The organism is Parvibaculum sp., assembly GCF_049651025.1.
GTDB lineage: Bacteria > Pseudomonadota > Alphaproteobacteria > Parvibaculales > Parvibaculaceae > Parvibaculum.
Map to the genome: position 1 here is coordinate 1 of NZ_JBASBH010000044.1, position 50,320 is coordinate 50,320.

Sequence of the window (50,320 nt, forward strand, 5' to 3'; positions counted from 1 at the left end):
GCACGGGCGCACGCAGGCTCGTCGTCGCTGGCGGCGTCGCCTCGAACCTGGCCTTGCGGGCGCGCCTTGAAACGGCGGCAAGCGCCTGTGGCTATGAGCTGATCGTGCCGCCGCCGAAGCTCTGCACCGATAACGGCGCGATGATCGCCTGGGCAGGCGCGGAGCGGATGGCGATGGGCCTCATCGACGGCCTCGGCGCAAGCCCGCTGGCCCGCTGGCCGCTCGACCCCAACGCACATCCCGCACGCGGCGCCGGCGTCAAAGCCTGACCCCGACCCACCGGACATAAAAAAGCCCCGGCGCCTATGGGGGAGGTGCGCCGGGGCTAAGGGAGACCCGTTAAAGGGGCCTTTGCCGCTGCCGGGCGGGAGGGGGAGGAGTAGCCCGGCAACAGAACTGGTCGAAATCAGGCGACGTTGATGACGCCGGCTGCTTGCGCGAAAAGCGCGAGGGCATATGCCCCAAGGACGACGGTCACGAGCCGAAGTGTGATGGCTTCAGCGCGCGGCGCTCCGGTCAGATTGAGCTTCATGGCGAATATCCTTCTCAGGTCTTGGGGTGCGGGCTTGTCCGGCGTTCCCGGCGAGCAGCACCCAATTTTGGTCGGGTTGGATCAGGCCGCGTATTGCAGCGCGACCTGAACAAGCAGCACCACGGCGTAACCGGCGAGGGCAACGGTCGCGGCAACGGAGGTGAATTTATCGGCTGCATAGGTCATGGCGGTTCTCCTTCGATCCTGGCCACTGGGGAGGGGTTCCCATCGGCAAGAGTGATTTAGGAGAGCTATGAACGAAAAACAATGAACGAAATGAAAAATGTTCACTTGTTCCATTTGGTGTTGCTGCGATGCAACATTAAGTTTTGATATAAGATATGAAAATGTTTTTAAATCAGTGGCTTAGTGAATTTTTGCGAATGTGCATGGATTTGCTGCGATTGCGAGGTGTCGAACTTTACCCCTCGGAAATCGGCTCCATAGGGTCGACAATCGCCACGCCGGCCTTCAGGCCCGCGATCACGATCTGATAGACACCCTCAAGCTCGCGCTCCAGCCGCTCGAGCGGCAGCCGCGTGAAAAGCTGCGGATAGCTGAACTTCAGCGTTGCCGACTGGATCATCTCGGCAATGAATTCGGGGTCTGCGACCGAAAATTCGCCTGAGACGTTCCCGTATTCGATGATCCGCCGCAAAACCTCGCGCTCTCGCGACATGCCCTCATTGAGGAAATGCGGGCGCTCGGTGGCAATGATCTGCGCCATCTCGACGAGCTTCGGGTCGCGCTCCAGCGTGCCGAATGTCTCGCGCAAATCCTGGAACAGAAAGTCGTGCAGCCGCCCTGCCGCATCGCGACCGGGCTTGGTAAGGATGTAGGACAACTCCTCGGCCGTGCGGATCGAGGCGGCGCGGGCGATTTCCTCGGCAATGTCGAGCTTGCCCGGAAAATATCGATAGAGATTGCCCGGCGACATCGCGCAGTCTTCCGCAACATCGGCCATGGTCGTCTTGCCATAGCCGTAATGCGCGAAACGCTGTCTTGCGGCGTCGATGATTTTCTGGCGCGTATCGTCTGGAGCGGTCATACAGATGATTGTATTCCGAAGCAGTGAATAATCAACGAATCGTTCAATCGTTAGCGGGTGCAACACAGAGATGCGTGAGTTCGAGCATATCGGCGTGATTGGCGGCGGCGCCTGGGGAACGGCACTGGCGCAGGTCGCCGCGCGCGCGGGCGAAAACAAACCCCGCCGCGTGACGCTCTGGGCGCGCGAAAGCGAAGTCGTCGAGGCCGTGAACGCACATCACGAAAACCCGGCCTTCCTGCCCGGCATCGCGCTCGATCCCGCGATCCGCGCAACCGGCGCGTTTGAAGATCTCGCAAGCGCCGACGCTCTTTTGATGGTGACGCCCGCACAGCATATGCGCGCCGTTTGCGCCGGCCTCGCGCCCATACTGAAACCCGGTACGCCCGTTCTTCTCTGCGCCAAGGGCGTCGAACAAGGCACGCACAAACTTCTGACAGACGTGCTCGCCGAAGCCTTGCCGGACGCGATCCCCGCCGTTCTCTCCGGCCCGAGCTTTGCCGCCGAAGTCGCGCGCGGCTTGCCGACAGCGGTGACGCTTGCCTGCGCCGACGAGGAACTGGCGACGGCCCTGATGACGGCTATCGGCATTCCGACTTTCCGCCCCTACTACTCGTCCGACCTCATCGGCGCGGAAGTCGGCGGCGCTGTGAAAAACGTGCTCGCCATCGCCTGCGGCATCGTTGAAGGAAAGAAACTCGGCGCATCCGCACGCGCCGCACTCACCACACGCGGCTTTGCGGAAATGACGCGCCTCGGCCTCGCGCTCGGCGCACGCGCAGAAACGCTTGCCGGTCTCTCAGGCCTCGGCGATCTCGTTCTCACCTGCAATTCGCCGCAATCGCGCAACATGTCGCTCGGCCTCGCGCTCGGTGAAGGCAGGTCGCTTGCCGAAATCCTGAGCGCGCGCAGCGCGGTCACCGAAGGCGTTCACTCGGCAACCGCCGTCATTGCACTTGCTGCAACGCTCGGCGTCGAGATGCCGATCTCGGAAGCCATTGCCGCCATCGTCACGGGCAAGATGAATGTCGATGAAGCAATCACCGCCCTTCTCACCCGCCCCTTCAAGAGCGAAATCTGACGCTCGCAATATTCGGAGACCTTCATGCATTTCTGTTTCACCGGCATCGACAAGCCAGACAGCCTTGCCCTTCGCCTCGCCAATCGCGACGCGCATCTGAAACATTGGGCAGACGCAGGCTGCGTAAAAGTCGGCGGACCTTTTTCCAGCGATGACGGCACCGTGATGAACGGCAGCATGCTGATCATCGAAGTCGACGATCGCGCAACCGCCGACAGGCTTGTCGCCGAAGACCCCTATAATGTCGCCGGCCTTTTCCAGCGCGTCGAAGTGCGCGCCTGGAAGTGGTTGCTCGGTCCGAAATAGGGAGAACGCATCATGGCCTATTGGCTCTTCAAGTCGGAACCCTCCGCCTGGTCATGGGATGATCAGAAGAAAAATGGCGCGAAAGGCGAACCCTGGACAGGCGTGCGCAATCATCAGGCCAATAACAATATGAAGGCGATGAAGAAAGGCGATCTCGGCTTCTTCTATCACTCGGTCGAAGAAAAACAGATTGTCGGCATCGTCCGCGTGATCGGCGAACATCGCCCCGACCCGACCGACGAGACAGGAAAATTCGGCCTCGTCGTCATCGAGGCGGTCGAGGACATGCCGAAGCCCGTAACGCTCGCCGCCATCAAGGCCGAACCGAAACTCGCAGACTCGATCCTGCTGAGAATGTCGCGCCTCTCCGTGCAACCGGTCCGCGACGAGGACTGGAAACTCATCTGCAAGATGGGCGGACTGAAAAAAGCGCCGTGAGAATTAGAGCGGCTTCGCGTTCGCCCTTAGCCACGGCTCAAGTTGTTCGAACCGAAACGCTCCGCGGTCGAACAAGCCGATCATGAAATCGTAGGTGTCGATCGGATCCGCGTCGAAGATGAAACCGTTAAGACGCAGATAGACATCTGCAACAGCAAACGCGATACGCTTGTTGCCGTCGATGAAAGGATGATTGATCGCAAGGCTTTCAAGCAATGCGGCCGCTTCCGCGATCACATCCTCGTAATAGCCGGTCTGCGGCCTGAACAAGGCGGACTCAAGCGCGCCCATGTCGCGCACGCCATGGGCACCGCCATAAAGTTCGATCAACTCCTCGTGCATCGCGAGGACTTCGGTCAGCGTCAGATAATCCGGCATGCCCTATTTCGCGAGCCGCTTGTAGAGTTCGGCATTACGCCGCACGCTGTCACGAAAATGCGCCATCACATTTTCTCGCGGCCGCTCGCCTTGCTTGCCGGCCAGATAAGTGCGGAAGGCATCCTCGACGAGCGACTGAAACTGACGACCTTCCGTCTTTGCCAGTGCACGCATCTGGGCAAGCAGTTCCGGGTCGGCCTGGGTCGCGAATTTTTCTCGTGCGGTCATGTCAGTCACGCCATTTCGTGTTTCTTGAAACATCAAGATACGTCAAGAAACATCAAGAAACAACTCTCACCCCGCCAAAAACGCACGGTAATCCTCCACCAGCCCGGTCGCGGACAGGCCCACCAGCGTCTCGCCATCCTTGGGATCGGCAAGCGTCGGGTCGGAGCCGATGCGGCCGTCGGGGAATTTTGCGCGGTAGTCGTCGGCATCCGTGAACCGCCCCGTCGGCGCGATCACCGGGCTCATCTCGGCTTGTTTGATCGCCTGCGGATAGGCAAACCATGTCACCGCCACTTCCGATGGCGTCGCATGGCTGCCATGGCTCGCGCCGTAGCGGCTGCGGCAGAAATCCATCACCGGCTTGTAGTCCCACCAATTGGCAAGACGGCATTTGACCGGGCCCCGGTTCGACGCATCGGCGCTGAGCGAACGATCCGCATAAATCTCGGCAAAGGCGGCATTGATCGTCGAGACATTGCCGCCATGCCCGTTGAAAAAATAGATGCGCTCGAACCCGTGCCGCGCCAGCGACGACACCCAGTCATGGATGGCCGCGATCATGGTCGAAGGCCGAAGCGTCAGCGTGCCGGGAAAGCCGAGATGATGCTGCGCAATGCCGACATTGAATGTCGGCGCGACCAGAAAGCCCGCTTCCTCGGCGGCGCGCCTCGCAATCACTTCAGGGCAGATCGCGTCGGTGCCGATGAGCCCGGTCGGCCCGTGCTGCTCGGTCGAGCCGATCGGAATGACGATCCCGCGCGAGCGCGTGAGGTAATCTTCAATTTCCGGCCAGCTTGAAAGCTGCAACTGCATGGGTCGCCTTTCCTTTGCGCGACCGCGCGCATGGGCCGAAGCCCTGATAGTCTCTCATTCCACATCAAGGTGGAGGCGAACACCGCCAAATGCAAATCGAACCGCGAAGGGCGCGGCCCGACGAATGGCCGCAAATATCGGAGGTCTTCATCGCGGCCCGCTCCGCCATGCCCTATTTGCCCGACCTGCACACGCGCGGCGAAACGCGCGCCTTCTTCAAGGGCGTCGCGCAAACGCAGGAAATCTGGGCGGTGGACGCGCCGCTTGACGCAGCGTCGCGCATTGCAGGCTTTGCCGCGATCCATGAAGATTGGCTCGATCACCTCTATATCCATCCCGCAATGCAAAACCTCAACATAGGTTCCGCATTGCTCGACATCGTGAAAACGCAGCGGCCACAAGGCTTTTCGCTCTGGACCTTCCAACAAAACACTGGCGCACAGCGATTTTACGAACGTCACGGCCTTGTGCTTGCGCGTTTGAGCGACGGGGGCGATAACGAAGAAGGGCTTCCCGATGCGCTTTATGTCTGGCGCGGTGCGGGTCTGATGGAGGATGCAAGTCAGTGAGTGAGACGAGAAAACTCGGAACCGAAGCGACAGGCCCCTTGAAGGGCGTGCGCATTGTCGATCTGACCAGCGTGGTCTTCGGCGCCTATGCGACGCAGATTCTCGGCGACTACGGCGCGGACGTCATCAAGATCGAAGCGCCCTCGCCCACGGGCGGCGGCGGACATGGCGGCGACATCATGCGCTGGCCGGGCCACACGCCCGAAGGTGCCAGCAACGACCTCGGCCCGATCTTCCTCACCATCAACCGCAACAAGCGTTCGGTGCTGATCGATCTCGCAAAGCCCTCGGGCCGCAAGGCGCTTTTGAAAATTATCGCAACGGCGGATGTGCTCACCTCGAACATCCGCTACGCCGCGATGAAGAAGCTCGGCCTGTCTTACGAGGACGTGAAGGCCGTAAAGCCCGATATCGTTTTCATCCATGCGGCAGGCTACGGCTCAGACGGTCCCTATGCGGGCCTGCCCGCCTATGACGATCTCATTCAGGCCGCCTCGGGCGCCGCCGATCTGCTGCCCTATATGGACGGCAATCCACAGCCGCGCTATGTGCCCACCATCATGGCCGACAAGGTCTCCGGCCTCTTCTTCGTTTCGGCAGTCACCGCCGCGCTCTTTCACAGAGAGCGCACGGGCGAAGGCCAGTTCGTCGAAGTGCCGATGCTCGAAGCCGTCACATCCTTCGTGCTCGCGGAGCATTTCTACGATCACGTCTACGATCCGCCGACGGGCCAGTGGACCTATCCGCGCATCACCAATCCCGATCGCCGCCCCTACAAGACGAAGAACGGCCATATCGGATTGCTGCCTTATTCCGACAAGCAGTGGGAAGTCTTCTTCGATCTGGCGGGCCGCCCCGGCGTCTTCACCGAAGACCCGCGCTTTTCCAACTACAAGGCACGCACGCAGAATATTCGTGCGCTCTACGCGATGATCGAGGAACTGACCGAAACGAAAACGACCGAGGAATGGCTCGACCTGCTCGTGCCGCGCAACATTCCCGCCGTGAAGATGAACCGTTTCGAAGACCTGCAGGACGATCCTCATCTGAAGGCGGTCGATTTCTTCCAGCGCTACGAGCACCCGCATGCAGGACCTTATTTCGCGCTGAAGCCGCCCGTGCGCTTCGCCTCGACGCCCGCCAATATTCGCCGCCATCCGCCCAAGCTCGGCGAGCAGACGCTGGAAGTGCTGCGCGAAGTGGGCATGAGCGAGGACGAGATTGCAGCGCTGAACGACACGGTGCCGGTTCCCGGCGACTGATTGAATGCTGCTGTGGCGGCAAGGAAGAAGACGGCGCAGCATGTCTGTCGCCGCCGCCTTGCCGCGCCCGAACGGTCTGAGCATAATGCTTTCAACGACTGAAGCCCCGCCAGAGGTGCCCATAAGGAGACGTCCCCCATGTCGAATGAACTCTTCCCCGTATCGTCAGAATGGGCGGCCCGCGCGATCATCGACGACGTGCGCTACGCGGCGCTCTATGAAGCAAGCGTCAAGGACCCGAACACGTTCTGGCGCGAAGAAGCGACGCGCCTCGACTGGATCAAGCCCTTCACCAGGGTGAAGAACACATCCTTCGATCCGAAAAATCTTTCCATCAAATGGTTCGAGGACGGCGCGCTCAACGTCAGCGTGAATTGCATCGACCGCCATCTGGCCGACCGCGCCGATCAGGTCGCGATCATCTGGGAAGGCGACGATCCGAAAGATTCAAAATCGATCACCTATCGCGAACTTCATGCTGAAGTCTGCCGCTTCGCCAATGTGCTGAAAGCGCAGGGCGCAAAGAAGGGCGACCGCGTCACGATCTACCTGCCGATGATCCCTGAAGCAGCTTACGCCATGCTTGCCTGCTCGCGCATCGGCGCGGTGCACTCCGTCGTCTTCGGCGGCTTCTCGCCCGACAGCCTTGCAGGCCGTATCGTCGATTGCGATTCACATATCCTCATCACGGCGGATGAAGGCCTGCGCGGTGGCCGCAAGGTTCCCCTGAAAGCCAATGCCGACGAAGCGCTGAAGAAATGCCCCGGCGTGACCAGCGTCATTACCGTGCGCCACACAGGCGGCGCGATCGCCATGCAACCGGGCCGCGACGTCTGGTATCATGAGGAAGCGGCCAAGGTATCCGCCGACTGCGCGGCCGAAGTGATGAATGCCGAAGACCCGCTCTTCATTCTCTACACAAGCGGCTCGACCGGAAAACCCAAAGGCGCATTGCACACGACCGCCGGCTATCTTCTCTACGTCGCGATGACGCATCAATATATCTTCGACTATCAGGACGGCGACATCTACTGGTGCACGGCGGATGTAGGCTGGGTCACGGGTCACAGCTATATCGTCTATGGTCCGCTTGCGAATGGCGCAACGACGCTGATGTTCGAGGGCGTGCCGAACTATCCGGACAGCTCGCGCTTCTGGCAGGTGATCGACAAGCATCAGGTCAATATTTTCTACACCGCGCCGACAGCGCTTCGCGCCCTGATGCGCGAAGGCGACGAGCCGGTGAAGAAGACGAGCCGCAAGTCGCTTCGCCTTCTCGGCTCCGTCGGCGAGCCGATCAATCCCGAAGCCTGGCTCTGGTATCACCGCGTCGTCGGCGACGGGCGCTGCCCGATTGTCGATACATGGTGGCAGACGGAAACCGGCGGCATATTGATCTCGCCGCTGCCCGGCGCCATTGCGCAAAAGCCCGGCTCGGCAACGAAACCCTTCTTCGGTGTGCAGCCCGCCATTGTCGATGCAGAAGGAAAAATTCTGGAAGGCGAAGCCACGGGCAATCTCTGCATCGCCGATTCATGGCCGGGCCAGATGCGCTCCGTCTATGGCGACCACCAGCGTTTCATCGACACTTATTTCATTCAGTATCCGGGCATGTATTTCACCGGCGACGGCTGCCGCCGCGATGCGGATGGCTATTACTGGATCACGGGCCGCGTCGATGACGTGCTCAATGTTTCCGGCCATCGTCTCGGAACGGCGGAAGTCGAAAGCGCGCTCGTCGCTCATCCCAAAGTCGCCGAAGCCGCAGTGGTCGGCTATCCGCACGACATCAAGGGTCAGGGCATCTATGCCTATGTGACGCTGAACGCAGGCGAGCCTCCCAACGAGGAACTGCGCAAGGAACTCGTCACCTGGGTCCGCAAGGAAATCGGCCCCATCGCCTCGCCCGACCTCATCCAGTTCGCGCCCGGTCTGCCGAAAACCCGCTCAGGCAAAATCATGCGCCGCATCCTGCGCAAGATCGCCGAAGACGATTTCTCCAACCTCGGCGACACCTCGACACTGGCCGATCCCGGCGTCGTCGACGATCTGGTGGAGAACCGGCAGAACAAGGCGGGGTGACGCTCAGCTTCCCGTCTGACACCAGGGCTCGCGCTTGCCGCCGTCGTAAGCGCGGGCCAATCCACGCGCGACCATGGCTTGTGCAATGTCACCCGCATTGGCCTCTGTCACATCCGCAACGACGCGACCGCCATATTTGTCGTTGCGCACGCGCGCAAGAAGAATGGCGCGGCCTCGGCCAAGATAGTCGCGCGCCTCTTCCGCCCGCGCGCGCTCGTAGGGACACTTGCCTCGAAGCTCCGGCGCGTCGATGCCCGCGATACGTACATCGACATCGACCGTCTGGCCGAGCCAGATGTGCACCCTGAGCTTCAACGTATCGCCATCGACGACGCGCAAGACTTCAGCCGCCACCGGACCCTCGATGACATCCGCCGCCTCCACGCAATGCGCGGCAAGCGACAGCATCACCAGAGCAAAGAGAAAAACGAGGGGACGAATCATCGAACGGCCATTTCTGGAAGCGCAGCAAACGTCGTTACCACGAACGCCCATGCGCATTCAGAGGCATTTCATCCAATTTGCCACGTCAAAATGAAATTGGTTCGGGAACGGATGATTGAATTGCGCCGCAGAAACAAGGCGGAAACCTGAACCGCCCCATGCGCAGGCAAAGTGCTCAGAAATCCGAGACGATGCCTTTGACTTCCCAATCACCATAACGCGTCGGCTCGGCGCCTGTTTTCGCACCCTTCGGCCCATTGATCTCACGGGGCCGGGGCGCGCTTGCCAATGCCTCATCGGCGGCCTTGCGGCGCGCGGCAGCCTCCGCCAGTGCGCGCTCCGCTGCCGGGCTCAATACCTTCGCTTCTTTCTGGTCGCTCTCTGCCATCATCCTGCTCGCTTGAAGCGCTCACATAGAGCCTACATATAGGAGATGCCGGGCCAAGGCGCCAGAACCCCGACCCAAACACAGAAAGCGACATGAACACTTTCAAAACCGGACTTCTTCTCGCAGCGATGACCGCCCTGTTCATGGGGCTCGGCTATCTGATTGGCGGGGCCGCTGGTGCAATAATCGCATTTGTCATCGCAGCGGCGATGAACCTCTTTGCCTATTGGAACTCCGACAAGATGGTCCTCTCGATGCACGGGGCCGAACGCGTCGATGAGGCAAGCGCGCCGCAATATGTGCGCCTCGTCCGCCAGCTTGCCGAAAATGCAGGCCTGCCCATGCCCGCGACCTACATCATGCACCAGCCGCAGCCTAACGCTTTCGCGACGGGCCGCGATCCGGAACATGCCGCCGTCGCCGTGACGACCGGCCTTCTCGAGATCCTGTCGCCAGAAGAACTTGCGGGCGTCCTCGCGCATGAACTCAGCCACATCAAGAACCGCGACACGCTGACCATGACGATCACCGCAACGATTGCGGGCGCGATCTCGATGCTGGCAAATTTCGCCTTCTTCTTCGGCGGCAACCGCGACAATCAGGGCGGCATCATCGGCACGATCGCACTTGCGATCCTTGCGCCGCTCGCCGCCGCGCTGGTGCAGATGGCGATCAGCCGCACCCGCGAATATGAAGCCGACGCCATGGGCGCAGAAATTTCGAACCGCCCCCTCTGGCTCGCCTCCGCGCTCGAGAAGATCGACCGCGCCGCCCATGTGGTGGACAACGACACGGCAGAAGCAAATCCGGCGACCGCTCACATGTTCATCATCAACCCGCTTCATGGCGGCGCGCGCGACAATCTCTTCTCCACCCATCCGGCGACCGCCAACCGCATCGCCAAACTCCGCGCGCTGGCCGCCGAGCAGGGCCGCGCAGAAGGCCGCCCATGGGGTTGATATGCTCCGCTTACGGATCAGAAAGCCGTTTCAGGCGGAGCTTCCCCGGAGGCACCGCCTGTGCTTTAACCTCACCGCATGAGTGAAATAGACCCCAAAGCGCCCGGCAGCGAGCCCGGCCTTGCCGCCCGGCAGGGCGCGCACCGCCTTGTCGCCGCCGTACTCGTGCAAAAGCGGGCGCTGGATGAAACCTTTGCCGAGGAAACCTCGCGCGGAGGGCTTTCGCAAGCCGCCGGCCCCGATCGCGGCTTCGCCCGCGCCATCGCAGCCACGACCTTGCGCCATCTGGGGGAAATCGACCTCATCATCAAACGGCTTCTCGACAAGAAGCTGCCGAAAAGCGCCGGGCTCACGCAGACGATCCTGCGCACCGCGATTGCCGAAATTCTCTTCCTCGACGTGAAGCCACATGCCGCTGTCGATCTCGCGGTCGAAGCCGCCTCGCGCGACGCCGATGCCCGCCATTTCAAATCTCTGGTGAACGCGCTGTTGCGCCGCTTGCTGCGCGAGGAAGCCACCTTACGCGAAGGCATCGACGCCGAACGCGCCGCACTCGCGCCCTGGCTCTGGAAAAGCTGGATCGGCATCTATGGCGAGATCAAGACCCGCGCCATCATCCGCGCGCAGTTCAAGGAGCCGCCGCTCGATCTCAGCGTCAAGCACGAGGCGGACACCTCGCTCTGGGCCGAAAAGCTCGGCGCGATACAACTGCCGACCGGCGCGCTGCGCCTGACGTCCGCAGGCCGCATCGAAAACCTCGAAGGCTTTGAAGAAGGCGCATGGTGGGTGCAGGACGCCGCCGCCGCCCTGCCCGCGCGCCTGCTGGGCGATGTAAATGGGCGCGACGTGCTCGACCTCTGCGCGGCGCCCGGCGGCAAGACCGCATGGCTCGCCGCCCATGGCGCGAACGTGACCGCACTCGACCGCTCCGCCCCACGCCTGCAACGCTTGACGCAGAACCTCACGCGCCTCGACCTCAAGGCCGAAGTCGTCACCGCCGATGCGACAAGCTACGCGCCGGAACGCCAATGGGATCTGATTTTGCTGGACGCGCCCTGCACCGCGACCGGCACCGCGCGCCGCCACCCAGACGTGCTGCATCTGAAAACCGCCGCCGACCGCGACCGCCTTGCGCTCCTGCAGGCGCGTCTTCTGGTCTGCGCAAGCGAGCTGCTCGCGCCGGGCGGAACGCTCGTCTATTGCACCTGTTCGCTCGAACCCGAGGAAGGCCCGAAACAGATCGAGGCCTTTCTGTCCGCCCACCCCGATTTCGCCCGCGCGCCCGTCACGCCCGCCGAAATCGGCGGCCTCACCGAAGCAATCACCCCCGCAGGCGACCTCCGCACACTGCCCTCGCATCTGGCCGACGAAGGTGGGCTGGACGGCTTTTACGCCGCGCGGCTGGTTCGCACGTTTACGGACAAATTGCGCAGTTGATAAATTTTTGTCATAAGGTCGACAGAATTCCGGGGCGAGTATTTGTGACGGGGGACCAGATGGCATGCTTGATTTGCGGCCAGGATGGCGGCAAAATTATTGGCCATAAGAACGGCTACCGACTCATTGAATGCACAAATTGCAGTCTCCGTTTCGCCGATCCGACACCCACGCCTGCTGAACTCGACGCTCTTTACGGTGCCTATTCGCCAAATAAGGCCTATTCGCGAAAAACCGCGTCAAAAATCAGCCGCACCAAACGGCGCATCTTGCGCTATCTGCACATGTCCCCGGGGCGTCGTTTTCTTGACGCAGGGTGCAATATCGGAACAGGCGTCGAGGCCGCACGACTGATCGGCCTCGAGGCTCATGGCATCGATGTTGGGAATGACAGCATCGCATCCGCTCGCGAGCTTTTCCCGCTGGGTCAATACCACGCCGGCCCCATGGAGAGTCTACCGACCAGCTGGGGCAATTTCGACTTCATTTACTCGAGCGAGGTCTTCGAGCATTTGCCGGAGTTGCACGGCTATTGCGCTGCGCTGACAGCACGCATGAACCCGGGCGGATTGCTCTATCTGACGACACCCGACGCCGGGCATTGGCGCGTTCCCGCCAACTTTGCCAATTGGAGTGAGGTCAGGCCACCAGAACATATTGTCTACTTTAACAAACAGTCACTCGCCCAGCTATTGACGCTCCACGGTCTCGATGTGGTGAAATTTGAATGGAATATGAAGCCGGGTCTTAAGGCTCTTGCGCGCAAGCGATAAAGGATCTGCCGCGGCGACCGACAGTGCCTTGCACCAGAAGTTTCAAGCTGTTAATCACTGAAATCAGCAAGATTTAGTGTTTGAGCCGGCATCGGCCGACGATATCGGGTCCCCGAGGGTTCAATGAGCGGCAAGCTTCCAATCAAAATAGCGCCTTCGATCCTCGCCTCCGATTTCGCACGGCTGGGCGAGGAAGTTCGCGCCATCGACAAGGCGGGCGCCGACTATATTCATATCGACGTGATGGACGGCCATTTCGTGCCGAACATCACCATCGGCCCCGATGTCGTGAAGGCGCTGCGCCCGCACACGAAGAAGGTCTTCGACGTGCATCTGATGATCGCGCCGGTCGACCTCTATATCGAAGCCTTTGCGAAGGCTGGCGCCGATATCATTTCTTTCCACCCCGAAGCCGGGCCGCATCCCCATCGCACCGTTCAGGCGATCCGGGCGGCTGGCGCAAAACCCGGCCTCGTGCTCAATCCCGGCACGCCGCTTGAGGTTCTGGAGCCGCTGATCGGCGATATCGACCTCGTTCTCGTGATGAGCGTCAATCCGGGCTTTGGCGGCCAGAGCTTCATCGAGAGCCAGATCGCCAGAATCCAGGCCATACGCAAGCAGATCGACGCCCTTGGACGCGACATTGACCTTGAAGTCGATGGCGGTATCAATTTCGATACTGCGCCGCGCGCGATTGCGGCAGGTGCAAATGTGCTCGTCGCCGGCACGGCGACTTTCAAAGGCGGAGAAGCCGCCTATGCAAAAAACATCGCAACCCTTCGCGGAGGCGTTTGATCGGCCTTGCTTCCGCCGGGAAACCGCCAGGAGGCGGCGTTAGGTTCATGACGGACGCCGAGCTCGATCAGCCGCAGATGACGGCCCTCCCCGCCAGCACACAACCCGCGCCGGCGTATTACGCGATGCCGCCCGGCAACCGCACGACCGACCTTGCCCTCGCCGCCCTTGTACGGCTGCGCGACAAGGCGCTGGCGCGCGCCTATGCAAGCTGGGCCTACGGCCAAAGCCTGCGCGGGCCCATGCCCGATCACATGATGCTCTATCCGCGCGACCTGCGCCCCGGACGCGCCGAAACGGCGGATGCGCTGTTTCAGGGCCGCTGGTCGCTGCCCGGCGGACAGGTGAAGACCGACGGAAGCACACCCTTCGACGCCATCGCCCCCAGCGAAACCTGGAGCGAAGAACTGCATGGCTTCTCATGGCTGCGCCACTTCACGGCGGCAGGCGGCGATGCGGCGCGAACCTATGCCCAGACCCTCGTCGCGCGATGGATCATCGAGGCGGGCAACTGGAACGACATTGCCTGGCGTCCGCAGGTGATCGGCCGCCGCCTGACCTCATGGGTCTCGAACGGCGCGCTCATTATCGACGGCTCGGACCTCATCTACCGCTCGACGCTTCTGCGCAACATGGCCCGGCAGGCACGCCATCTGGCCCGCACCGCGGCCCTCGCGCCCGCAGGCGAACCGCGCTTTACAGCCGCCGTCGGCCTCGCCTTTTCCGGCCTCTGCCTTTCGGAAGGCCAGAAGCGTCTCGACAAGGGGCTGGCGCTTGTCTGCCACGAACTCGACCGGCAAATCCTAGCCGATGGCGGCCATGTAAGCCGCAACCCGAGCGCCATTCTCTCGATCATGCTGGACCTGATCTCGCTGCGCGAAGCGCTCGAAGCGCGCCGCATCGAGGTGCCAAAGCCGATCCGCGACGCGATCGACCGCATGATGCCGATGCTGCGTTTCTTCCGCCATGGAGACGGGCGGCTCGCCCTCTTCAACGGCTCGAATGAAGGCCCGGACGGCGCGGTCGATGCGGTGCTCGAACAGGACGACACCAAGGGCCGCCCCTTCGGCTTTGCCCCGCATTCCGGCTATCAGCGCCTGACCGCCGGCACGAGCTATGTCGTCGCCGACACCGGCCCGCCCCCGCCTGGCCGCTATAGCCATGCCGCCCATGCCGGTTGCCTGTCCTTCGAGATGAGCGCAGGCAAGGCGCGCCTTGTCGTCAATTGCGGCTCGACCCGCGTGCTCGGCGCCGACTGGGAAGCCGCAAGCCGCGCCACCGCCGCCCAATCGACGCTCTCGCTTGCCGACACATCATCGGCCCGCATTCTGCGTGGCCGCATCGGCCGCGCCCTGCTCGGCGCCCGCTTGATGGAAGGCCCGCGCCGCGTCGAAAGCGGCCGCAACGAGAACGATGCCGGAATCTGGCTCGATGCGAGCCATAACGGCTATGAGAAACTCTTTGGCCTGGTGCATCGGCGCAGGCTCTTCCTCAATGCGTCGGGCGACGAGCTTCGGGGCGAGGATCTGCTGGTCACGGCGGAAGATGCCCGCAAGCCCATGCCCTGGGAGCGTGCCCGCTGGCATAGCCGCCCGGAAGACCCGCCCTATACGATCCGCTTCCACCTTCACCCCGATGCACGCGCCTCGCTCGCCCATGACGGCTCGAACGTGCTCGTGCGCCTGCCCAATGGCGACGGCTGGCAATTTCGTGCCATCGGACAAGGCGGACCGGCCCCCATCACGCTGGAAGAAAGCGTCTATCTTGGTGCAGGCGAGCCCACGCGGCGTGCCGAGCAAATCGTCGTCTCCGGCACGGTTTTCCGGGGCGAGGCCAGGGTCAACTGGGCCTGGCGGCGCGTTTCCGACCGCAGCGGCAAACAGACAAAGACGCAGGACACCGCGCCACCCGAATTGCCCGAACTCGATACCGAGCAAGATCCCCGCTAGACAGGGTTTCGCCCGCCTTGGCGGCATAGCTTGTTTCGTGCTATCGCCCGGCCACCGCCAGCCAGCCCGAAACCCGAAAGAGCCCTCCCATGTCCGTTTCCGCCAAACCCGCCCCAAAAGCCGCCGATATTCAACCCGTCCGCCGCGCTCTCCTGTCGGTTTCCGACAAGACCGGCCTTCTCGATTTCGCCCGCGCGCTTCACGAAGCGGGCGTCGAACTCGTCTCGACAGGCGGCACGGCAAAGGCGATCAAGGATGCGGGACTGCCGGTCAAGGACGTCGCCGAGATCACGGGCTTTCCTGAAATGATGGACGGGCGCGTCAAGACGCTGCATCCCAAGGTCCATGGCGGATTGCTCGCAGTGCGCGACGATGCCGAGCACAAGGCGGCGATGGAGGCGCATGGCATCGGCGCGATCGACCTGCTCTGCGTCAATCTCTATCCCTTCGAGGCCACTGTGGCCAAGGGCGCGGCTTACGACGAATGCGTCGAGAATATCGATATTGGCGGCCCGGCCATGATCCGCGCGGCGGCAAAGAACCACGCTTACGTCGCCGTCATCGTCGAAGGCAGCGACTACGCCTCCGTCATCGAAGAGATCAAGGCGAAGGGCGGCACGTCGCTCGGCCTGCGCAAGCATCTCGCCCACAAGGCCTATGCGCGCACCGCCGCTTACGACGCGGCCATCTCGAACTGGTTTGCCGACGAGCTGAAGGACACCGCCCCCGAATACCGTGCCTTTGGCGGCCACCTGAAGCAGACGCTGCGCTACGGCGAGAATCCGCATCAGCTCGCAAGCTTCTACGTCACCGGCGAGAAGCGCCCCGGCGTTTCCACCGCGACGCAGCTTCAGGGCAAGGAGCTTTCCTACAACAACATCAACGACACGGACGCCGCCTTCGAACTCGTCGGCGAATTCGATCCGAAGCTCGCGCCCGCCATCGCCATCATCAAGCATGCGAACCCTTGCGGCGTCGCCACCGGCTCCTCGCTTGCGGACGCCTATCGCAAGGCGCTGGCCTGCGATCCCGTTTCGGCCTTCGGCGGCATCATCGCGTCGAACATCAAGCTCGATGGCGCAACGGCGGAAGAAATCGCCAAGATCTTCACCGAAGTCATCATCGCGCCCGACGCCGATGAGGACGCACGTCGCATCATCGGCGCGAAGAAGAACCTCCGCCTCCTCATCACCGGCGGCCTGCCGGATGCGAGCGCGCCGGGCCTCACCGTGAAGTCGGTTGCAGGCGGACTTCTCGTCCAGTCGCGCGACAATGGCCGCATCGACATGCTCGACCTCAAGGTCGTGACGAAGCGCAAGCCGACGCCGCAGGAACTTGCCGACCTCATCTTCGCCTTCCGCGTCTGCAAGCATGTGAAGTCGAATGCGATCATCTATGTGAAGGCAGGCGCAACGGTCGGTATCGGCGCTGGCCAGATGAGCCGCGTGGACAGCGCCCGCATCGCAGCCCGCAAGGCGCAGGACGCCGCCGAAGCCGCAGGCCACTCAGTGCCCGCAACCGTTGGCTCGGTCGTTGCCTCTGACGCTTTCTTCCCCTTCGCCGACGGATTGCTGTCAGCCGCCGAAGCCGGCGCCACGGCGGTCATCCAGCCCGGCGGCTCGATGCGCGACGATGAAGTCATCGCCGCCGCCGATGAGAAGGGCCTTGCGATGGTCATGACGGGAATGCGTCACTTCCGGCATTGATGTTATCCAAAAACAAATGTCACCCCGGGCTCGTCCCCGGGTCCAGGGGCCGCTCGCTCGGAATATGATGCCCTGGATCCCGGCATTCGCCGGGATGACAGCTTGTGTTGTGTTGGATGCCTGCGCGGAAACCCCGCCTACTCGATCGCAGTCGCCCGTTCCTCGCGAACGAAGGCGAGCATGATGATGCCCAGCACGATAAGCGGCACCACGACCGTCAGACCGATGCGCTGACTGCCGCTCCATGCCGTCACGACGCCGATGAGCAGCGGCGCGACGAAGGTCGTCGCCTTGCCTGCCAGCGAATAGAGGCCGAAGAACTCCGTCATCATCTCGACCGGCGCGATGCGTGCGAGCATTGTGCGGCTCGACGCGATGGTCGGCCCGGCCATCAGGGCGAAAAAGCCGATGGTGAGCAGGAACAACTGCTGCGGCAGGGTTGAGAAGGCCTTGGCATCTGCGGCAACCGGCACCTGAATGATGAAAAAAATCCGGTCGTGATCGAACGAGATCAAGACGATGAAGGAGACAAGCGCCAGAGCAAGAGACACCATCAGTGTTTTCTTGGAACCGAAGCGCTGATCCGTCCAGCCGCCGATGAAAGCGCCGAGCGCGGCAAAGAACGTGGCCCAGAGGCCATAGACGGCCATCTCCATCGCGCCCCAATGGAATGTCGTCGCCGCGAGAATGCCGCCGAAGATGAAGATCGCATTCATGCCGTCATAAAACGCCATGCGCGAAATCAGATAGAGCGCCACATTGCGGAAGTGCCATGCCTTGGTGATCGTGTGTCCGAGACGCACAAGGCCCGCCTTGGCCGCCTGACCGCGCGACAAGCCGCGATGCGCCTGATCCGGCACGACGAGAAGCAGCGGCAACATGAAGACGAGAAACCACACGCCCGAAATCGGGCCGACGATGCGGTCGGTTTCATGCGCTGCCTTCGACAGGCCGAATACAGGCGCGTCGGGAATGAAGGGCGCATGCACCACGCCCGGCAGTTGCAACAGGATCAGAACGATGACGAGCGCGAAAATCGCGGCAAGCTGACCGACGCCGATGCCGATGCCTGATAGCAGCCCGATGCGCCGCTCCGACGCGATGGTGGGTAGCATGGCATTGGCAAAGATGATCGCAAATTCCATGCCCACCGAGGCGACGATCAGCGATGCCATGATCGGCAGGATCGGCGCGCCCGGCACAGCGATCCACAAGCCGAAGCAACCCACGGTGCAAAGAAGCGTGAAGAAAACGATCCACGGTTTGCGCGGCCCCGCCGCATCGGCCATTGCGCCGAGCAGCGGGCTCGACAGCGCGATGATGATACCCGCAATGGCCTGCGTGTAACCCCAGACGGCCTGCCCATGCACCGGATCGGCGATCACCGTCGCTGTCAGATAGGGAGCGAAGAGAAAGATGGTGACGAGCGAAAAATAGGGTTGGTTCGCCCATTCATAACAAACCCAGGCGGCCTGCGCCAAAGTGCTGGCAGGCTCGCCATTCGCACGTGTCTTGGTCAATCAATCGCCTCCGCGCGGGTCTCTTGAACGAAGAGCATCAGACCAAGCCCTGTCAGCATCAGGATCAGGATCGATGCAAAGCCCACGCGCTGGCTCTGGAAAATCGTCGTCACCACGCCGACAAGCAGCGGCCCCATGAAGGCCGTCGCTGTGCCCGACAATGCGTAGAGTCCGAAAAATTCCGACATCTTCGAAGCAGGCGCAATGCGCGCCAGCATGGTGCGGCTATTGGCATAAGCGGCCGTGATGCAGATCGCGACGACGAGCACGACAAGCAGATACATGAGTTCAGGCAGTGTACGGAAGAAAGGCAGATCCCAGATCGGCGCGCTTGCCGGATCATAGGGAATGAAGAAGAGCATGCTTGTCGGCGTCATCGAGACGGCAAGAACGATACCGATGGAGGTGCCGCCGATGGAGGTGAGGATCGCGCGCTTCGATCCGAACTTGTCGTCAAGCCAGCCGCCGAAGAAGCCGCCGCCCACTGCAAAGATCGACAGGATGATGCCGTAGATCGTCAGCGTCAGCGCATCCCATTTGAAAACGCCCGCCGCATAGACGCCGCCGAAAATCAGCACGGCCGTCTGCCCGTCATTGAAGAACATGCGCGCGATGAGATAGGTCGCGACGTTGCGGTAATGCTTGACCTGCCGCACCGTCTTGATGACGCGCCTGATCCCGTCAACAACCGCCTTGCGCTTGTTGATCTTCGACACGGGCTTTACGTCCGGCGTGAAGAACAGAAGCGGCAGCGTGAACACCAGCAGCCATATGGCGGTGATCGGACCGGAGATGCGGCTGTTCTCATGCATCGACACATCAAGGCCGAACAGTGCCTTGTCGGGAATGAAACTCCAGTTCACATGGCCCGGCAGCATGAAGGCGTAAAGCATGAAGCAGAGAATGATCAGCGCGCCCGCATTGGCGAGCGCCAGCGCAAGTCCCGATAAAAATCCTATGCGCTCATGCGGCGCGACCGCAGGCAGCATCGAATTGTGAAAGACCTCGGTGAAGGAAAACGCGACGGACACAATAATGAAGAGCGCCGCGATCTGATAAATGCCGAGCCCTTCGCCGCCCGGAAGCGCCCACCAGAGCGCGAAGATCGCCGGCACCATGACGGCAACGAAACCGATGAGCCAGGGTTTGCGCCGCCCGCCCGTATCGGCGATGGCGCCGAGAATGGGGCCGAAGCAGGCGATGATGAAGCCCGCGATGCTGTTGATATTGCCCCAGATGGCTTGCCCGCGAACCGGATCGCCGACCACGGTGTTCGAGAAGTAAGGCGCGAAAATATAGATCGTGACGATGATGACGTAAGGGTCGCGGGCCCATTCAAAAATCGCCCAGCTCATCTGGCCCTTGAAATCGGCGGCGGGCTGGCCGGTCGCGGATAATGATCGGGTAGCGGAAGATGATGGATGCGGATCGTTCTCTATCGCTTCACGCACTTCTCCCAGATCTTTCATCGCAGTCACTGGCCGCCCTCCCTGAGATCGGGAACGCGCTCTTCTCATGCGACGCATTTCGCCCGATGCGGTCGGATTGGATCACAAAGGCGCTGGGCTGGAAAGGCTCGCGAGACGATCCGCTTGCGCCAATGCGCGCTTTACGCTGAGCGCCAGCGCGAGCAGAAGCGCGGGAAAGCCGATCTGAAGATGTGTCGCTTGCGAGATCGGCGCGACAAGTACCGGCATGACGTAGAGGAAGACAAGGGCGGCCTTCTCGAACGTCGTCGCGCCGCGCGCCACCATGTCGCCTGCAAGAATGACGAGAACGAGGGCCAGGATCGCCAGTTCGTAATCGAACGTATAGGGCGGCACGAGCAGCGTCGCCGCGACGAGCACGGCCCAGGCGAGGCGGCTCGGCCCCGCGCGCCACCAGACGAGCGCGACACAGGCCGCAGCACCCAGCGCCGTCAGCACCTGCAAGGCATAAGCGATGGAAGTCGGCACGCCGAGATAGCGAAAGAAGATGAAGGCGCTCGGCATCTTGTACCAGCGCAGCAAGCCTTGCTCCATGACCTCGCGAACGAGTGGCGTATTCTTCAGAAAGGCGAGCCAAAGATCCGGGCCGAGAACAAGCGTCGCAAGCGCAGCGAAGCCGAACGCCGTCGCGCCGGTCGCAAAAAACACCCGCCACTGCCGCGAGGCGATAAGCGCGATGGGAATGAGGAGGCCGAGTTGCGGCTTGTAGGCAAGAAGCCCCAGCGCAAAGCCCGCGAGATAAGGCCGACCCCGCTCCATCGCGAGCAACCCGCCTGCAAATAACGCCACGGAATAGAGCGAGTTCTGGCCGTGAAAAACGCAGACGAATGCGCCGGGAAAAGCGACGAGCAGAAAAAACGCATCGCGCGAATTCGCAACGCGCTCGTCGAACAAGCGGCGCAGCGTCAGCACGTAAGCGGCAAGGCTCGCGCCGACAAAGACCAGATAGGCCGCGACATAGGGCAGCAAAGCGAGCGGCGCGACGACAAGCTGATAGGTCGGCGGATAGTTCCACAGGAAAATGCTGTCGCCCGCCGGAACGGCCAATTGTTCGGCGGCGAATATGCGTTGCACGTCGAAGGCCGCCGCCGCCTCGCCCGCCAGCGTCAGATGCGATGCCGCCCAGAACGTGATGAAGTCATAGCCGAGCGGCTTGCCGAAAATATCTATCATCGCCGTGGACGTTGCGACGACGGCGATGGCCGCAAGGATATAGATCGCCACCGTCATGCGCGGATAAACGCGCAGACGCTCGGCATCGAAAAGAGAATCCGGGTTGGCAGGGCTCATGGGCGCTCTGGTTCCGCTGTCGCGCCGCAAATGCAGCGCAATTCACGAAAGCCTAGAACGCCAGTCTTTAGAAGTTCTTTACCGAAGCCCGATCAGGCGGCTGCGCCGCAGCACTTCTTGTATTTCTTGCCCGAGCCGCAGGTGCAGGGATCGTTGCGGCCGATTTTCACGACGGTGCGGGGCCGCATGCCCATGGTGCCGTCGACATAGTACCAACGCCCGTCCTTGCGACCGAAATGACCCGTCTCGTGATGGACACGGTCGGTGCCTTCCTGACGGAAAAGCGCCACGAACTCGACATAGCCCTCTTCGTCGCCCGCCCCGCCGGCTTCGACATGGCGAACCTGAAGCCCGGTCCACTCGCTCGACTTCGACCACTCGCCGACAGCGGCGCGATCGAAATCACCCCGCGTACCGGGCATAAGCGACTCTTCCAGATAGTCGATATTGCCGGTCGCAAAGGCCGAATAGCGCGAGCGCATCAGCGCCTCCGCGGTCGGCGGCAGCGCCTTGCCATCGAGAAAAGGCCCGCAGCAATCGGCGAAAGATTTACCGGACGTGCAGGGGCATTTGTCGGGAAGGGTCATCGAGAGCCTCGTTCGGGCATGGAAAAGCCGCCAATAGCGAAGCCTCGGTACCACGGAAAATTTGGGAGAGCCAGACGATATTCGCGGAAATCACCGGCAACCCGGCCGGACAAACGCCTCACTGGCCGAACACAACAGTGCGCATTCCATTCAGAAAAACCCGGCGCGCGGCGAGCGCAGCAATAGCGCGGGCAAGCACCAGCGCCTCGACATCGCGACCGGCTGCGATCATCTGATCGACGGTCGTGGTGTGGCTCACAGGCTCGACGCGCTGCTCGATGATCGGCCCCTCATCGAGATCGCTGGTCACGAAATGCGCCGTCGCCCCGATGAGCTTCACCCCGCGCTCATGCGCCTGATGATAGGGCCTTGCGCCCTTGAAGCTCGGCAGGAAGGAGTGGTGAATATTGACCGCCTGACCGGCAAGCGCCCGGCATGTCTCGTCCGACAGCACCTGCATGTAGCGTGCAAGAACGACGAATTCCGCCTTTGTCTCCTGCACCAGTTCAAGCAGGCGCTGCTCCGCCTCCGGCTTCGTGTCCTTCGTCACCGGGATATGGAAGAAGGGAATGCGATGTTGCTGGGCAAGCGGCGCAAGGTCGAGATGGTTCGACACGATCGCGGGAATGTGGATGCGCAGCGCATCGGTGCGATAGCGATAGAGTAGATCGTTCAGGCAGTGATCGGCCCGCGAAACCATGAGCAGGAAAGACGGCCTCACGCCCACATTATGGAGACGCCACTCCATGCCGAAACGCGCCGCCACCGGCTCGAATTTCTCGGCGAAACTTTTCTGTCCGAAAGCCCCCGGCTCGACCGGATGAAAGACCGTGCGCATGAAAAAGCGCTTCGTGTCGGGATCGCCGAAATGATGGGATTCGGTGATGAAAAGATTTTCAGCGGAAAGAAGCCCCGCAACCGCGGCAACAATGCCGACGGCATCGGGGCAGGAAATGGTCAGGATGTAGTGGTTATCGACGTCGGACATCTGCTCGCTTCACTCGCCCTCTGAATTGGCGCGGATAGTTTCACACTCCGCATAGGGCAGGAAACGCCAGAAGCCAAATACTCTTCTGCTCCCTTGTCGGGAGCCGGCCACGAAATCCGGTTTTGAACGCCAAAACGCTGCGACAGCCCGGCCGCCTCACTTTTCAACCGCGCCGCCGCTTTCAAGCCAGTCCTTGAACGCGCCGAGATTGTAAACGCTCGCATAGCCCATTTCCTTGAGCACCTTGCCGCTCAGCGCCGACCGTCCGCCCGAGGCGCAATAAAGGAGAAGCGTCTTGTCCTTGGCGAAGTTCTTGTCGTGATACGGCGATTCAGGATCGGCGCGGAATTCCAGCATCCCGCGCGAAGCATTTATGGCGCCGCGAACCTTGCCGCTCTGCGCCACCTCCGGCGCGTCGCGCACATCCACAACCAGTACATTGCCCCGCGCGATCATTTCGCCCGCTTCGCTCGGCGTAAGGCGCGGCACCACGGCGTTTGCAGCCTCCAGCATTTGCTTGACGCTTGCGGCCATCTCACCCTCCTGAACTTCAGGTCCACTTTATTCCGCGATCATCTCGCCCGAACCGCCGAACTCCGCCGGAAAGTCTTTCAGCTTCGGCAGTCCGTCATGCATTCGCAGGACCGTCTCGGCATAATTGACGTGAACGGCAGGAACGAAATCAAAAGTCGGAATCGTCGCGGCAAACACGTCCACAAGGCCAAGCGGCGGATGATTGGTCATCAGATGCCCGCCGCATTTTGAGCAATACTGGCGCTGGCTCATCTCGGTTTTCTGGAATGTCGCAATATGCTCGGCTCCGGCGGTCACCCGCACAGCCTCCGGTTTCCAGAGGCTGAAAGCGTTCACAGGCCCACCGGACCAGGAACGACAGGAACTGCAATGACAATAGCCCATGGCCTCGGGCGAGCCGGTGACTTCCAGTTCGACCGCACCGCAAAAGCATTTGCCAACATGTGTCATGACTTCCTCCCCGTTCACATCGGTCAGGCAGGTCATTGAACACAGAAATCGACGCGATGAAAAGCCGTCTCGACAGGCCCGTCCGTGGTAGGCCGGATGCTTCTCACGGCCGCACGGAACGCAAACAAAAATAGAAACGGCCCGTAAACGGGCTGCTTTCCATTCCTGATTTTAGGAAACTTTGGAGCGGGCGAAGGGATTCGAACCCTCGACCCCAACCTTGGCAAGGTTGTGCTCTACCCCTGAGCTACACCCGCATCCGAAGGCGCGCTTTATGACCCATAGAACTCGCCAATGCAAGGGGTCAGTTCCAACATATGTGACTATCTGCAACTTGCGGGGCCCCATGGGCTCATGCCAGTAAATCACCATGCAAAGCGCACCTGAAATCGAAAAGCTCACAACGAAGGAAGCCTTTCTCGCCTGGCTGGAAAAGCAGGGCATCGCCCACGAGACCCGCGAACACGAGCCGTTGCACACGGTCGAGGACGCGCGAGCGGCGCGCGCCTTGTGGGGCGCACCCTGGACCGGGGGCGGCCACTGCAAGAATCTTTTCCTGAAAGACAAAAAAGGCGCGCTTTTCCTCGTCGTGACGCTGGAAGACCGCGAATTGAAGCTGAACCGCCTCGGCAAGCCATTGGGCGCGGCGCGGCTGTCTTTTGCCAATGCGGACCTGCTTTGGGAGGTGCTTGGCGTGCGCCCGGGCTCCGTCACGCCCTTCTCGCTCGTCAATGACCGCCCTGCCCGCGTAACGGTCGTTCTCGATGCGCCGATGCTCGACCATGAGCGCCTGCACTACCATCCGCTCGACAATCGGGCGACGACAGCCATCTCCCGCGACAATCTGCTCGCCGTCTTGCGCGCGACGGGCCACGAGGCCATCATTCTCGACCTCGTGGCGGCGGGCAGCGGCGATAGCGACTGAAGCCTTGTAAGCGCGGGCAATCTGCCGCTAAACCATTGTTTCCAAAAGAGGCGGTCCCCACATTGGGGAAATACGCGAGACAGTCGCCATGACATGGCGCGCACAGCCAGGGCCGAGACACATGGACCAGATCATCGGACAGACCCCAGCCGCTCCCGGCGCACCGTCCGCTGCCGACCTCATCATCGACACAACGACGCAAACCTTCGCGCATGACGTTCTCGACGCGTCCGAGAAGGTGCCCGTCATCGTCGATTTCTGGGCCCCATGGTGCGGTCCCTGCAAGCAACTGACACCGATCCTCGAGAAAGTCGTGCTGGCCGCCAGAGGCGCTGTACGCCTCGTCAAAATGAACATCGACGAGCACCCTGCCGTCGCCCAGCAATTGCGCGTGCAGTCGATCCCCGCCGTTTTCGCCTTCAAGAACGGCCAGCCGGTCGACGGCTTCATGGGCGCGCTGCCCGAAAGCCAGGTCCGCGCCTTCATCGAACGCCTTGCCGGTGGCGTCGGCCCGACGCCCGCCGAGGAAATGATCGAAGCCGGTCACGCCGCCTTCGAGGCGCATGACCTTGCAGCCGCCGCGCAGGCTTTCGCCGGCGCCATTCAGCTTGAACCGGGCATTCCCTCTGCCGTCGCCGGTCTGGCGCGCTGCTATATCGAGAGCGGAGATTTCGACCGCGCGCGCCAGACGCTCGGCCTCGTCCGCCCCGATGCGAAAAACGATCCCGAGATCAAGGCCGCCGAGGCTGCCCTTTCGCTTGCCGAAAAATCCGCCGACATCGGCGACACGGGCGAACTTCTCGCCCGCATCGAAAAGAACAGGAAGGATCACGACGCCCGCTTCCAGCTCGCCCTCGCACTGAACGCGAAAGGCGACAAGGAAGGCGCGGTCGATCAGCTTCTCATCAGTTTTGAATATGACCGCAACTGGAACGATCAGGCGGCCCGCAAGCAGCTCGTCGAGTTTTTCGATGCCTATGGCCCGAAAGACGAAGTGACGCTGTCTGGCCGACGTCGCCTGTCATCAATCCTGTTCAGCTAGATAAAGGAATTCAGATCGTCATGGGATCGACGGATCGCTATCAAAGCGTCGCGGACTTTCCCGCTACCATCCCGGTATTTCCGCTTTCCGGCGTGCTGCTTCTGCCGCGCTGTCAGGTACCGCTGAATATTTTTGAGCCGCGCTATCTGCAAATGGTGGACGACGTATTGCGCGGCGCGCGCATCATCGGCCTTGTGCAGCCCGACGAAGCGGCATCGCATGGCAATGACGAGAAACCGGCGCTGATGCAGATCGGCTGCGCGGGCCGTCTCACCTCCTACAACGAGACGCCCGACGGCCGCACGCTCATCACGCTGACCGGTATCTCGCGTTTCCGTATTACCGGCGAACTCGAAACGACGACGCCCTATCGCCAGTGCACGGTCGACTGGAATGAATTCGCGGATGATCTCAAGCCGGAATTCGGCGCGGACCATGTGAGCCGCGACCGCCTGCTCGATATTCTGAAGCAATATCTCGAAACGCATGGGCTGCAGGCGGACTGGCGCACCATCAAACTTTCGACCAACGAAGCGCTGGTCAATTCGCTCTCGCTCATCAGCCCTTACGGGCCGCGCGAGAAACAGGCCCTGCTCGAAGCCAAGACGCTTGAAGATCGCAACCAGATGTTGATCGCGCTCACCGAAGTCGCCCTTCAGCAAATCTCGCCGAACGAAACCACCGTTCAATAAGACCTCTTGATCAAGGAACCGCCTATGCCCGAAGGACGTCAGGAGACACGCGGAGAAGTCGATCCGAAGCTTCTCGAAATTCTGGTCTGCCCCGTCACCAAGACGACGCTGCGCTATGACCGGGAGCATCAAGAGCTGATCTCGGACAAGGCACGTCTTGCCTATCCGATCCGCGACGGCATTCCGATCATGCTGGCCGACGAGGCGCGCGCGCTCGATGACGAATGACGCCCGCCCCTGGCCCACGGAAATCAAGCTGAAGAAATCCGAACGCCTGCTCGAAGTGACCTTCGAGAACGGTACGGCTTTTTCGCTCCCCGCCGAATATCTGCGCGTCGAAAGCCCATCCGCTGAAGTGCAGGGCCACGGCACCGGAAACAAGACCATCGTGCCCGGCAAACGCAACGTGACGATCGAAGCGCTTGAGCCGGTCGGCAACTATGCCGTGCGCATCATCTTTAGCGACGGCCATGACAGCGGCCTCTTCACCTGGGAAACGCTTTACCGTCTGGGCAGCGAGCGGGAAGAAATCTGGGGCGAGTATCTGGGCGCGATGGAAGCCAAGGGCTTGAAGCGCGACTGACTCACCATTCATTGTCATCCCGGCCTTGTACCGGGATCCAGGGACCGCACGCTCAGAATTTGACGCTACTGGACCCCGGCACAAGGCCGGGGTGACAGCGCAATAAATGGCGATCCTCAGATAGCCTCGCCTCGCAACAGCCTCGGCAGATCGCCGACCGAGCCGCCCGCATGGCGCATGAACAGACGACGCGCCGGGCCCATCAGGTTGACCGCGCCGAGACCGAGATCGCGCACAAGGCGCAGCGGCCCGATATCGTTTGAGAATAGCCGGTTCATCCCGTCCATCAGCAGCGACAGCGATACATTGTCGAAACGCCGCCAGCGCTGATAGCGCTCCAGCACATCGAGCGCGCCGATATCCTGACCGAGCCGCGCCGCCTCGATCACGACCTGAGCCGCAGCCGCCACATCGCGCCAGCCGAGATTGAGCCCCTGCCCCGCAATCGGATGGATCGCATGAGCGGCATCGCCCACCAGCGCAAGACGCGGGCGCACATAGTCTCGCGCAAGCTGCAGCGACAAAGGATAAGACCAGCGCGGCCCGACCGGGCGACACGCTCCAAGATAATCGCCGAAGCGAGCACGCATCTCATCGGCGAAGGCCGCATCGTCGAGCGCCAGTATCGCCTTCGCATCCTCGTGACGTTCAGTCCAGACGAGCGAGGCGCGATTGCCGACCATCGGCAGAATGGCAAAGGGACCGCCCGGCAGAAAATATTCCTGCGCCACGCCCTCATGCGGCCGCTCATGCTCGACCGTCGTCACGATGCCCGTCTGGCCATAGTCCCAGCCGACTGTCTTGATGCCCGCCGCATTGCGCGTTGGCGAGCCGCGTCCATCTGCGGCAAAGCAGACGCGCGCCTTCACCGTCGATCCATCGGCAAGTGTCGCGACAGCCGCCGCGCCATAGGAAATCTGTTTCACCGCATTGGGCGCGATGAGGCGCACGCCCAGTGTTTCCTCAACCGCCTTTTGCAGCGCAATCCGCAAATGCCGGTTCTCGATCAGATGGCCGAGCGGCTCGTCGCCGATCTCCCTATGATCGAAATGCAGAAAGAGCGATGAGCCGGGCCCGCGCACGCGCCCGTCCGACACCACAATGTCGTTGATCGGCTGCATCTGCCCGGCGAGATGCTTGATGACGCCAAGCTGTGCCAGCATGCGGCAGGACGAAAACGCGATGGCCGAGACGCGCCCGTCGAAACCCGCGCCCGTCGCGGTCGCCGGATCGAGCGCATCGACCAGCGTGACGCTCAAGCCACCCTGCGCCAGCGCAAGCGCCAGCGGCATGCCCGCAAGCCCGCCGCCGACGATCAGAATATCGCTCTCATAATCCGCTTTTTCCATGAAGCGCAGAGTCCAACGGATGGACCCGAAAGTCCAGCTTTCGCAGCGATGGCCAATGGACGCGGGGCCACCCCTTGCCTACTCTCACGCAAAACGGCGGGAGGCGAGGCCATGGCGAATTTCACTGAAAAGACAACGGCGCTGACGCTCGGTTCTCTGTTCGAGAGAGGCGATGCAAGCCCCCGCGACGTGACCGAGTTTTTTCTCGCCCGTGCAGAGGCGCTGGACCCCGATCGCCGCATTTATGCGCGATTGACTGAGGCCCGCGCCCGCGCCGAAGCCGACGCCGCAACCGACCGCGCAAGACGCGGGTTGCGCCGCCACCCGCTCGACGGCGTGCCGCTTTCATGGAAAGACCTTTTCGACAGCGCCGGAACGGTGACGGCGGCAGGTTCGCTCTCGCTGAAAAACCGCGTCCCGACCCATGACGCCGAAACGCTGGCGCGCGCCACGCGCGCAGGCGCCGTCTGCCTCGGCAAGACGACGATGACGGAGTTCGCCTTTTCCGGCCTCGGCATAAATCCGAAATGCGGCACACCCGCCAACGCCTTCGACGAAGGGATCGAGCGCGTGCCGGGCGGCTCGTCGTCGGGCGCTGCCATCTCGCTCGCGCGCGGCCTTGCCACGGGCGCAATCGGAACCGACACGGGCGGCTCCGTGCGCATCCCCGCCGCCTGGAACGGTCTCGTCGGCCTCAAGACGACAGCAGGCCGTGTGCCGCTCACGGGAACGCTGCCGCTTTCACCGACATTCGACACGATCGGCCCGCTCGCCCGTGACGTCGCCGATGCCGCCGCGCTTTTTTCATTGCTCAATGGTTCAAAGCCGATAGATATCGAAGGCGGTCAACTCAAGGGCGTCACCTTCCTGCTGCCGGGCGGCGTTGCCTGGTCGGAACTCGGCGAAGGCGTCGCCACCGCGCTCGATCAGGCCATCCGCAAACTGCTTCACGCAGGCGCGCGGATCGTCGAACACAAATTGCCGGAGCTTGACGAGATCGACGCGCTCGCATGGGGCGGCGGCGCAAGCCGTCTCGTCGCCGAAGCCTATGCGCGCTGGGCCGATACGCTGCATGCCAACAAGGATGACATCTATCCCCCGGTCTTCGACCGCGTGATGGCGGGCGCCGACATAAAGGCTGGCGATCTGCTGAATACCGATGCGCGCCGCCACGAAATCACGCAACGCTATCTCGCGGCGACCGCTGGCATCGATGCGGTGCTGATGCCGACCGTTGCGATCACGCCGCCACCGATTTCAAAACTCGAAGCAGGCGGGCCTGAATATTTCAAGGCGAACCGCATGGCGCTTCGCAACACGACCATCGGCAACCAGCTAGGCCTCTGCGCGATCAGCCTGCCCGCAGGCTATGACGAACACGGCATCCCCGTCGGCCTGATGCTGCAGAGCCATCCTCATACGGAGGAAAGATTGCTGCGCATCGCCAGAGCGGTAGAGAAAGCACTGCACGAGGGTTAGGCGAGGCCCGACATTACCAATGGTTGTCACCCCGGCCTTGTGCCGGGGTCCAGGAGCCTCAAGCGCAGAGTACGCGACCCTGGACCCCGGGACGGGCCCGGGGTGACATCAATAGATGGAATAAAAAGGGGCGGACAATTTGTCCGCCCCAATTCTCATCGACTTCTGTGGCGCCCTATCTCACAGGCGCCTGACGCGCACGGTCTTCAATCGCACGCTTCTGGATATAGGACAGGATCGCATCGGCCTCTTCTTCCGAGATGAGGTCGGCGAAGCTTGCCATGCCGTTATCCCTCAGCATGCCGCCGCGCACGATGTCCTGGAAATGCGCGCGCGTATTCTCATTGCTGCGCCGCAGATCGGGGATGACGCCGGGGCTGACCGCCAGCGTGCCGTGGCAGAAAGCGCAATGCTGCTGGAACGATACTTCGCCCTTGCGGATCGTCGCATCGTCCGCCGTCAATGCAGGCCATGCCGGGATCGTCTGGTCGCGCAGCGCGAGCTTCTGAAGCTCTGCCGTGCCACCGATCTTGTAGACGAGCAGCTTGCCCTGATTGCCGTATTTCGCCGCCGCTGACGTGCGCGCATCGCCGCTGGTGATGTTGACGCCACCCCAGCCCGCGAGCACCGCAACATATTGCACGCCGTCAACCTCATAGGTGACGGGCGGGGCAACGACGCCGGTCTGGATGTCCTTCGACCAGACCTTCTCGCCGGTGTCGGCCTTATAGGCATAGAGATGCCCGTCCGCCGTACCCTGGAAAACGAGATTGCCCGCAGTCGTCAGTACACCGCCATTTAGCGGCGCGGGATAGGTTACCTCCCACTTCACCTTGCCCGCCACGGGATCCCATGCGCGCAGATAACCATTGGACGGCGGCACGTCGCCCAGCGCCTTCACCGCATCGACGAGATCGGCATAGGACAGGCCAAGATTCCACCAGTTCTTTTCCGGCGTGTAGTGATGCTTGGTTTTCCATTCCTGACTGAGCGAATAGAAGAGCGGCAATTCCTGAACGGGAATGTAAACGAGGCCGGTCTTCGGGTTGTAGGCCATCGGGTGCCAGTTATGCGCACCATTGGCCGACGGCTGCACCCATTGACCCGTCTTGTCATAGGCAAGCTCGGGATTCTCGACGGGACGACCTGTCTTGAGATCGACATGCGTCGCCCAGGTCGTGATCGCATAATTATTGGCGGAGATGAGTTCGCCCGTCTCGACGTCGAGAACGTAGAAGAAGCCGTTCTTCGGCGCATGCATCAGCACGTGACGCTGCTTACCGTCGATCTCCAGATCGGCAATCATCAGCGGCTGCGTCGAGGTGTAGTCCCAGTTGTCGCCGGGCGTCTCCTGATAATACCACTTCATCTTGCCGGTATCGGGATCGAGCGCGACCACCGACGAGAGATAGAGATTGTCGCCGCCGCCGGGCGAACGAATTTCGCGCGTCCAGGGCGAACCATTGCCGGTGCCGATGAAGATCGTGTTGGACTTGACGTCATAGACCATGGAGTCCCAGGCCGTGCCGCCGCCGCCAAGCTTCCACCACTCGCCGCCCTTCCATGTCGGAATGGCTTTGGTCAGTTCCGGATTTTCAACCGGCAGCGACGGATCGCCCGGCACCGTATAGAAACGCCAGACCTGCTTGCCGGTCTCGGTATCGTAAGCGGTGACATAGCCGCGCACGCCATATTCCGCGCCGCCATTGCCGATGATGACCTTGTCGTTGACGATGCGCGGTGCGCCCGTCGACGTATAGGGCGCGCCCGGAACCGTGTTGACCTTCCAGACGACCGAGCCATCCTTCGCGTCGAGCGCGAACAAATGTCCGTCAAAGCTCGCGACATAAACACGGCCCTTCCAGACAGCCGCGCCGCGATTGACGACGTCGCAGCAACCATAGCGGCCCCACTCGCCGGGCACTTCAGGATCGAAGCGCCAGAGTTCCTTGCCGGACCGCGCATCCACCGCAATGGTGACGCCCCATGTCAGCGTCACATACATGACGCCATCGACAACGATGGGCGAGGCTTCGAGGCCGCGTGTCGTGTCGGTGTCGAGTGCCCAGTCCAGACCGAGCTGGCCGACATTCTTATCGTTGATCTGATCGAGCGGCGAAAAGCGCTGCTCGTCATAGGTGCGTCCATGCCCGAGCCAATTGCCGGGCTCGCTATCGGCATTGGCAAGCCGCGCGGCATCGATATCGGCGGCGGGCCGCGACGCTGATTTCTCTGTAGACTGACCATTCGGCAAAGGCTCGCCGACTGCGACACTCGAAGCGCCATGTCCATCGCCGCGAGATTTAACCGCGGCAATACCGACGCCGACGACAAGCGCCGCGCAGACCGCGACGCTAAGCGCCCTCGGCCATATGCTGACTGAAGATTGAGCCATGAGCTCCCCTGTTCCCTGTTCCCTGCGGACCGCATTCCCGACGATCCGATTCTGGGGGGCTCTTATGCGGCCCCCTCGCATCGCCGGAAAGCTTATCGGAAGCTTTTGAGCCGTGAAAGCCAGCCAAACCGAACCGCTTTTCACCTCGCCCGAACTGAGCGGATGAAAAAATAGGCACCTGATTTTGTTTGCCTGTTTTTTGAGCTGTTTTCAAACCGCAGGAATGCTCGATCCTTCCCCGCTGCCTGAAATACATAAGCGGAATCAATAGATTATAGATTTTCTTCCATTCGGCACGGTTCTTGAGAATGAAAAGTCTGAAATGCCGAGATGCGCCCTGCAGGACGCGCATGACAAGGTGTTCAGAGCTTCAAGCCGGGAGCAGTGACCTGGCAGTCAATGGAGAGACGGATGATTGGGACAGGAATTGGAGCGGGGGTTTTACGAAAGATCCCCTTGGGAGCCACAGCGACGGCGCTGACGCTTCTGGCCTCTGTCGGAAGCGCCTTTGCCGATACGGCGCCGAAGCTCGACAGCGGCAACACCGCCTGGATGCTGACATCGACAGCCCTTGTGCTGCTGATGACGATCCCCGGCCTCGCACTCTTCTATGGTGGCATGGTTCGCAAGAAGAACGTCGTCACGATGAGCGCGCAGAACTTCGTCATCGTCTGTATAATGACGGTCTTGTGGGTGGTCATCGGCTATTCGCTGGCCTTCCGCACCAACCCCAGCGAAGCGATGAACGCCTATATCGGCGGCTTCGATCGCATGTTCCTCCACGGCCTTGATGTGAACGCACTTTCGGGCACGATCCCCGAAAGCCTCTTCATGGTCTTTCAGATGACCTTCGCGATCATCACGCCCGCGCTCATCACGGGCGCCTTCGCCGATCGCATGAAGTTCTCCTCGCTCATCGTCTTCATGTCGCTTTGGCTGATCTTCATCTATGCGCCGATCGCGCATTGGGTGTGGGGCGGCGGTTTCCTCGGCAGCGCCGGCGTGCTCGACTTTGCAGGCGGCACGGTCGTTCACATCAATGCCGGTATTGCGGGCCTCGTCACCTGCCTCGTGCTCGGCCCGCGCAAGGGCTACGGCCACGAGAACATGGCGCCCCACAATGTCGTGCTGACCATGATCGGTACATCGCTTCTGTGGGTGGGCTGGTTCGGCTTCAATGCGGGTTCGGAACTTGCCGCTGACGGCCGCGCCTCCTTCGCCATGGTCGCAACGCAGGTTGCAACAGGCACGGCGGCTCTGGGCTGGATGTTCGCCGAATGGATCGTCCACAAGAAGCCGACGCTTCTGGGCATGTGCTCAGGCGCGGTGGCGGGCCTCGTCGCAATCACGCCTGCCGCAGGCTTCGTCACGCCCTCGGGCGCACTCTGGATCGGCCTTGCCGCTGGCGTCATCTGCTTCATCGCGTCGACAAGTGTGAAGCGCGCGCTGGGCTATGACGACGCCCTCGACGTCTTCGGCGTCCATGGCGTGGGCGGCATCGTCGGCGCGGTTCTCACCGGCGTCTTCGCGACCATGGCCGTCACCGGGGCCACGACGCCGGTCGGCGGCATCGACGGCAACTGGGCCCAGATCATGGTGCAGATCAAGGGCATCGGCTTCACGCTGGTCTGGTCGGGCATCGGCACCTTCGTCCTGCTGATGATCACCAAGGCTTTCTTCGGCCTGCGCGTCACGCCGCAGGAAGAAATCGAAGGCCTCGACATCAACCTCCACGGCGAGACGGTTCAGTAACGCCGCGCAAGGACCGGAAAGGGCGCTCTTCTCAAGCTGGAATGAGCGCCCTTTTTAAAAGCCCCGCGCCAAACAAATGAGGACACTGAAATGAAACTCGTCATGGCAATTGTGAAGCCGTTCAAGCTCGACGAAGTCCGCGAGGCCCTGACCGCGCTCGGCATAGAGGGCCTGACCGTCACCGAGGTCAAAGGCTATGGCCGCCAGAAGGGACAGACGGAAATCTATCGCGGTGCGGAATATGCAGTGAACTTCCTGCCCAAACTCAAGATCGAAGTCGTCGTTGCCTCAAATCTCGTCGACAGAACCATCGCCGCCATCAGCGGCGCGGCAAAGACCGGCAATATCGGCGACGGCAAGGTCTTCGTCGTGCCTGTGGAGCAGGCGCTGCGCATCCGCACCGGCGAAACCAACGATGAAGCCATCTGACCAACCCTCCCCCCGGCGCGTTCCCTGAGACGCGCCACACCTTGGAGCCCGGGACGACCTCCTCGCCCGGGCTCATTTTCTGCCTGCTTTCGCGCCGTTTGCCCAATAAGTGTGACCGCTTCTTGAGCGGCCCCGGCCTCGCCTGCCCTGTGCGGCGCAGATAACCGCGCCGATCCCACCCGGATTTTCTGCTGAAATAACCGGCAACCCATCTGGCACGGCGCTTGATTGTGCATATGGACAATCACGGAAGCCGCTGCCGCTGACTTTTCCAAATGCGGCCGACCACCTCGCCCCGATCAGAGGCGCGACAGGGGGAAACATAATGAATCCGGCCATAGCCGGTGCCGCCAACGGCGCCGATGTCTTTTTCATTTTAATGGGTGCCATCCTCGTCTTCGCGATGCATTCCGGCTTCGCCTTTCTCGAAGTCGGCACGGTGCGCCACAAGAACCAGGTCAACGCGCTCGTCAAAATCCTCGTCGATTTCGCCGTCTCGACCATCGCCTATTTCTTCATCGGCTACGGGGTCGCCTACGGCATCCACTTCTTCGTCAATGCCGCAACGCTCAACGGCAATGAAGGCGGCGCCTTCGCGCCCCAAGGTCGCGACCTCGTCAAATTCTTCTTCCTGTTGACCTTCGCCGCCGCAATCCCGGCGATCATCTCCGGCGGCATCGCCGAGCGCGCCCGCTTCTGGCCGCAGGCCGCCGCCACCGCGATCATCGTCGGCCTCATCTATCCCTTCTTCGAGGGCCTGACCTGGCACGGCAATCTGGGCCTTCAGGCATGGCTCACCGCGAGCTTCGGCGCGCCCTTCCATGATTTTGCGGGCTCCGTCGTCGTCCACGCGGTTGGCGGCTGGCTCGCCCTCGGCGCGGTCGTGATGCTCGGGCAACGGCGCGGGCGCTACACGAAAGACGGCCGCCTTGTCGCCTTTCCGCCCTCCTCGATCCCCTGGCTCGCGCTCGGCTCATGGCTGCTATGCATCGGCTGGTTCGGGTTCAACGTCATGTCGGCGGGCTCGCTCGAAACCATCTCCGGCCTCGTCGCCATGAATTCGCTGATGGCGATGGTCGGCGGCATTCTGGCCGCCCTCGTCATCGGGCAGAACGATCCGGGCTTCACCCATAACGGCGCGCTGGCGGGCCTCGTCGCCGTTTGCGCAGGTTCCGACGTCATGCACCCCATCGGCGCCCTCATCACGGGCGGCGTCGCGGGCGCCCTTTTCGTCGTCATGTTTGAATGGAGCCAGCGCAAGCTCAAGATCGACGACGTGCTCGGCGTCTGGTCGCTGCATGGGCTTTGCGGGCTCTGGGGCGGCATTGCCTGCGGGATTTTCGGCCATGCAAGCCTTGGCGGCCTCGGCGGCGTCTCCTTTGCGAGCCAGCTCATCGGCTCGTTGAGCGGCGCGACCTATGCCCTCATCGCAGGCCTCATCGTCTATGGCCTGCTGCGCCAGACTGTCGGCATTCGCCTCAGCGCCGAGGAGGAACATCGCGGCGCAGACCTCTCCATCCACAAGATCGGGGCAAATCCGGAGGCCGAACTTCCCACCCGCTAGGGCCCAAAGGCATCACGGTTAACCGAAGATTAAGGAATTGCTTCCAATTGTGTGGATAAGTTGCGGAGACTCCACAGGTTTTTCCACCGATCGAGCCTCGCCAACCAACTGGACCGTCCCCGGCGACGCCGGTAAGATCGCGCCAGCTTAACCATGCCGCGCTGAACAGCGTGCCGAGCCCCAAGGGATGCCGCGCTTTGCCCGCGCCTGATTTGACGCATAACCGTTTGGAGTCCTTGCCGGATTCTCCATTTCCGCGCCTCAACGCGTTGATCGAGGGCATTGCCCCCGGCAAGCCGCCCATCATCATGTCGCTGGGCGAGCCGCAACATCCCTTCCCCGATTTCGTCACCGAGACGATCACCGCCCATGCCAGGGAATTCGGCAAATATCCGCCGATTGCCGGCACGCCCGATTTCCGCGCCGCCGTGGCCGACTGGCTGGCTCGCCGCTACGGGCTTGGCGACGTCATTGGAACCGGGAAGCCGCTCGATCCCGAGCATCAGATCCTGCCGGTCAACGGCACGCGCGAGGCCCTTTTCAACGTCGCCTTCGTCGCAACGCCGCTGTCGAAGCAAGGCCAGCGCCCCGCGATCCTGATGCCGAACCCCTTTTATCAATGCTATGCGGCAGCCGCCCTCGCCGCCGGTGCAGAGCCCATCTATGTCGCGGCCACCCGCGAAAACGGCTTCATGCCCGATTTTGCGGACCTGCCCGAAGAGCTGCTCGCCCGCACTGCCATGATCTATGTGTGCAGCCCGGCAAACCCGCAAGGCGCGGTCGCGAGCCTCGATTATCTGAAAGACCTGCTGCGCCTCGCGCGCAAGCACAGCTTCCTGCTGGCGGTCGATGAATGCTACGCCGAGATCTATGACCGCGAGCCGCCCGCGGGCGCGCTGCAAGCGGCCATCGAACTGTCCGGCACGCTCGACAATCTGATCGTCTTTCACTCGCTCTCCAAACGCTCCAGCCTTCCGGGCCTGCGTTCGGGCTTCTGCGCGGGCGATCGCGATTTCATGATCCGCTTCCGCAATTTCCGAAACATCGGCGCGCCGCAAGTGCCATTGCCGCTGATGGCCGCCTCTGCCGCTGCCTGGCGCGAGGAAAGCCACGTCGCCGAAAACCGTGCACGCTATCGCCGCAAGATCGACGCGGCAGAGCGCGTCTTCGGCAATCGACTGGGCTTCTATCGCCCGGCTGGTGGATTTTTTCTCTGGCTCGATGTCGGCGACGGCGAAAAAGCGGCGCGCGAGCTTTGGGCGAAAGCAGGCGTCAAGGTCTTGCCGGGCGCATATCTCTCGCGCGAAGATTCCAATATGAAAAGCACAGGTGATTCCGGCAATCCCGGCGCCGCCTATATTCGCGTGGCTCTCGTCGAGGACGAGGCCAGAACCGAGGAAGCATTGAAGCGCATGGCGGAGATTCTGTGATCGGCAGCGCCGCACGTGGCCGATCCGTTGCAAAGAAACCCGCGACGAAAAGGACGGCAAAGAAACCGCCGTCACGGCAAGGCTGGAGGTTCCCTGTGAGGTTGCCCAACCCGCTCGCCTGGCTGCCGATGGGCGTTCGCGTCTTCGTCAGCCGGCGTCTGGAAGAACTGGCAGGTGCGAGCCTCGTCGGGCTCGGCCTCTTCAGCCTGCTTGCGCTGATGAGCTGGTCGCGCAGCGATCCGAGCTGGAACAACGCCACCGGCGCTGCAGCCAGCAACTGGATGGGCCTTTGGGGCGCACATATTTCCGACGTGCTTTTGCAGGCGCTTGGAATTGCCGCGCTCGTCCTCCTTCTGCCGACAATCGCCTGGGGCGTGCGTATCGCCACGCATAATCTGCCGACGCGGCCCGTGCTTCGCGTCGCCGCCTGCTTTGCGGCAACGCTTTTCGCCGCGGCCTTTCTCGGCACGCTGCCGGTCGTCAAATACTGGTCGCTCTCCACCCATCCCGGCATCGGCGGCGTTCTGGGCCACTCCATTGCCGATCTCGGCCTCGACGTCTTCGCTCCCTTCATTGGCCGCAGCCTTGCCTATACGCTGACCGCGCTCATCGCGGCGCCGCTCGCCGCATGGCTCGTGCTCTTCGCCGCCGATCTTGAAGTCGCGCAAATCACCGGCTGGGCGCAACGCGCCGCCGTCTGGCGTGTCGTTGATGAGGACGAAGAAGAGGAAGAGGAAACGCTGAGCTATCCGCTGCAACGCCGCCGTCGCGGCGCGCAAGCCGAGATAGAAGAAGCGCCGCCCGCCCGGCGCGGTCGCGGCGCATCGCGTCTCCCGCGCCGTCCCGATGTCGAACCGAGCCGCATGCGCGTCGCTTTCTGGGCACTCACCGACCGCCTCACCGATTTGCGCGACCGCCTGATGCGCCAGGGCGAATATGGCGCGCTCACGCCTGAAGAAATCGCCATCGCGCGCCTCGGCGGCGGCGGCTTCAACAAGCGCCGCATCGCCGACGACGATCTCGTGGACGATGACGTCGACGCCAATTACGAAGACGAGGAAGACGACGACGAGGACGAAAGCGAGAACCCGCGCCGCGCCCTTGGCGCTGGCCGCCGTGAACCGAAGCTCGACGGTAAACCGGGTCCGCGCGTCAGCCGCACCGCGCCGAAAATCACCAAGCCGTCAAAGCGCGCCGTGCGTGAAGCGCAGCCGAAACTGCCGCTCGAACCGGCAAGCGATTACCAGCTTCCGCCGCTGAGCCTGCTGTCCAAACCCAAACCTGCCGCGCCGCAGAAAATCACCGACGAGTCGTTTGAGCAGAACGCCCGCCTGCTCGAATCTGTGCTCGACGATTTCGGCATTCGCGGCGAGATCATCAATGTGCGCCCCGGCCCCGTCGTCACGCTGTACGAGCTTGAACCGGCACCGGGCATCAAATCGTCGCGCGTCATTGCGCTGGCCGACGACATTGCCCGTTCGATGAGTGCGGTTTCCGCTCGCGTCGCCGTCGTGCCCGGCCGCAACGTTATCGGCATCGAGCTGCCCAATGCACGTCGCGAAATGGTCTATCTGCGCGAGCTGCTGGAAACGGCGGACTATGAAAGCTCGTCGCAGAAACTCGCCCTCGCGCTCGGCAAGAATATCGGCGGCGAAGCCGTGATCTCCGATCTCGCGCGCATGCCCCATCTGCTGATCGCAGGCACCACCGGCTCGGGCAAGTCGGTCGGCATCAACACGATGATCCTGTCGATCCTCTACCGGCTCTCACCCGATCAATGCAAACTCATCATGATCGATCCGAAGATGCTGGAACTCTCCGTCTATGACGGCATCCCGCATCTTCTCGCGCCCGTGGTCACGGAACCGAAGAAAGCCGTCGTCGCCCTGAAATGGGTCGTCAAGGAGATGGAAGACCGCTATCGCAAGATGTCGAAAGTCGGTGTGCGGAATATCGACGGCTATAATACCCGCGTCATCGATGCCGACGCCAAGGGCGAGGTGCTGGTGCGCACCGTGCAGACGGGCTTCGATCGCGAAACCGGCAAGGCGATCTACGAAGAAGAAGAGATGGACCTCTCGCCCATGCCCTTCATCGTCGTCATCGTAGACGAGATGGCCGACCTGATGATGGTCGCGGGCAAGGAAATCGAAGGCGCGGTGCAACGCCTTGCGCAGATGGCGCGCGCGGCAGGCATCCACATCATCACGGCAACGCAGCGTCCCTCGGTGGACGTCATCACCGGCACGATCAAGGCGAACTTCCCGACGCGCATTTCCTTCCAGGTGACGTCGAAGATCGACAGCCGCACCATTCTGGGCGAGCAAGGCGCCGAGCAGCTTCTCGGACAAGGCGACATGCTCTACATGGCGGGCGGCGGCCGCATTCGCCGCGTGCACGGGCCTTTCGTTTCCGACGATGAAGTCGAGAAGGTCGTGACCTTCCTGAAGAAGCAAGGCGTGCCGGAATATCTCGAAGCGATCACAGCGGAGCCCGAAGAAGGCGGCCCCGACATGTTCGGCCTCGACGGCGAACCGGGTTCCGGCGACGATCTCTACGACAAGGCGGTCGCCATCGTTGCCCGCGACAAGCGCGCCTCGACGAGCTACATCCAGCGCCGTTTGCAGATCGGCTACAATCGCGCCGCGCGTTTGATCGAGCTTATGGAAGAACAGGGCGTCGTCAGCGCACCCAATCATTCAGGCAAGCGAGAGGTTCTCGTCGGCGATCACTAAAGGCTTGAGGCAAGCGTGCGGTATTGTAGCAACAGCCCGCTCTCAAAATTGATCCGTCCGCCATTCTTCTCCAAAACGCCTCCGGAGCGCCCGAGCAAACTCTTCTTTTTGCCACAAAGGCCGCACATGCTTTTGACTATGAGAAACCTTGATCAAAGCCGCCGTATTCGCCAGATGACGCTCGCCGCAGCAGCGCTTGTCGGCCTTGGCATGCTGGCGCTCGCCATTGCGATGGCGGGAAGCCGACAGGCTCATGCGGCAGAAATGTCGGGCGCGCGCAGCCTGAAGGCGCAACCGCTCTCCGCCGACGACAAAGCCGATCTCGACCGCGTCAGCGCCTATCTCTCCGGCCTCAGCGACATGCAGGGCCAGTTTCTGCAAGTCGGGCCGGACGGATCGCTAGCCGAAGGAAAGTTCTATCTGCGCCGCCCCGGCCGCCTGCGTTTTGAATATACGCCGCCCGAGAAAATGCTCGTCGTCGCCGATGGCGTCTGGGTGGCGGTGAAGGACGGCTTCTCGGCAACGCAGCGCTACCCGCTCGGCTCCACGCCGCTCGGCATCTTGCTGCAGAACCACGTGAACCTTGCCGAGGAAGTGCGCGTGCTCTCCGTCGAGCGCCAGCCCGGCGTGCTGCGCGTCAAACTTCAGGACAAGAGCGGCAATGCACCGGGCGACCTGACGCTGGTTTTCGATGAGCCGAGCCTGCAATTGCGCCAATGGATCGTGACCGACGCGCAAGGCCTGCAAACGACGGTTGCGCTGCGTGGCATCCAGTCGGGCCTCCGCGCCGATAATTCGCTTTTCGTGCTGAAAGACGAGCAGCGTCCCGGCGTCGGCCGCCAATAATCCAATAAACGCCTGATTTCAGCGGCTTAACGCGCAAGGCCGGCCCCATGGCTTGACCATGACGGGGGGGGACGTGCTACCTCTGATGGGCATGAGCCGAAAGTTTCAGAGACGTCCGGTCGTCGGTGTGCCTTGCGACGTGAAGTTGCTGGGGCCGCACCCCTTTCACGCAGTCGGTGAAAAATATATCGCTGCAGTTGAAGGCGGATCGAACGTAAAGCCGATCCTGTTGCCCGTGCCGCGCTTTACCAGCGAGGCCGGCAGCTTCAACGTCACCACTGAGCTCGATGAAATTTTCGCGCTATGCGACGGTATTTTCCTGACCGGCTCGCATTCGAATGTTCACCCGAAACATTATGAAGGAACGCCGCCGCGCGAAGGCGTGCTCCTCGATGAGCAGCGCGACGCACTGACGCTTGATCTCATACGCGCCTGCGTTGAACGCGCCGTTCCTCTGTTCTGCGTCTGCCGCGGCTTTCAGGAGTTGAACGTCGCATTCGGCGGCACATTGCATCAGCATTGGCAGGAAGTGCCCGGCGAGCCGGGCTATGCGCCGCGTTTCGACCATCGCGAAAACAAGGACGACCCGCTCGAGAAGCAATATGCGCCCGCCCATGATATAGAACTCACGGCAGGCGGCGTTTTCGAGAAAATAATTGGTGAGCGGACGATCCGCGTCAATTCGCTGCACGGCCAGGGCATTGCGCGACCCGCGCAGCGCCTTCGCATCGAAGGGCGCGCGCCGGACGGCACGATCGAGGCCGCCAGCATCGAAGGCGCGCAAAACCTCGCTATCGGTGTGCAGTGGCATCCCGAGTGGAAGTACTGGGAAAACCCGGTCTCACAAAAACTTTTCCGGACGTTTGGCGACGCAGTCCGAGAGACGGCATCAGCCGCGTCGCATTAGCAGAGAGAATGGTGTCCCATGACCGGCAACGCAGCGGTCAAGAATAGAGACGATCTGATAAAGTGGTTGAAAGACAGGCGCATCACCGAAGTTGAGGTGATGGTCTCCGACATGGCCGGCATCGCACGCGGCAAAATCCTGCCAACGAAGAAATTCATCACCGGCCTCACAGAGCGCACGCTGCGCCTGCCGGAATCGATTTTCGGCCAGACCGTGACCGGCGATTTCATCGACAGCAACGCGCTCTCCGACACCGAACCCGACATCATCCTTGACCCTGATCCAGCAACCGTGCGCATCGTGCCCTGGTATAGCGAGCCGACCGCGCAGATCATTTGCGATGCCAATTATCGTGACGGCACGCATGTGCCTATCGCGCCGCGCAACGTCCTGAAAAAAGTTCTGGCACTATACGAGGCCAAGGGCTGGCAGCCCGTCGTCGCGCCCGAAATCGAATTTTTCCTCGCGGCGAAAAACATCGACCCCGACTATCCGCTGGAGCCGCCCATCGGCACCAATGGCCGTCGCGAAAATGCGCGCCAGTCTTACGGCATCGATGCGGTCAACGAGTTCGATCCGATCTTCGAGGACATGTATGATTTCTGCGAAGCGCAGGATCTCGACATCGACACGCTGATCCACGAATCCGGCGCCGCGCAGGTCGAGATCAATTTCGATCACGGCGATCCGCTCGAAATCGCCGATCAGGCGTTCCTCTTCAAGCGCACCATGCGTCAGGCCGCCCTGAAACACGGCATCTACGCGACCTTCATGGCCAAGCCTTATCAAGGCGAACCGGGCAGCGCCATGCACATTCACCAATCGCTGGTCGATGTGGATTCAGGCGACAACCTCTTCTCGACGAAGCAGGGCCGCGACACGAAACTCTTCCTCTCCTATATCGCCGGCCTGCAAAAATATTTGCCTGCCGCAATGGCGCTGATCGCGCCCAACGTCAATTCCTACCGCCGTATCGTCCGGGACCTCGCGGCCCCCATCAATACGCATTGGGGCCACGAGAACCGCACCGTGGGCTTGCGCATTCCCGAAGCCAAACGCGCCGCGCGCCGCGTTGAAAACCGCGTGCCGGGCGCTGACGCGAACCCCTATCTTGCCATCGCCGCTTCACTCGCCTGCGGCTATATCGGCATGACCAACGGCCTCGTCCCGACCAAGGAAATGAAGGGCAATGCCTACGAGTCGAAGCGCTACGCCCTGCCCCGCCACCTTCTCGACGCGCTCGACCATCTGCGGTCTTCCTCCGACCTCAAGGAAGTCCTCGGCCATGATTTCGTGACCGTTTACATGGACGTGAAATACACCGAGCACGAAGCCTATCAGCAGGTGATCTCCGCCTGGGAACGCGAGCACCTTCTGCTCAACGTTTGACGCCCCATCCTACCCGTCATCGCCCGACTTGATCGGGCGATCCATCTTTCCCGAGGCGAAGGAAAAAGATGGATGCCCCGGTCAGGCCGGGGCATGACGATGCGGGAGGCAGGTGTGAGACTCGCGCAACGTCACCCCTTGCTGTAGCCTGTCGCCATGCGCACCCATGACCTCCAGACCAGTCTGCTTCAGAAGCACGAGCTTCTGATCCTCTGCGCGCGCATCGGCTACAATCCATAACCGCGCCGGCGCGAGGCCATATGCCTCCGCGCAATTTCCGCCGCCTTCACTCTTTCGGAAAACGGAGCGAACCCATGTCCCAGAGCGACAATTCGACAATCGCAAAATCCAATCAGACCAAACGCTGGCAGGAGATGGACGCCGCCCATCACCTCCACCCCTTCACCACCCATCACGAACTGGCCAAGCATGGCGCGCGCGTCATCACCAGGGCGAAGGGCGTTTACATCTGGGACTCCGAAGGCAACCGCCTGATCGACGGCATGGCGGGCCTCTGGTGTGTGCAGGTCGGCTATGGCCGCGAGGAATTGGCGGAAGCTGGATACAAGGCGCTGAAGGAACTGCCCTTCTACAACAGCTTCTTCCAGACGACTCATCCCTACGCCGCCGAGCTTTCGCAGAAGCTTTCCGAAGTGACGCCGAAAGGTATCGACCGTTTCTTCTTCGCAAACTCAGGTTCGGAAGGCAACGACAGTGCGGTCAAGATCATCCGCTACTACTGGAACCTGAAGAAGCAGCCGAAGAAAAAAATCATCATCTCCCGCAACAAGGGCTATCACGGCGTAACGCTCGCTTCGGCCTCGCTGTCGGGAATTTCGGCAATGCACCCGCAAGCGGATTTGCCGCTGCCGGGCTTCGTCCATATCGCCTGTCCCTATTGGTATGGAGACGGCGGCGACATGACGCCGGAAGATTTTGGCCTGAAGACAGCGCGCGCGCTTGAAGAAAAGATCCTCGAACTCGGCGCTGAGAATATTGCGGCCTTCGTTGCGGAGCCCGTGCAGGGCGCGGGCGGCCTCATCATTCCGCCCTCGACCTATTGGGCCGAGATCAATCGCATCTGCAAGAAATACGACGTGCTGCTCCATATCGACGAAGTCATCTGCGGCTTCGGGCGCACGGGAAAATGGTTCGGCTCCGACACCTACGGCATCGAGCCGGACATGATCAACATGGCCAAGGGCCTCTCATCGGGCTACCAGCCGATTGCCGCTGTCGGCCTTGGCACGCGCATCGGCGATGTGCTTTTCAATTCCGACGAGGAATGGTCGCACGGCTTCACCTATTCGGGCCATCCTGTCGCCTGCGCCGTGGCGCTCGCCAATCTTGAGGTGATGCAGAAAGAGCATCTCGTCGAAAAGGCGGGCGGCGCAACCGGCGCCTACTTCCAGAAAAAACTCGCCGAGCTATCAGATCATCCCCTCGTCGGCGAAACGCGCAGCGTCGGCATGCTGGGCGCCATCGAGCTCGTGAAGGACAAGAAGACGCGCGAGCGTTTCGATCCGGCGCTGGAAGTCGGCTATCGCTGCCGCCTCCATTGCTTTGCCAATGGCCTCGTCATGCGCGCCATCGGCGACACCATGGTCCTGAGCCCGCCTCTCGTGATCTCCGAAAGCGAGATCGACGAGCTTTTCGGCCTCGCCCGCCGCTGCATCGATTTGATCGCCAGGGACCTCGGCAAACAGTGAAGCCGCCTTCATTTCGCGGCTCGTCTGCCCATAAATGAGCATGCGACAATCTGGCTCACACAGGTGATTTTTTCACTCGCCTCGCAAGCCATTGGCAAACAAGGCGATTTTACCCTGTGTTTGCGAACTGGAATTCATCGAAAGATGATGATTTCTCGCCATTGAACCCGCGCGGCTCTGAACCTATCTAGCTGTCATGTGGGCAGAGCGCGTACAGCCCGCCGGACGACCTGCCCCCCGCTCGTCCAGCAGGTGCTCTAGCCCCGAGGCGCTGGAAATTCCCCTCCTGGCGCCAAGCGCAGAAGACGCGCGGTTGCGCCCCGTCTCCCCCCGGCGGGGCGCAATTTTTTGTGCGCATGTCGGGCATCCCAAGCGCCACGCGTGTATAAGCGTCCCATGCATGACGAAGATGACGACGAACCCGATCACATCACTCTGAGCGACGACGACCTCGACGCGCTGGAAGAGGAAATCCCGCTTCTGCGCGGCGTGCGCGCCTTTGCCGAGGAAGCGGCCCTCGTGCCGTGGTTCGGCAATGTCGGCCGCCCGCTCGACCGCGAGATTCGCGCCCTGTCGCGCTCCTATCTCGACGGCCTCGGCTTTCCCGATGTCGATGTCGCCCGCGTCACCGAATGGGCCGATGCGCTCGACGCTGCAAGCGGCCTCGATTTCGATACCGCGCAATGGGAGGCCGAAGAGTCGCTGCGCGCGGGCCTCGCTTCCGAAGCGCTCGACCGTCTTTCCGAACATGGGCTGACCATCGCGCTGACGCATGTTTCGGCCATTCTGGGCGAGCGCGTCGGTGCCGCCGTGCGCGACGCGGCCGCCTTCGCCGAGATCGAGGACGACGCATTGTTGAATGCCGCCGCGGGCGCCGCGATCCAGGCCGCCCATGGCGCAACGCTCGCGCTCATCACCGAGGCGGAAGCCGACCATCCTTTCCACCGCAAGTTTGCGCTCTTTGCGCGCGGCCGCTGGCCGATCGGCATTGCGGGCCTTACCTTCAACCTCTTCTGACATTCGAGCGACGGACAAAGAAGCACCATGCCCAAAGAGACGATCAAGATCGCGACCTGGAACATCAATTCCGTCCGTTTACGGATGGGTCTGGTCGAGAAACTCCTGACCGCCGAAAGCCCGGACGTGCTTTGCCTTCAGGAAATCAAATGCGTCAACGACGCCTTTCCCCTGAAGGACTTCCACAAGGCGGGCTATGAGCATGTCGCGATCAATGGCCAGAAGGGCTATCACGGCGTCGCCATCGCAAGCCGCATTCCCTTCAAGAAGGTCGACATGCGCGGCTTCTGCGAAAAGGGCGATGCGCGTCACGTCTCCGTCGATCTCGACGTAAAGGGCGGAATGACGGTCCATAATTTCTATGTGCCCGCGGGTGGCGACGAGCCTGACCCGGTCCTGAACGAAAAATTCGCCCACAAGCTCGCCTTCCTTCGCGAGATGACGCAATGGTACGGCGACCACAAGAAGAAGAACGACGCACGCATGGTGCTGGTCGGCGATCTGAACATCGCGCCGCTCGAGCACGACGTCTGGTCGCACAAGCAGCTTCTGAAAATCGTCAGCCACACGCCGATCGAAGTCGATCTGATGAACGAGCTGATCGCCTCGCATGACTGGGTCGACGTGATGCGCCGCTTCGTACCGCCGAGCGAAAAGCTTTATTCGTGGTGGAGCTATCGCGCCAAGGATTGGGAGGCCGCCGACAGGGGCCGTCGCCTCGACCATATCTGGGTGACGCCCGCGCTGAAGGATGCGCCGACGGCGATGAAGGTTCTCAAAGAAGCGAGGGGATGGGAGCGGGCGTCCGACCACGTTCCCGTGATCGCGTCTCTGGCGCTTTAAGCCGGGGGGCGGCTTAGGGGACAGCGCCTTGAGATACACCCGCTCCTTTGGGGCTTCCTCCAAGATCGCGTCTGCGGTTCGGACCTGCCGTCCACAGCTTCTCAATATTAGGGTAGCCACCCAACTCTAGGGTATTGACCCTAGAACGGCAAGAGCCCAATATCACCGGCAAAACTCCCGTTTACGCGGGGTAAACTTGGCGTGCACACCAGCCAGAGCCAAAGCAGAGAGAGCAAAAGCCCTAATGGCGTCCAAGACCAAGGACCGCATTCTCGTCGCCAGCCTCCGTCTCTTTAACGAGAACGGCTACGACACCGTGACGACCGCGCGCATCTCCGAAGAGGTCGGCATCTCGGAGGGCAACCTCTGGTATCATTTCCGTACCAAGAAGGATTTGGTGAAGGCGCATCAATACGCGCTGATCCGCGACATCGACTCGCGGCTCGCCATCAAGTCGACGCCCGAAACCGTTCTCGACGCCTACGCGCTTTTCAATCGGAAGGTTTTCGAGGAAGTCTGGCAATACCAGTTCCTCTATCGCGACCAGGCGGAATTCGGCCGCACCTCACCCGAGCTGGAAGGCAAGGTGCATCGCGTCTATGAACACACCACCGCGATGCTGCAGAAAATGTTCCGCCACATGATCGAGGCGAAACATCTCTCCATGCCCGATGACGATCTTGCGCCGCTTGCCGACAACGTCTGGATGGTCATTCGCTATTGGCCGAGCTTCCTGCGCGAGACGCGCCACGTCGTGAAGCTCGACCGCATGACGCTGAACGCCGGCATCCGCCATCACTTCGCGCTGTTCGAAACGCATCTGACAACGAATGCGCGCAGCTATTTCGCCGCGCATGCCTACGCCTAGCGCGCGGCTTCGGTTTCGACCGTATCGGTCTTTTCCTTGCGCTTCAGCGTCACGAAGGTTGCCGTCGAACTGGCGGTCGCCAGCAATGCGCCCTCGGCATCGAGAAGTTCGCCCTCGATAAATCCGACCGACTTGCCCCGCTTGATGACGCGGCCACGCGCCGTGATGCGTCCGGGCCGCGCCGGCGCCAGCATCGACACTTTCAATTCCAGTGTCGGGCTGATCTGGCCCCACTCAAGATCGAGACCGACGGCAAGGCTCATCACATCGTCGAGCATCGCCGCAACCATGCCGCCCTGAATGCCGCCCCACATGTTGCAAAGCTCCGGCCCCGCATTGAAGGCAACTTCAACGGTCCGCGCTTCGGCATCGGCCGAGATGATTTCAAGACCGAGATAGCGGCTCGCAGGCGCCATCCGCTTGAAGACGGCCTGAATATTCGGCGGCCAGTTTGTCGTCGCACTATCCGTCACGCTCATTACTCGCTCTCGTTTTTCTGCCGCCCGAGCCTGCCCGCCAGATCGGCCATCTCGCCGCTCGTCGTCGCAAGCCTCGCGCTCAGCGCCCGGGCAACCGCGCCCGCCATTTCCGGAAACTCCTCCATCAACCGCTGAAACAGATAGCGGCTGATGACAAGCGCCTCGACCCGGCTCGACGCCCGAACCGTGGACCGCCGGACCCCCTGATGGAAGAGGGCGGTTTCGCCGATGAGGTCGCCCTTGTCAACTCTGAGCGCCCGCGCCTCCCCTGCCCGCCCCGCTACCGCCGGGTCCGCCTGCATGACGCATTGCCCCTCAAGGATCAGATAGGCGTCGAAAGCCTCCTCACCTGCCTCGAAGAGCGTATCGCCCGCCGCGACGTCGAGCCGCTCCCCGGTAAAGGCGAGCACCTCCAGACGTGCAGGCGCAAGCTCCGCAAAGAGGTCGTGGCGCTGCAAAAGCGAGATGATGGACTTCAGGCTCATGGGCAAATCATAGCGAAGCTGCATCCCCCGCGCCATTGCCCCGCGCCAGCCCAACCGCTAAGAAAAGCGGGACCAAAGGGAGTTTGCCTATGCCGACGATTGTCTGGGATCACCCCGCCCCCTTCATCCATGAAGTCGCCGTGGAGGCAAACCACATTGACGATTTTCAGCACACGAACAATGTCGTCTATCTGACCTGGATGGCGAAAACCGCCTGGGAACATTCAAAGGTGCTCGGCCTCGACTTTGCCGCCTATGCGCGCCTCAATCGCGGCATGGTGGTGCGCCGCCACGAGCTTGAATATTTCGCCGCCTCGCATGAGGGAGACCGCGTGCTCTGCGCCACATGGATCACTGGCAATGACGCGCGTCTGCGTTTGCGCCGCCGCTTCCAGATGGTCAACGCAAACACAGGCGTCACCCTGCTCAGAGGCTTGACCGATTTCGTCTGCATCAATATCGAATCCGGCAAGGCAACGCGCATGCCCGCCGAATTCATCGACACCTACAAGCTCACCGCAGACGTTCCCGGCGACAACTGATCGTTACGATTGCAGCGCGGCGGCTTGCGCGGGATCGAGATATTCCTCAAGCCGCGAAATCCGTCCGTCCTTCACCAGCACGACAAGGCAGGCGGGCATCGAAAAAGGCGCACCGCTTTTCAGCTTGCCAGACAGAACATGTTGCTGAAGATAGCCGCCCGGAATGGTGACGCGGCGCAGAATATTATATTTGCGATCCGACAATACGCGCGACATCCAGCCGAGAACTTTCAGGTTTTCCGCGACCGTCTGGTCGACATTGTCGAAGTTGTGCCAGATGCGCGCATCTTCCGCATAGCAACCTTTCACCGCCTCGATATCGCCGCGCTCGATCGCGCTGACAAAACACTCCGCAAGCGCGATTACGCCGCTCTCCGTGTCCGACATGTCTCCCTCCCCTTATGGTACGAGCCGGTATCCTCCGGCTTCGGTAACAAGGATCTCCGCATTCGAGGGATCCTTTTCGATCTTTTGCCGCAAGCGATAAATATGCGTTTCCAGCGTATGCGTCGTCACGCCGGAATTGTAGCCCCACACTTCGGCAAGCAGGACTTCGCGATTGACGACCTTGGGCCCGGCACGAAAAAGGAACTTCAGAATATTCGTTTCCTTTTCCGTCAGACGCACTTTCTTCTCCTGCGCATCGACAAGAATTTTCGCACCGGGGCGGAACGTGTAAGGGCCGATGGCAAAGACCGCATCCTCGCTCTGCTCATGGCTGCGCAACTGGGCACGAATGCGCGCCAGCAAAACGCCGAAACGAAAAGGCTTGGTTACATAATCGTTTGCGCCTGCATCGAGCCCGAGGATCGTGTC

Annotated in this window: 52 protein-coding genes, 1 tRNA gene and 1 pseudogene; 32 read left to right on the forward strand and 22 right to left on the reverse strand. The window is 61.7% G+C overall.

Translation table 11 applies throughout. The features are described from left to right. A pseudogene (locus WA943_RS05535) lies at positions 1 to 269 on the forward strand (tRNA (adenosine(37)-N6)-threonylcarbamoyltransferase complex transferase subunit TsaD); the annotation flags it as partial. A gap of 137 nt (positions 270 to 406) precedes the next feature. On the opposite strand, the gene WA943_RS05540 reads toward WA943_RS05535, so the two are convergent. Together WA943_RS05540 and WA943_RS05545 are read right to left on the reverse strand one after the other, a co-directional pair. Next, on the reverse strand, positions 407 to 532 hold the full coding sequence (locus WA943_RS05540) for a hypothetical protein (protein WP_424468855.1): 126 nt from the start codon (positions 530 to 532) through the stop codon (positions 407 to 409). A 421-nt stretch (positions 533 to 953) separates the two neighbouring features. After that, positions 954 to 1,580: a TetR/AcrR family transcriptional regulator gene (locus WA943_RS05545; protein WP_424468856.1), complete on the reverse strand. Its 627-nt coding sequence runs from the start codon at positions 1,578 to 1,580 to the stop codon at positions 954 to 956. A 70-nt stretch (positions 1,581 to 1,650) separates the two neighbouring features. Here WA943_RS05545 and WA943_RS05550 point away from each other — a divergent pair, with 70 nt between their 5' ends. Genes WA943_RS05550 through WA943_RS05560 form a run of 3 tightly spaced genes read left to right on the forward strand, consistent with a single transcriptional unit; the run spans position 1,651 to position 3,405 of the window. Beyond that, a complete protein-coding gene (locus WA943_RS05550; RefSeq protein WP_424468857.1) occupies positions 1,651 to 2,661 on the forward strand; it encodes an NAD(P)H-dependent glycerol-3-phosphate dehydrogenase in 1,011 nt (336 codons plus the stop codon). A 24-nt stretch (positions 2,662 to 2,685) separates the two neighbouring features. Further along, entirely contained in the window at positions 2,686 to 2,967 is a 282-nt protein-coding gene (locus WA943_RS05555; protein ID WP_424468858.1) for a YciI family protein, read from the forward strand. Positions 2,968 to 2,979: 12 nt separating this feature from the next. Beyond that, complete coding sequence (locus WA943_RS05560) at positions 2,980 to 3,405, forward strand: EVE domain-containing protein (protein WP_424468859.1); 426 nt, start codon at positions 2,980 to 2,982, stop codon at positions 3,403 to 3,405. 3 nt (positions 3,406 to 3,408) lie between these two features. Here the strand turns inward: WA943_RS05560 and WA943_RS05565 are convergent, their stop codons facing one another. The 3 genes from WA943_RS05565 to WA943_RS05575 form a co-directional block, all read right to left on the reverse strand. Next, positions 3,409 to 3,783, reverse strand: a complete 375-nt coding sequence (locus WA943_RS05565; protein WP_424468860.1) for a type II toxin-antitoxin system death-on-curing family toxin — start codon at positions 3,781 to 3,783, stop codon at positions 3,409 to 3,411. A 3-nt stretch (positions 3,784 to 3,786) separates the two neighbouring features. Next, entirely contained in the window at positions 3,787 to 4,011 is a 225-nt protein-coding gene (locus tag WA943_RS05570) for a hypothetical protein (protein ID WP_424468861.1), read from the reverse strand. Positions 4,012 to 4,077: 66 nt separating this feature from the next. After that, positions 4,078 to 4,824 carry a creatininase family protein gene (locus tag WA943_RS05575; RefSeq protein ID WP_424468862.1) on the reverse strand — a complete coding sequence of 249 codons (747 nt, stop codon included), beginning with the start codon at positions 4,822 to 4,824 and terminating at the stop codon, positions 4,078 to 4,080. A gap of 89 nt (positions 4,825 to 4,913) precedes the next feature. Here WA943_RS05575 and WA943_RS05580 point away from each other — a divergent pair, with 89 nt between their 5' ends. The 3 genes from WA943_RS05580 (at position 4,914) to acs (ending at position 8,737) form a co-directional block, all read left to right on the forward strand. Continuing rightward, on the forward strand, positions 4,914 to 5,393 hold the full coding sequence (locus WA943_RS05580; RefSeq protein WP_424468863.1) for an N-acetyltransferase family protein: 480 nt from the start codon (positions 4,914 to 4,916) through the stop codon (positions 5,391 to 5,393). Continuing rightward, complete coding sequence (locus tag WA943_RS05585) at positions 5,390 to 6,655, forward strand: CaiB/BaiF CoA transferase family protein (protein ID WP_424468864.1); 1,266 nt, start codon at positions 5,390 to 5,392, stop codon at positions 6,653 to 6,655. The genes WA943_RS05580 and WA943_RS05585 overlap by 4 nt, the downstream gene beginning before the upstream one ends. A 138-nt stretch (positions 6,656 to 6,793) precedes the next feature. Beyond that, on the forward strand, positions 6,794 to 8,737 hold the full coding sequence (gene acs / locus WA943_RS05590) for an acetate--CoA ligase (RefSeq protein ID WP_424468865.1): 1,944 nt from the start codon (positions 6,794 to 6,796) through the stop codon (positions 8,735 to 8,737). Positions 8,738 to 8,740: 3 nt separating this feature from the next. Here acs and WA943_RS05595 read toward each other — a convergent pair whose 3' ends face one another. Next, positions 8,741 to 9,181, reverse strand: coding sequence for a thermonuclease family protein (locus WA943_RS05595; protein WP_424468866.1), 441 nt, complete (start codon positions 9,179 to 9,181; stop codon positions 8,741 to 8,743). 175 nt (positions 9,182 to 9,356) lie between these two features. After that, positions 9,357 to 9,569 (reverse strand): DUF1674 domain-containing protein, encoded by a 213-nt coding sequence (locus WA943_RS05600; RefSeq protein ID WP_424468904.1) that lies wholly within the window; start codon positions 9,567 to 9,569, stop codon positions 9,357 to 9,359. Positions 9,570 to 9,661: 92 nt separating this feature from the next. Between WA943_RS05600 and htpX the strand changes: the two genes are divergently transcribed. The 6 genes from htpX to purH all read left to right on the forward strand — a co-directional run bounded on the left by htpX (position 9,662) and on the right by purH (position 17,188). Beyond that, positions 9,662 to 10,528 carry a zinc metalloprotease HtpX gene (gene htpX, locus WA943_RS05605; protein WP_424468867.1) on the forward strand — a complete coding sequence of 289 codons (867 nt, stop codon included), beginning with the start codon at positions 9,662 to 9,664 and terminating at the stop codon, positions 10,526 to 10,528. A gap of 78 nt (positions 10,529 to 10,606) precedes the next feature. Further along, the gene (locus tag WA943_RS05610) at positions 10,607 to 11,965 is read left to right on the forward strand and encodes an RsmB/NOP family class I SAM-dependent RNA methyltransferase (RefSeq protein WP_424468868.1); all 1,359 of its coding nucleotides are present in this window, start codon (positions 10,607 to 10,609) and stop codon (positions 11,963 to 11,965) included. A gap of 59 nt (positions 11,966 to 12,024) precedes the next feature. Then, complete coding sequence (locus WA943_RS05615; RefSeq protein ID WP_424468869.1) at positions 12,025 to 12,738, forward strand: class I SAM-dependent methyltransferase; 714 nt, start codon at positions 12,025 to 12,027, stop codon at positions 12,736 to 12,738. A 123-nt stretch (positions 12,739 to 12,861) separates the two neighbouring features. Continuing rightward, complete coding sequence (gene rpe, locus WA943_RS05620; protein WP_424468870.1) at positions 12,862 to 13,533, forward strand: ribulose-phosphate 3-epimerase; 672 nt, start codon at positions 12,862 to 12,864, stop codon at positions 13,531 to 13,533. 47 nt (positions 13,534 to 13,580) lie between these two features. Further along, positions 13,581 to 15,482 carry a heparinase II/III family protein gene (locus tag WA943_RS05625; protein ID WP_424468871.1) on the forward strand — a complete coding sequence of 634 codons (1,902 nt, stop codon included), beginning with the start codon at positions 13,581 to 13,583 and terminating at the stop codon, positions 15,480 to 15,482. Positions 15,483 to 15,571: 89 nt separating this feature from the next. Next, positions 15,572 to 17,188, forward strand: coding sequence for a bifunctional phosphoribosylaminoimidazolecarboxamide formyltransferase/IMP cyclohydrolase (gene purH / locus WA943_RS05630; RefSeq protein WP_424468872.1), 1,617 nt, complete (start codon positions 15,572 to 15,574; stop codon positions 17,186 to 17,188). A 137-nt stretch (positions 17,189 to 17,325) separates the two neighbouring features. Here the strand turns inward: purH and WA943_RS05635 are convergent, their stop codons facing one another. The 8 genes from WA943_RS05635 to WA943_RS05670 form a co-directional block, all read right to left on the reverse strand. Then, on the reverse strand, positions 17,326 to 18,708 hold the full coding sequence (locus tag WA943_RS05635; protein ID WP_424468873.1) for an MFS transporter: 1,383 nt from the start codon (positions 18,706 to 18,708) through the stop codon (positions 17,326 to 17,328). Next, a complete protein-coding gene (locus WA943_RS05640) occupies positions 18,705 to 20,177 on the reverse strand; it encodes an MFS transporter (RefSeq protein ID WP_424468905.1) in 1,473 nt (490 codons plus the stop codon). Before WA943_RS05640 ends, WA943_RS05635 begins: the two co-directional genes overlap by 4 nt. A gap of 81 nt (positions 20,178 to 20,258) precedes the next feature. Beyond that, entirely contained in the window at positions 20,259 to 21,485 is a 1,227-nt protein-coding gene (locus tag WA943_RS05645; protein WP_424468874.1) for a glycosyltransferase family 87 protein, read from the reverse strand. Between the two features lie 92 nt (positions 21,486 to 21,577). Further along, complete coding sequence (locus WA943_RS05650; RefSeq protein WP_424468875.1) at positions 21,578 to 22,072, reverse strand: YchJ family protein; 495 nt, start codon at positions 22,070 to 22,072, stop codon at positions 21,578 to 21,580. 118 nt (positions 22,073 to 22,190) lie between these two features. After that, positions 22,191 to 23,060, reverse strand: a complete 870-nt coding sequence (gene purU / locus WA943_RS05655; protein ID WP_424468876.1) for a formyltetrahydrofolate deformylase — start codon at positions 23,058 to 23,060, stop codon at positions 22,191 to 22,193. Between the two features lie 156 nt (positions 23,061 to 23,216). Further along, positions 23,217 to 23,594 (reverse strand): rhodanese-like domain-containing protein, encoded by a 378-nt coding sequence (locus tag WA943_RS05660; RefSeq protein WP_424468877.1) that lies wholly within the window; start codon positions 23,592 to 23,594, stop codon positions 23,217 to 23,219. A 27-nt stretch (positions 23,595 to 23,621) separates the two neighbouring features. Next, the gene (locus tag WA943_RS05665; protein ID WP_424468878.1) at positions 23,622 to 24,044 is read right to left on the reverse strand and encodes a GFA family protein; all 423 of its coding nucleotides are present in this window, start codon (positions 24,042 to 24,044) and stop codon (positions 23,622 to 23,624) included. Positions 24,045 to 24,226: 182 nt separating this feature from the next. Then, positions 24,227 to 24,301: transfer RNA gene (locus WA943_RS05670), tRNA-Gly, on the reverse strand. A gap of 113 nt (positions 24,302 to 24,414) precedes the next feature. Between WA943_RS05670 and WA943_RS05675 the strand changes: the two genes are divergently transcribed. From WA943_RS05675 to WA943_RS05695, 5 genes are all read left to right on the forward strand, one after another. Further along, the gene (locus WA943_RS05675) at positions 24,415 to 24,969 is read left to right on the forward strand and encodes a prolyl-tRNA synthetase associated domain-containing protein (protein ID WP_424468879.1); all 555 of its coding nucleotides are present in this window, start codon (positions 24,415 to 24,417) and stop codon (positions 24,967 to 24,969) included. 121 nt (positions 24,970 to 25,090) lie between these two features. Next, positions 25,091 to 26,011 carry a thioredoxin gene (gene trxA / locus WA943_RS05680; RefSeq protein ID WP_424468880.1) on the forward strand — a complete coding sequence of 307 codons (921 nt, stop codon included), beginning with the start codon at positions 25,091 to 25,093 and terminating at the stop codon, positions 26,009 to 26,011. A gap of 20 nt (positions 26,012 to 26,031) precedes the next feature. Beyond that, positions 26,032 to 26,703, forward strand: a complete 672-nt coding sequence (locus WA943_RS05685) for an LON peptidase substrate-binding domain-containing protein (protein ID WP_424468881.1) — start codon at positions 26,032 to 26,034, stop codon at positions 26,701 to 26,703. 24 nt (positions 26,704 to 26,727) lie between these two features. Further along, complete coding sequence (locus WA943_RS05690; protein WP_424468882.1) at positions 26,728 to 26,931, forward strand: Trm112 family protein; 204 nt, start codon at positions 26,728 to 26,730, stop codon at positions 26,929 to 26,931. Beyond that, positions 26,921 to 27,286, forward strand: coding sequence for a gamma-butyrobetaine hydroxylase-like domain-containing protein (locus WA943_RS05695; protein ID WP_424468883.1), 366 nt, complete (start codon positions 26,921 to 26,923; stop codon positions 27,284 to 27,286). Before WA943_RS05690 ends, WA943_RS05695 begins: the two co-directional genes overlap by 11 nt. A 116-nt stretch (positions 27,287 to 27,402) precedes the next feature. Here WA943_RS05695 and WA943_RS05700 read toward each other — a convergent pair whose 3' ends face one another. After that, positions 27,403 to 28,635 (reverse strand): FAD-dependent monooxygenase, encoded by a 1,233-nt coding sequence (locus WA943_RS05700; RefSeq protein ID WP_424468884.1) that lies wholly within the window; start codon positions 28,633 to 28,635, stop codon positions 27,403 to 27,405. A gap of 111 nt (positions 28,636 to 28,746) precedes the next feature. Between WA943_RS05700 and WA943_RS05705 the strand changes: the two genes are divergently transcribed. Then, the gene (locus WA943_RS05705; protein ID WP_424468885.1) at positions 28,747 to 30,114 is read left to right on the forward strand and encodes an amidase; all 1,368 of its coding nucleotides are present in this window, start codon (positions 28,747 to 28,749) and stop codon (positions 30,112 to 30,114) included. Positions 30,115 to 30,289: 175 nt separating this feature from the next. Here the strand turns inward: WA943_RS05705 and WA943_RS05710 are convergent, their stop codons facing one another. Next, positions 30,290 to 32,509, reverse strand: coding sequence for a PQQ-dependent dehydrogenase, methanol/ethanol family (locus WA943_RS05710; protein WP_424468886.1), 2,220 nt, complete (start codon positions 32,507 to 32,509; stop codon positions 30,290 to 30,292). Further along, complete coding sequence (locus WA943_RS05715) at positions 32,469 to 32,861, reverse strand: hypothetical protein (protein ID WP_424468887.1); 393 nt, start codon at positions 32,859 to 32,861, stop codon at positions 32,469 to 32,471. The genes WA943_RS05710 and WA943_RS05715 overlap by 41 nt, the downstream gene beginning before the upstream one ends. 59 nt (positions 32,862 to 32,920) lie before the next feature. On the opposite strand from WA943_RS05715, the gene WA943_RS05720 reads away from it, so the two are divergent. From WA943_RS05720 to WA943_RS05775, 12 genes are all read left to right on the forward strand, one after another. Further along, entirely contained in the window at positions 32,921 to 34,261 is a 1,341-nt protein-coding gene (locus WA943_RS05720) for an ammonium transporter (RefSeq protein ID WP_424468888.1), read from the forward strand. Between the two features lie 90 nt (positions 34,262 to 34,351). After that, entirely contained in the window at positions 34,352 to 34,690 is a 339-nt protein-coding gene (locus WA943_RS05725) for a P-II family nitrogen regulator (RefSeq protein WP_424468889.1), read from the forward strand. A 325-nt stretch (positions 34,691 to 35,015) separates the two neighbouring features. Next, entirely contained in the window at positions 35,016 to 36,254 is a 1,239-nt protein-coding gene (locus WA943_RS05730; protein ID WP_424468890.1) for an ammonium transporter, read from the forward strand. 236 nt (positions 36,255 to 36,490) lie between these two features. After that, a complete protein-coding gene (locus tag WA943_RS05735; protein WP_424468891.1) occupies positions 36,491 to 37,684 on the forward strand; it encodes an aminotransferase class I/II-fold pyridoxal phosphate-dependent enzyme in 1,194 nt (397 codons plus the stop codon). Between the two features lie 128 nt (positions 37,685 to 37,812). After that, a complete protein-coding gene (locus WA943_RS05740) occupies positions 37,813 to 40,419 on the forward strand; it encodes a DNA translocase FtsK (protein WP_424468906.1) in 2,607 nt (868 codons plus the stop codon). 138 nt (positions 40,420 to 40,557) lie between these two features. Further along, the gene (locus WA943_RS05745; protein WP_424468892.1) at positions 40,558 to 41,265 is read left to right on the forward strand and encodes a LolA family protein; all 708 of its coding nucleotides are present in this window, start codon (positions 40,558 to 40,560) and stop codon (positions 41,263 to 41,265) included. A gap of 73 nt (positions 41,266 to 41,338) precedes the next feature. Continuing rightward, entirely contained in the window at positions 41,339 to 42,172 is an 834-nt protein-coding gene (locus tag WA943_RS05750) for a gamma-glutamyl-gamma-aminobutyrate hydrolase family protein (RefSeq protein WP_424468893.1), read from the forward strand. An 18-nt stretch (positions 42,173 to 42,190) separates the two neighbouring features. After that, entirely contained in the window at positions 42,191 to 43,561 is a 1,371-nt protein-coding gene (locus tag WA943_RS05755; RefSeq protein ID WP_424468894.1) for a glutamine synthetase family protein, read from the forward strand. A gap of 314 nt (positions 43,562 to 43,875) precedes the next feature. Continuing rightward, a complete protein-coding gene (locus WA943_RS05760) occupies positions 43,876 to 45,270 on the forward strand; it encodes an aspartate aminotransferase family protein (protein ID WP_424468895.1) in 1,395 nt (464 codons plus the stop codon). A gap of 381 nt (positions 45,271 to 45,651) precedes the next feature. Continuing rightward, positions 45,652 to 46,287, forward strand: a complete 636-nt coding sequence (locus tag WA943_RS05765; RefSeq protein WP_424468896.1) for a hypothetical protein — start codon at positions 45,652 to 45,654, stop codon at positions 46,285 to 46,287. Positions 46,288 to 46,314: 27 nt separating this feature from the next. Continuing rightward, complete coding sequence (gene xth / locus WA943_RS05770; RefSeq protein ID WP_424468897.1) at positions 46,315 to 47,130, forward strand: exodeoxyribonuclease III; 816 nt, start codon at positions 46,315 to 46,317, stop codon at positions 47,128 to 47,130. Between the two features lie 244 nt (positions 47,131 to 47,374). Beyond that, complete coding sequence (locus tag WA943_RS05775) at positions 47,375 to 47,998, forward strand: TetR/AcrR family transcriptional regulator (RefSeq protein ID WP_424468898.1); 624 nt, start codon at positions 47,375 to 47,377, stop codon at positions 47,996 to 47,998. Here the strand turns inward: WA943_RS05775 and WA943_RS05780 are convergent. Together WA943_RS05780 and WA943_RS05785 are read right to left on the reverse strand one after the other, a co-directional pair. Beyond that, the gene (locus tag WA943_RS05780; protein ID WP_424468899.1) at positions 47,995 to 48,477 is read right to left on the reverse strand and encodes a PaaI family thioesterase; all 483 of its coding nucleotides are present in this window, start codon (positions 48,475 to 48,477) and stop codon (positions 47,995 to 47,997) included. The two genes, WA943_RS05775 and WA943_RS05780, sit on opposite strands and share 4 nt — an antisense overlap. Beyond that, positions 48,477 to 48,986 carry a Crp/Fnr family transcriptional regulator gene (locus WA943_RS05785; protein ID WP_424468900.1) on the reverse strand — a complete coding sequence of 170 codons (510 nt, stop codon included), beginning with the start codon at positions 48,984 to 48,986 and terminating at the stop codon, positions 48,477 to 48,479. Before WA943_RS05785 ends, WA943_RS05780 begins: the two co-directional genes overlap by 1 nt. Before the next feature lie 65 nt (positions 48,987 to 49,051). On the opposite strand from WA943_RS05785, the gene WA943_RS05790 reads away from it, so the two are divergent. Continuing rightward, positions 49,052 to 49,504 carry an acyl-CoA thioesterase gene (locus WA943_RS05790; protein WP_424468901.1) on the forward strand — a complete coding sequence of 151 codons (453 nt, stop codon included), beginning with the start codon at positions 49,052 to 49,054 and terminating at the stop codon, positions 49,502 to 49,504. Between the two features lie 3 nt (positions 49,505 to 49,507). Here WA943_RS05790 and WA943_RS05795 read toward each other — a convergent pair whose 3' ends face one another. Together WA943_RS05795 and WA943_RS05800 are read right to left on the reverse strand one after the other, a co-directional pair. After that, complete coding sequence (locus tag WA943_RS05795) at positions 49,508 to 49,891, reverse strand: nuclear transport factor 2 family protein (protein ID WP_424468902.1); 384 nt, start codon at positions 49,889 to 49,891, stop codon at positions 49,508 to 49,510. A gap of 12 nt (positions 49,892 to 49,903) precedes the next feature. Continuing rightward, positions 49,904 to 50,320: response regulator transcription factor (locus tag WA943_RS05800; protein WP_424468903.1), on the reverse strand; the 417-nt coding region annotated here is incomplete at its 5' end.

Excerpts from the sequence above, each read along its gene's own strand:
- acs (WP_424468865.1), top strand. The coding sequence starts at position 6,794 with ATGTCGAATGAACTCTTCCCCGTATCGTCAGAATGGGCGGCCCGCGCG.
- WA943_RS05650 (WP_424468875.1), bottom strand. The coding sequence starts at position 22,072 with ATGACCCTTCCCGACAAATGCCCCTGCACGTCCGGTAAATCTTTCGCC.
- WA943_RS05710 (WP_424468886.1), bottom strand. The coding sequence starts at position 32,509 with ATGGCTCAATCTTCAGTCAGCATATGGCCGAGGGCGCTTAGCGTCGCG.
- WA943_RS05610 (WP_424468868.1), top strand. The coding sequence starts at position 10,607 with ATGAGTGAAATAGACCCCAAAGCGCCCGGCAGCGAGCCCGGCCTTGCC.
- WA943_RS05665 (WP_424468878.1), bottom strand. The coding sequence starts at position 24,044 with ATGACACATGTTGGCAAATGCTTTTGCGGTGCGGTCGAACTGGAAGTC.
- WA943_RS05690 (WP_424468882.1), top strand. The coding sequence starts at position 26,728 with ATGCCCGAAGGACGTCAGGAGACACGCGGAGAAGTCGATCCGAAGCTT.
- WA943_RS05575 (WP_424468862.1), bottom strand. The coding sequence starts at position 4,824 with ATGCAGTTGCAGCTTTCAAGCTGGCCGGAAATTGAAGATTACCTCACG.
- WA943_RS05795 (WP_424468902.1), bottom strand. The coding sequence starts at position 49,891 with ATGTCGGACACGGAGAGCGGCGTAATCGCGCTTGCGGAGTGTTTTGTC.
- WA943_RS05545 (WP_424468856.1), bottom strand. The coding sequence starts at position 1,580 with ATGACCGCTCCAGACGATACGCGCCAGAAAATCATCGACGCCGCAAGA.
- WA943_RS05685 (WP_424468881.1), top strand. The coding sequence starts at position 26,032 with ATGGGATCGACGGATCGCTATCAAAGCGTCGCGGACTTTCCCGCTACC.
- WA943_RS05595 (WP_424468866.1), bottom strand. The coding sequence starts at position 9,181 with ATGATTCGTCCCCTCGTTTTTCTCTTTGCTCTGGTGATGCTGTCGCTT.
- xth (WP_424468897.1), top strand. The coding sequence starts at position 46,315 with ATGCCCAAAGAGACGATCAAGATCGCGACCTGGAACATCAATTCCGTC.
- trxA (WP_424468880.1), top strand. The coding sequence starts at position 25,091 with ATGGACCAGATCATCGGACAGACCCCAGCCGCTCCCGGCGCACCGTCC.
- WA943_RS05775 (WP_424468898.1), top strand. The coding sequence starts at position 47,375 with ATGGCGTCCAAGACCAAGGACCGCATTCTCGTCGCCAGCCTCCGTCTC.
- WA943_RS05780 (WP_424468899.1), bottom strand. The coding sequence starts at position 48,477 with ATGAGCGTGACGGATAGTGCGACGACAAACTGGCCGCCGAATATTCAG.
- rpe (WP_424468870.1), top strand. The coding sequence starts at position 12,862 with ATGAGCGGCAAGCTTCCAATCAAAATAGCGCCTTCGATCCTCGCCTCC.
- WA943_RS05615 (WP_424468869.1), top strand. The coding sequence starts at position 12,025 with ATGGCATGCTTGATTTGCGGCCAGGATGGCGGCAAAATTATTGGCCAT.
- WA943_RS05560 (WP_424468859.1), top strand. The coding sequence starts at position 2,980 with ATGGCCTATTGGCTCTTCAAGTCGGAACCCTCCGCCTGGTCATGGGAT.
- WA943_RS05660 (WP_424468877.1), bottom strand. The coding sequence starts at position 23,594 with ATGGCCGCAAGCGTCAAGCAAATGCTGGAGGCTGCAAACGCCGTGGTG.
- WA943_RS05570 (WP_424468861.1), bottom strand. The coding sequence starts at position 4,011 with ATGACCGCACGAGAAAAATTCGCGACCCAGGCCGACCCGGAACTGCTT.
- WA943_RS05555 (WP_424468858.1), top strand. The coding sequence starts at position 2,686 with ATGCATTTCTGTTTCACCGGCATCGACAAGCCAGACAGCCTTGCCCTT.
- WA943_RS05695 (WP_424468883.1), top strand. The coding sequence starts at position 26,921 with ATGACGAATGACGCCCGCCCCTGGCCCACGGAAATCAAGCTGAAGAAA.
- WA943_RS05625 (WP_424468871.1), top strand. The coding sequence starts at position 13,581 with ATGACGGACGCCGAGCTCGATCAGCCGCAGATGACGGCCCTCCCCGCC.
- WA943_RS05600 (WP_424468904.1), bottom strand. The coding sequence starts at position 9,569 with ATGGCAGAGAGCGACCAGAAAGAAGCGAAGGTATTGAGCCCGGCAGCG.
- WA943_RS05760 (WP_424468895.1), top strand. The coding sequence starts at position 43,876 with ATGTCCCAGAGCGACAATTCGACAATCGCAAAATCCAATCAGACCAAA.
- WA943_RS05645 (WP_424468874.1), bottom strand. The coding sequence starts at position 21,485 with ATGAGCCCTGCCAACCCGGATTCTCTTTTCGATGCCGAGCGTCTGCGC.
- WA943_RS05705 (WP_424468885.1), top strand. The coding sequence starts at position 28,747 with ATGGCGAATTTCACTGAAAAGACAACGGCGCTGACGCTCGGTTCTCTG.
- WA943_RS05755 (WP_424468894.1), top strand. The coding sequence starts at position 42,191 with ATGACCGGCAACGCAGCGGTCAAGAATAGAGACGATCTGATAAAGTGG.
- WA943_RS05730 (WP_424468890.1), top strand. The coding sequence starts at position 35,016 with ATGAATCCGGCCATAGCCGGTGCCGCCAACGGCGCCGATGTCTTTTTC.
- WA943_RS05720 (WP_424468888.1), top strand. The coding sequence starts at position 32,921 with ATGATTGGGACAGGAATTGGAGCGGGGGTTTTACGAAAGATCCCCTTG.
- WA943_RS05565 (WP_424468860.1), bottom strand. The coding sequence starts at position 3,783 with ATGCCGGATTATCTGACGCTGACCGAAGTCCTCGCGATGCACGAGGAG.
- purH (WP_424468872.1), top strand. The coding sequence starts at position 15,572 with ATGTCCGTTTCCGCCAAACCCGCCCCAAAAGCCGCCGATATTCAACCC.
- WA943_RS05550 (WP_424468857.1), top strand. The coding sequence starts at position 1,651 with ATGCGTGAGTTCGAGCATATCGGCGTGATTGGCGGCGGCGCCTGGGGA.
- WA943_RS05740 (WP_424468906.1), top strand. The coding sequence starts at position 37,813 with ATGGGCGTTCGCGTCTTCGTCAGCCGGCGTCTGGAAGAACTGGCAGGT.
- WA943_RS05580 (WP_424468863.1), top strand. The coding sequence starts at position 4,914 with ATGCAAATCGAACCGCGAAGGGCGCGGCCCGACGAATGGCCGCAAATA.
- WA943_RS05675 (WP_424468879.1), top strand. The coding sequence starts at position 24,415 with ATGCAAAGCGCACCTGAAATCGAAAAGCTCACAACGAAGGAAGCCTTT.
- WA943_RS05785 (WP_424468900.1), bottom strand. The coding sequence starts at position 48,986 with ATGCAGCTTCGCTATGATTTGCCCATGAGCCTGAAGTCCATCATCTCG.
- purU (WP_424468876.1), bottom strand. The coding sequence starts at position 23,060 with ATGTCCGACGTCGATAACCACTACATCCTGACCATTTCCTGCCCCGAT.
- WA943_RS05790 (WP_424468901.1), top strand. The coding sequence starts at position 49,052 with ATGCCGACGATTGTCTGGGATCACCCCGCCCCCTTCATCCATGAAGTC.
- WA943_RS05725 (WP_424468889.1), top strand. The coding sequence starts at position 34,352 with ATGAAACTCGTCATGGCAATTGTGAAGCCGTTCAAGCTCGACGAAGTC.
- WA943_RS05640 (WP_424468905.1), bottom strand. The coding sequence starts at position 20,177 with ATGAAAGATCTGGGAGAAGTGCGTGAAGCGATAGAGAACGATCCGCAT.
- WA943_RS05700 (WP_424468884.1), bottom strand. The coding sequence starts at position 28,635 with ATGGAAAAAGCGGATTATGAGAGCGATATTCTGATCGTCGGCGGCGGG.
- WA943_RS05715 (WP_424468887.1), bottom strand. The coding sequence starts at position 32,861 with ATGCGCGTCCTGCAGGGCGCATCTCGGCATTTCAGACTTTTCATTCTC.
- WA943_RS05540 (WP_424468855.1), bottom strand. The coding sequence starts at position 532 with ATGAAGCTCAATCTGACCGGAGCGCCGCGCGCTGAAGCCATCACACTT.
- htpX (WP_424468867.1), top strand. The coding sequence starts at position 9,662 with ATGAACACTTTCAAAACCGGACTTCTTCTCGCAGCGATGACCGCCCTG.
- WA943_RS05745 (WP_424468892.1), top strand. The coding sequence starts at position 40,558 with ATGAGAAACCTTGATCAAAGCCGCCGTATTCGCCAGATGACGCTCGCC.